This is a genomic window from Variovorax sp. 05T418 (assembly GCF_056396385.1).
Window position 1 is genome coordinate 1 of sequence record NZ_JBFTLJ010000008.1, and the last position, 55,726, is coordinate 55,726.

Here is a 55,726-nt window from a genome sequence, read left to right on the forward strand (position 1 = left end):
GGCCGCGGTCTTGAGCAGGTTGTAGGAAATATTGGCCGCGTCGATGTTCGGGAAAACCAGCAGGTTGGCGTCGCCCGCCAGCGCGCTGTGCGGCATGACGATCGCGCGCTGCTTGCTGTCGAGCGCCACGTCGCCGTGCATTTCGCCGTCCACCTCGAGCCAGGGCGCCTGCACGCGCAAGAGGTCGAGCGTCTTGCGCATCTTGACCGCGCTGGGCTCGTTGCTGGTGCCGAAGTTCGAATGCGACAGCAGCGCGGCCTTGGGCTTGAGGCCGAAGCGCATCATTTCCTCGGCCGCCATGGTCGTGATCTCGGCCAGTTCCTCGGGCGAGGGGTCGTAGTTGACGTGGGTGTCGACCAGGAACACCTGGCGGTCAGGCAAGAGCAGGCCGTTCATGCAGGCGTACACCGGCACGTCCTGCGGCGTGCTTTCGCAGCCGCCGGGGCGCTTGCCGATCACCTGGTCGATGTAGTGCAGGTGGATCAGCGTGGTGCCCCAGGTGCCGCAGATCATGCCGTCGACCTCGTCCTTGTGCAGCAGCATGGCGCCGATCAACGTCAGGCGGCGGCGCATCTCGATCTTGGCGGTCTGCACCGTCTGGCCCTTGCGCTCGGTCATGCGGTGGTAGGTCTGCCAGAAGTCGCGGTAGCGGTGGTCCTGCTCGACGTTGACCACGTCGTAGTCCAGCTCTTCCTTCAGCCGCAGGCCGAACTTCTCGATGCGCTGCGCGATGATGGCCGGGCGGCCGATCAGCGTGGGGCGCGCAATGCCCTCATCGACCACGATCTGGGCGGCGCGCAGCACGCGCTCTTCCTCGCCTTCGCAGTAGGCCACGCGCTTCTTCTGCGCCCGCTTGGCGGCGTCGAAGATCGGCTTCATCGTGGTGCCCGAGGCGTAGACGAAGCTCTGCAGGCGGTCGCGGTACGCGTCCATGTCCTTGATCGGGCGCGAAGCCACGCCGCTTTCCTCGGCGGCCTTGGCCACCGCGGGCGCGATCTTCATCATGAGGCGCGGATCGAAGGGCTTCGGAATCAGGTATTCAGGCCCGAAAGTCAGCTTTTCGCCGACGTAGGCGGCCGCGACGCGCTCGCTCTGCTCGGCCTGGGCGAGATCGGCAATGGCACGCACCGCGGCAATTTCCATCTCGTCGGTGATCGTGGTGGCGCCCGAATCGAGCGCGCCGCGGAAGATGTATGGGAAGCACAGGACGTTGTTGACCTGGTTCGGGTAGTCGGTGCGGCCGGTGGCCATGATCACGTCGGGGCGCACCGCATGGGCGTCCTCGGGAGCGATTTCCGGGTTCGGGTTGGCCAGCGCGAATATCACGGGCTTGGGCGCCATCTTGGCCACCATGGCGGGCTTGAGCACGCCGCCGGCCGACAGGCCCAGGAACACGTCGGCGCCCTCGATCACCTCGGCCAGCGTGCGCGCCGTGGTTTTCTGCATGTACTGGCGCTTGTCGTCGTCCATGAGCTCTTCGCGGCCTTCGTAGACCACGCCGGCCAGGTCGGTCACGAACACGTTCTCGCGCCGGAGGCCCACCTTGAGCAGCAGGTTCAGGCAGGCCAGCGCCGCGGCGCCCGCGCCCGAGGTGACCAGCTTGACCTCGCTGATGTCCTTGCCCGCCACCTTGAGGCCGTTGAGCATGGCCGCCGCCACGGTGATGGCCGTGCCGTGCTGGTCGTCGTGGAAGACGGGGATCTTCATGCGCTTGCGCAACTCGCGCTCGACGTAGAAGCAGTCGGGGGCCTTGATGTCCTCCAGGTTGATGGCGCCGAAGGTGGGCTCCAGCGCGGCGATCACCTCGACCAGCCTGGCCGGGTCCTTCTCGTCGATCTCGATGTCGAACACGTCGACGCCGGCGAACTTCTTGAACAGCACGCCCTTGCCTTCCATCACCGGCTTGGAAGCCAGCGGGCCGATGTCGCCCAGGCCCAGCACGGCGGTGCCGTTGGTGATCACCGCCACCAGGTTGCCGCGCGCCGTGTACTTGAAGGCGTTGGCCGGGTCCTTGACGATCTCTTCGCAAGGCGCGGCCACGCCGGGCGAATAGGCCAGCGACAGGTCGCGCTGGTTGATCATCTGCTTGGTGGCGGCAATGGCAATCTTGCCCGGCACCGGAAGCTCGTGGTACTCGAGGGCGGCGCGCCGCAGTTCGGCGCGCTTGTCTTCGGGCGTGGGGGTCGATGAGATCGTCGAATCGGACATGGGCCGTTGCTCCTGGTGGCGCTTCTTCTGGGGGCGCCGATTGTAGACCTCGGCCCGCGGCGCCATAGGCCGCATGGCGGAGATCGGCCCTGCCGAAAGCGCGCAGACCCGTCAAGACGATGTGGCAATATGCGCAATCCGGAAAAAAACCGACGAGGAGCAGCCATGGCCCTGATGGATTTCATCAAGAAACAGTTCATCGACATCATCCAGTGGACCGAGACCGGCGACGGCACGCTGGCCTGGCGCTTCCCGATGGCGGAGATGGAAATCCAGAACGGCGCCTCGCTCACCGTGCGCGAGTCGCAGGTGGCGGTGTTCGTCAACGAAGGCCAGGTGGCCGACGTGTTCGGCCCGGGCATGTACAAGCTCACGACGCAGACGCTGCCCGTGCTCACGTACCTGAAGAACTGGGACAAGCTGTTCGAGTCCCCGTTCAAGAGCGACGTCTACTTCTTCAGCACGCGCCAGCAGGTCGACCAGAAGTGGGGCACGCCGCAGCCCATCACCATCCGCGACAAGGACTTCGGCGCCGTGCGCCTGCGCGCCTTCGGCAACTACAGCTTCCGCATCGGCGATGCCAAGCTGTTCCACACCGAGATCTCGGGCACGCGCGACATCTACGGCGTGGCCGACCTCGACGGCCAGCTGCGCGGGCTGGTGCTGCAGAACATCAGCAACGCCATCGCGTCCAGCGGCGTGCCGTTCCTCGACCTTGCCGCCAACCAGATCCAGTTCGCCCAGGCGCTGGCGGCCCAGCTGGTGCCCGAGTTCGAGAAGATCGGCATCAAGCTCGAGAACATCACGGTCCAGAACGTCTCGCTGCCCGAAGAACTGCAGAAGATCCTCGACCAGAAGATCGGCATGGGCATGGTCGGCAACGACATGGGCAAGTTCATGCAGTACCAGACCGCGCAGGCCATTCCCAAGTTCGCCGAAGGCGCGGGCGGCGGCAGCGGCATCGCGGGCGATGCCATGGGCCTGGGCGCCGGCGTGGCGCTCGGCCAGGTGCTGGCGCAGAACCTCGCGCAGGGGCTGAGCCCGGGCGCGGCGGCACAGGCGGCCGCAACCCAGCAGCAGCCGGCCGTGGCCGTGGTGAGCCCGGCCGACGTGATGACCACGCTCGAGAAGCTCGGCGAGCTCAAGACCAAGGGCATCCTCACGCAGGAAGAGTTCGACGCCAAGAAGGCGGAACTGCTCAAGAAGCTGGTCTAAGCACCGGCAATGGCTGAGCAAGCAGGCGCCCAGCGCGCCTACCGTGCGCCCTGCCCTGGCTGCGGCGCACCGGTCGAATTCAGGTCCGCGCAATCGGCCTTCGCCGTTTGCCCCTACTGCCAGAGCACCGTCGTGCGCCAGGGCGAGACGCTCGCGCGCGTCGGCAAGATGGCGGAGCTGTTCGACGACTTCAGCCCGCTGCAGCTGTTTGCCGCGGGCCGCATCCAGAACCAGCCGTTCACCATCGTCGGCCGGCTGCAATACAGCAACCCCGGCGGGCGCTGGACCGAGTGGATCGCCGCGCTGGACGGCGACCGCACCGGCATCCTGAGCGAGGACAACGGCGCCTACGTGTTCGCGCTGCCCTTCGAGCTGCAGCGCGCCGCGCCGCCGCCCACGGACCTGCGCGTGGGCGCCACCAGCGCATTCAACGGCCAGAGCTACACCGTCTCGTCCAACGAGCAGGTGGCGCTGCTGTCCGCCCAGGGCGAACTGCCGCATCTGCCCGAGCTGGGCCGCCCCTTCCCGATGGTCGAGCTGCGCAGCGACAAGGGGCTGGTGCTCAGCATCGACTACGGCACCGAGCCGCCGGGCGCCTACCTGGGCCGCTCGGTGCAGCTGGAGGACCTGCAGCTCACCGGCCTGCGCGACGAATCCGCCAAGGACGAAAAAGGCCGCGCCTTCAATTGCCCGAATTGCGGCGCGCCCGTCACCGTCAACCTGGCCGACAGCAAGAGCATCACCTGCGGCTCGTGCAACAGCATCATCGACCTGTCGCAGGGTATCGGCGGCGAGCTGAAGCACGCGGCGCAGGACGAGCCCGTGCGCCCGCTCATTCCCATCGGCAGCACCGGCCAGCTGCAGGGCGCGCAATGGCAGGTGGTGGGCTTCCAGCACCGCATGGGCGTGGAGCCCGGCGACGACGAGCACTTTGGCTGGAACGAATACCTGCTCTACAACAAGAAGCGCGGCTTCAGCTTCCTGGTCGATGCCGAGGACGGCTGGAGCATGGTCAAGCCGACCACCGGCGCGCCGGTGATGGCCGAGAACGGCAGCAGCGCCAGCTACCTGGGCAAGCGCTACACGCAGCAATACGCCTACAACGCCGAGACCACCTACGTGGCGGGCGAGTTCTACTGGCAGGTCGAGCGTGGGCAGAAAACCTTCAACCGCGATTTCGCGAGTGGCAACGCGCTGCTGTCGATGGAGCGCTCGGCCAACGAGCTGACCTGGTCCTCGGGCAGCAAGCTCGACAGCGGCCTGGTGTCCGCCGCATTCAAGCTCGACGACAAGAAGGACATGTTCGCGCGCGGCGATGCGCTGCCGGTCAGCGCCGCATCGGGCCTGGGCTGCGGCACCATCATCCTCATCGTGATCGTGATCGTCGTGCTGCTGGTCATCCTGAGCACCTGCAGCGGTGGCTCGTCCGGCGGGTCGCGCAGCTACGGCGGCTCCTACGGCGGCTACTCGAGCGGCGGCGGCCACAAATGAACAAGCGCAACATGGCTTCGCGCTGATGTCACCCACTACTGCAACTACGACTGGAGGTCCCCATGGGATTTGAATGGCTGAAACCGGGCGTGGTCCTCGGATCGCTCGTGTATGCGCTGCTTGGCGTGCTGATCTTCTGGCTCTGCTTCCTCATCATCGACAAGCTCACGCCCTACGACCTGTGGGGCGAGATCGTCGAGAAGCAGAACGTGGCGCTGGGCCTGGTGGTGGCCGCCATGAGCCTGGGCATCTGCGTCATCGTCGCCGCAGCAATCCATTGAGCGGGGAGGCGGCCGTGTCCGCGCATTCCGCCGATGCGCGCGGGCCGCAGCCGGTCGAGATCGCGCTGCTGGCCAGCGTGTTCGTGGTCGCGGCCTGCGGGCTGGTCTACGAGCTGACCGCGGCCGCGCTGAGCTCCTACCTGCTCGGCGACTCGGTGCTGCAGTTCAGCACCATCATCGGCACCTACCTGTTCGCGATGGGCGTGGGCTCATGGCTCTCGCGCTTCTTCGAGCGCCAGCTGCCGGCGCACTTCCTGCGCATCGAACTGCTCGTGGCGCTGGTCGGCGGCGCCCTGCCGGCCGTTCTCTTCCTTGCGAACGCCTACGTGCCGGGCGCGTTCCGCCTGCTGCTCTACGGGCTCGTGGTGGTGGTCGGCACGCTCGTGGGGCTCGAGATCCCGCTGGTGATGCGCATCCTCAAGCGCAACATCCAGCTCAAGAACCTGGTGTCGCAGGTGCTCACCTTCGACTACCTCGGCGCGCTGGCGGTGTCGGTGGCCTTTCCGCTCATCCTGGTGCCGCAGCTGGGCATGATCCGCACCGGCCTGCTGTTCGGCATCATGAATGCCGCCGTGGCCGTGTGGGCACTGTGGCTGTTCCGCCATGAGCTGCGCCGCATCGGCGCGCATGCGCTGGCCTGCCTGCTGGCGCTGGCCGCGCTGGTCGGCGCCTTTGCCGGGGCCGGCCACATCACCACGCTGGCCGAGGACAAGTTCTACCAGGACCGCATCGTGTTCAGCGCCACCTCGCCCTACCAGCGCATCGTGGTCACGCGCGGGCAGCTCGGGCACCGGCTGTTCCTGAACGGCAACCTGCAGTTCGCCGAGCGCGACGAGTACCGCTACCACGAGGCGCTCGTCCATCCGGTGATGGCTGCGCAGGGCGCGCCGAAGAAGGTCGCGGTGCTCGGCGGCGGCGACGGCATGGCGGTGCGCGAGATCCTGAAATATCCCTCGGTCGAATCGGTCACGCTGGTGGAGCTCGATCCGAACATGACCCAGCTCTTCACCGCGCATGAAACGCTGGCGGCGCTCAACGGCCATTCGCTGTCTTCGCCGAAGGTGAAGATCGTCAATACCGATGCGTTCCAGTGGCTGCAGCAGCCTGGGGATATTTTTGATGTGATCGTGGTGGACTTTCCCGACCCCACCAACTTCGCGATCGGCAAGCTCTACACCAACAGCTTCTATGCGCTGCTCGAGAAGCGCCTCTCGGCGAGCGGCTACGCGGTGATCCAGACCACTTCGCCGCTGGTCGCGCGCAAGAGCTACTGGACCGTGGCGGCAACCATCGAATCGGTCGGCCTGCAGGCGACGCCCTACCACGCGCATGTGCCGAGCTTCGGCGAATGGGGCTACATCATCGCGAGCCGGCGGCCGTACCGCGTGCCCGATGCGCTGCCTTCGGGCCTGCGTTTTCTCTCGCCTTCCACCTTGCCGCTGATGTTCGACTTTCCGCTCGACATGGCGCGCGTGCCGGCCGAAGTGAACCGGCTGTCGAACCAGACCCTTGTCACCACCTACGAGCAGGAGTGGGGCAAGGTGATCACGACGCACTAGGGCCTGTTAACGCTATGCAAGGGGTCGCGAAGCTCGCCACAGCCCGCCCATCAAGGCGCGTGACGCCGTGCGTGCGTGCGCACGCACAAGGAGCGCAACGCCGAGGGGCGGGCTGTGGCGAGCTTCCCTGCGGGTTGCTTCGCCAAGGGGCCGTCTGCGGCGTTGCCCGCGCTTGCAAGGCCAAAGCCTTGCTGCGCCCGGGCGCCTTGCAGCCAGCCCCTTGGCGAAGCAACGCGATCCCCTTCCATAGCGTCAACAGGCCCTAGGTCCGGACATGCAGCGGCGCGATTTCCTCAGTGTGGCCGGTGCGGCGGGTGCCCTTGCGCTCTCCGGCTGCGAGGCCCCGCCGCCGCCCATCGAAGGCGGCTTCACCGGCATCGACGTGGCGCGCGGCCATGCGCTGCGCGATGGCGCGCTCAAGGGCCCGTCTCCGGCAACCGTCAAGCGCACGCGCGTGGTGATCGCCGGTGGCGGTGTCGCAGGCCTCGCCGCCGCGCGCGCACTGCGGCTCGCGGGCGTCGAGGACTTCGTGCTGCTCGAGCTCGAGGATGCGGCAGGCGGCAATGCGCGCGGCGGCATGGTGAGCGGCATTGCCTGTCCGCTCGGCGCGCACTACCTGCCGACGCCCGGCGACGATGCGCGCGAAGTGCAGGACCTGCTCGAGGAACTCGGCCTGCGCCGGCGCGTGGCGGGCCGCTGGGAATACGACGAGCGCCACCTCTGCCACAGCCCGCAGGAGCGGCTGTTCTTCCGCGGCGAATGGCAGGAAGGCCTGCTGCCCGTGCACGGCGTGGGCAACGAAACGCATGCGCAGTACCGCAAGTTCGCGCAGCGCATCGACACGCTGCAGCACGCGGCGCACTTCGTCATTCCCACGCTCAAGGCCGACGTCACGCCCGAGCTGCTGGCGCTCGATGCCGTGAGCTTCGCGCACTGGCTCGACAGCGAGGGCTTCGGCGATGCGCAGCTGCGCTGGTACCTCGACTACTGCTGCCGCGACGACTACGGCGCGGGCATCGAAGAAGTCTCGGCCTGGGCCGGCATCCACTACTTCGCGAGCCGGCACGGCTTTCACGCGCCGGGCTCGTCGGGCAGCAGCGCCGATTCGAACGCCGAGCGCGACGGCGTGCTGACCTGGCCGGAGGGCAACGGCTGGCTCACGAAGCGGCTGGCCGGGCCGCTCGGCGATCGCCTGCACACCGGCCAGGCCGTCACGCGCATTGCCGAGCTGCGCGGCGGCGTCGAGGTCGACGCATGGGACGCCGCGTCGAAATCATTGGTGCGCTGGCAGGCCGAGCGCTGCATCGTCGCGCTGCCGGTGTTCATCGCGGCGCGCGTGGTCGAGAACGCGCCGCAGGTGTTGAAGAACGCCGCCGCGCAGCTGCGCTATGCCCCCTGGCTCGTGGCCAACGTGCACCTGCGCGGGCCGCTCGCCGACCGCCCCGGCGCCGCGCCGAGCTGGGACAACGTGATCCACGGCACGCGCGGCCTCGGCTATGTCGATGCGCGCCATCAGACGCTCGACCCCACGCCGCGCGGCACCGTGCTGAGCTGGTACCGCCCGCTCGGCCCGAGCCGCCATGACGGCGCCGACGGCCGCCGCCTGCTGCTCGAGCGGCCCTGGACCGGCTGGCGCGACGACCTGCTCGCCGAACTCTCGGTGCCGCATCCCGACCTGCCTGCGCTCGCGACGCGCATCGAGATCACGCGCTACGGCCACGCCATGTCGATCCCGCGGCCGGGGCTGCTCGCGCAGATCGGCGGGCAGCGCATGCCGCCGGACGCGGCGCACCGTGGCCGCGTCCTCGCGGGGCGGCTTTCGTTCGCGCATGCCGACTGGTCGGGCTACTCGATCTTCGAGGAGGCGTTCACGCGCGGGCACGTCGCGGGCGCGGCGCTGGGCTGAAGCCGCAGGGGCCTGCCGGCCATGTCATGGCCGCGTCACGCGTGGCCGGCATGGTCTCGCGTTTCGACACGGAACCTCTCTTTCCCAATGACGCGTCCTGCCTCTTTCATTTCTTCTTTCATCGCGCTGGCCGCCGCGCTCGCCTGCGGCCATGCCGCTGCACAGACCGCCTTCCCCGCCACGCTCGCGGGCCACGCCGTGCTGCCCGCGCAAAGCTTCGTCGCTGCGCCCAAGGATGCGCCCGCCGACCTGCAGGTGAGCGGCAAGTTCACCTCGGGCAAGCGCGTGGAGGCGGTGGGCACCATCGAAGGCCTCTCCGGCGGGCGCGGCACCGGCGTCTCGCTGCCCTTCAAGGGCCAGCCGCTGCAGGGCCACTCGGGCATCAAGAAGATGGACGACGGCACGTTCTGGATCCTCACTGACAACGGCGCCGGCGCCAAGGCCAACTCGCCCGACTTCATGCTCTACCTGAACCACTACAAGGTGGACTTCAAGAGCGGCAGGTTCAACCGCCTGAACACCATCTTCCTTCACGACCCGGACAAGAAGGTGCCGTTCCGCATCGTCCATGAAGGCACGAAGCAGCGCTACCTGACCGGCTCCGACTTCGATCCCGAGAGCTTCCAGTTTGCCGGCGGCGCACTGTGGATCGGCGAGGAGTTCGGCCCCTTCCTGATCAAGGCCGACTTGAAGGGCAAGGTGCTCGCGGTGTTCGACACCGAGGTCGACGGCAAGGCCGTGCGCTCGCCCGACCATCCGGCGCTCACCACGCCGGGCGCCCCGGGCGGTACGGTCGATTTCCAGATCAAGCGCTCCAAGGGCTTCGAAGGCATGGCGGCTTCGAAGGACGGCAGCAGGCTCTACGCGCTGCTCGAAGGCCCGGTGTGGAACGCCGAGGCCAAGGACTACGAACGTGTCGACGGCAAGGAAGCGCTGCGCGTGCTGGAGTTCGATGTGGCGTCTGAAAAATGGACCGGCCGCCACTGGAAGTACCCGCTCGAAGCCAACGGCCACGCCATCGGCGACTTCAACATGATCGACGCGACCACGGCGCTGGTCATCGAGCGCGACAACGGCGAAGGCACCAGCGACAAGGCCTGCCCCGAGGGCCAGAAGCGCAGCGACTGCTTCCACGACATCGCCAGGTTCAAGCGCGTCTACAAGATCGAGCTGAGCGACGCCAACGTGGGCGGCGCGGTGCGCAAGATCGGCTACATCGACCTGCTGAACATCGCCGACCCGGCCAGGCTCGCGCGCAAGCCGCTGAATGACGGCGTGCTCAAGTTCCCGTTCTTCACGATCGAGAACGTCGACGTGGTCGATGCCACGCACATCGTGGTGGGCAACGACAACAACCTGCCGTTCTCCAGCAGCCGCGAGCCCAACAAGGCGGACGACAACGAGCTGGTGCTGCTCGAAGCCGGCGCGCTGCTGCAGGCCAGGTAGGCGGCGCCGGCGCGAGCCGCCGGCGGAAGCGCGTCCTCATAATCCGCGCATGTCCCCCGAACTGCTCCCCGCGATCGCCGCCTTCGCACGCATTGCGCACCACGCCAGCTTCACGCGGGCTGCGCAAGAGCTGGGCGTATCGCCCTCGGCCCTGTCGCAGACCGTGCGCACGCTCGAGGCCCGGCTGGGCGTGCGCCTGCTCGACCGCACCACGCGGCGCGTCGGCGTGACCGAGCTGGGCCAGCAATTGCTCAAGGGCGCGCAGCCGGCGCTGGCCGCGCTCGCGCAGGCGGTCGAAGGCCTCGACGAGGCGCGCGACAAGCCGGCCGGGCTGCTGCGCCTGAACGTCGCGCGCGTGTCGGCCGAATTGCTGCTGAACCCACACTTCGCGGACTTTGCCGAGGCCTATCCCGACATCACGCTGGAGCTGGTCTGCGACAACCGCATGATCGAACTGGTCGAAGGCGGCTTCGATGCCGGCATCCGGCTCGGCGAAAGCCTGGCGCAGGACGTGGTGGCCCTGCCGGTGGGTGGGCCGCAGCGCATGGTGACCCTGGCGTCGCCGCGCTACCTGGCGGGGCGCAAGCCGCCGAAGACGCCCGAGGACCTGCGCGAGCACCAGTGCCTGAACTACCGCCTGACCACGGGCAGCCTCTATCGCTGGGAATACGCGCAGGACGGCCGCGTGCTCGATGTCGAAGTGGCCGGGCCGCTGATCAGCAACGACGGCGATGTGCTGCTGGCCGCCGCGCGCGACGGCGCGGGCATCATGGTGGCCTTCGAAGGCATGGTGCGCGGCGACCTGGAAAGCGGACGCCTGGTGCCGCTGCTCGAGCCCTGGTGGCCCACCTTTCCGGGCTTCTACCTGTACCACCCGAGCCGCGCGCAGATGCCGCGCAAGCTCAGGGTGTTCATCGACTTCCTGCAGGCGCGGCATGCGCCGCCGCCGGTGTCGCAGCGCGCCGTCAAGCTCGCATCAGTGCCTCGATCTCGTCCGCCTTCACCGGCACGCCGCGCGAAATGAGCTCGCAGCCGGTGGCCGTGACGATCGCGTCGTCCTCGATGCGGATGCCGATGTTGTGGAACTGCTCGGGCACGCCCTCGGCGGGGCGCACATAGATGCCGGGCTCCAGCGTCAGCACCATGCCGGGATGCAGGATGCGGCTCGGCCGGTTCTTGATGACTTCGTTGGACAGCGGGTCCTTGCGCTCGCTGACCTCGCCCACCTGCGTGGGCTCCACGTAGCTGCCGCAGTCGTGCACGTCCATGCCGAGCCAGTGGCCGGTGCGGTGCATGTAGAACTGGAAGTAGGCGCGCGAGTCGATCACGTCGTCGACGCTGCCCACCTTGTTGGCATCGAGCAGACCCAGGTCGAGCATGCCCTGCGCCAGCACCTTGACGGCCGCATCGTGCGGATCGTTGAAGCGGTTGCCGGCCCTGGTGGCCGCGGCCGAGGCGTCCTGGCTGGCCAGCACCAGGTCGTACAGCGCGCGCTGCGGGCCGCTGAACTTGCCGTTGGCGGGGAAGGTGCGGGTGATGTCGCTGGCGTAGCCGTCGAGCTCGCAGCCCGCGTCGATCAGCACCAGCTCGCCGCTGCGCACCGGCGCTGCGTCGGCGCGGTAGTGCAGCACGCAGGCATTGGCGCCCGCCGCCACGATGGAGCCGTAGGCCGGGTACTGCGAGCCGCCCAGGCGGAACTCGTGCAGCAGCTCGGCGTCGAGGTGGTACTCGCGCACGTCCTTGCCTTCACGCAGCATGCGCGCCGACAGCTGCATCGCGCGGATGTGCGCCCGGGCGCTGATCTGCGCGGCGCGCCGCATGGTGTCCTGCTCGTGGGCGTCCTTCACCAGGCGCATTTCGTCGAGCGGGCCGCACAGGTCGTGCAGTTCCTCGGGGCACAGCGCGCCGTAGCGCACGCGCGCGCGCACCGATTGCAGCCAGCCGTCGACGCGGGTTTCCAGGCCCTTGTGGATCGCGAACGGAAACCACACGGTCGACTTGTTCTCGAGCAGCTTCGGCAGCCGGGCGTCGAGCTCGCCGACCGAGAAGGCCTCGTCCACGCCAAGCGCCGCGGGGGCCGCGTCGGGGCCCAGGCGATAGCCGTCCCAGATCTCGCGCTCCAGGTCCTTGGGCGCGCAGAACAGCATGCTGCGGCCGTCGCCCGCGAGCACCAGCCAGGCGTTGGGTTCGGTGAAGCCGCTCAGGTAGTAGAAGTAGCTGTCGTGCCGGAACAGGAAGTCGCTGTCGCGGTTGCGCTGGCGCTCGGGCGCGGTCGGGACGATGGCGATGCCGTCCTTGCCCAGTTGCGAGGCGAGGCGCGCGCGGCGCTCGGCGTAGATCCGGTTGTCTTCTGAGGTCATCTTGGCGTGTTCAGTTGAAGAAGCCGTTCGGGCGTTCCCACATCGGTCCAGGGACCGGCATAGAGCTCGGCGCTCACGCGTTCATTGTCCATCGCGGCGCGCAGGATCGGGGCCAGCGGGGCTTTGGCGCCCGCCGGGTTGCCGGCCGGAATGCCGCAGTAAGGCGGCGCGAAGAGTGCGGCCCGGTACAGGCCGATGGTCGAGAAGGTGTATTTCTCGGCTGCCTGGTTCAGTGCGAGCCCGTCGGCCGAAAGACCGAAGTCGCCCTTGAGGTTGTGCGCCGGGTTCGGCACCAGCCACAGGTGCGCCAGCTTGCCGCTGGCCGCGAAGCGGTCCACCGAGGCCTGCGTGAAGGCGAAATCCGGCGCGAACACGTCGCCGGCCGCCACCCAGAAAATCTCGCCCAGTTGCGGCAGGGCGCGCACGATGCCGCCGGCCGTCTCGAGCGCTTCGCCGAAGTCATGGCCTTCGTCGGAGTATGAAATCGATAGCGCAGGGTGCCCATCCAGCAAGGCATTGAGGCCGAAGCGACTGGAGATCTTCTCGCCGAGCCAGGCGGTGTTGACCACCAGCTCGGTGAAGCCGCCGGCGGCCAGTGCCTCCATCGGCCACTGCATCAGCGGCTTGCCGCGCACTTCGAGCAGCGGCTTGGGCAGGCTGTCGGTCAGCGGCCGCATGCGCTCGCCGCGGCCGGCGGCCAGGATCATCGCCCGCACCGCAGAAGAAGAAGGCTTCAAGCCGCCACCTTGCCGCGCAACAGCTCGTTGCGTTCGCTGTGGCCGGGCTTGAACAGAGAGACCAGGCATTCCATCAGCGCATGCGCCTTGGCCGAATGGTCGCCGCCGAAGTTGCACACGTAGACGTCGAGCGTGGCGCCGCGCTGTTCGGGCCAGGTGTGGATGCACAGGTGCGATTCGGCCAGCAGCACGGTGGCCGTGACGCCGCCCGGCCCTTGCGGCGTGGCCGGAAAGCCGTGGACCAGCTTGCCCACCGGCTGCAGCCCGGCGGCCGTTGCCGCCTTGAGGCAGACGGCGCCGAGCGCCTCCTTGTCGGTGAGCCATTGCATGGCGCATTGGCAGTCGTGGAGATCGGCGGTGAGGTGCAGCCCGTGCATGGGTGGCAACTCTAGCAGCCCGGGTGTCGCCAAAGAGCATCAGTGGGGTGTTCTGGCCGCTGCGGGAGGGGGTTGGAGCGAGGCCGGTAAAATCGCGGGTTCCCCCTAATCCACATTCCCCGAAAGCCCACCGCCCATGGCAAACCAAGCCCTGATGGCCAACGCGATTCGCGCGCTGGCCATGGATGCCGTCCAACAAGCAAACTCCGGCCATCCGGGCGCACCGATGGGCATGGCCGACATGGCCGTCGCACTCTGGGGCGAACACCTGCGCTACAACCCCGCGAACCCGCACTGGTTCGACCGCGACCGCTTCGTGCTGTCGAACGGCCACGCCTCGATGCTGCTGTATTCGGTGCTGCACCTCACGGGCTACGACCTGCCCATCGGCGAGCTCAAGAACTTCCGCCAGCTGCACAGCAAGACCGCGGGCCACCCCGAGGTCGACGTGACCCCCGGCGTGGAAACCACCACCGGCCCGCTGGGCCAGGGCATCACCAATGCCGTGGGCTTTGCGCTGGCCGAGAAGCTGCTCGCGGCCGAGTTCAACCGCAAGGACCACGCGATCGTCGACCACCACACCTACGCCTTCCTGGGCGACGGCTGCATGATGGAAGGCATCAGCCATGAAGCCTGCGCGCTGGCCGGCGCCTGGCACCTGAACAAGCTGATCGCGCTGTATGACGACAACGGCATCAGCATCGACGGCCAGGTGAAGCCCTGGTTCATCGACAACACCGAAGAGCGCTTCAAGGCCTACGGCTGGAACGTGATCGGCCCGATCGACGGCAACGACGCCAAGGACGTGTCCAAGGCCATCGCCAAGGCCAGGAAGGAAGATTCGAAGCCCACCCTCATCATCTGCAAGACGCAGATCGGCAAGGGCAGCCCGAACCGCGCCAACACCGCCAAGGCCCATGGCGAGCCGCTGGGCGCCGACGAAATCGCGCTCACCCGCGCCGCGCTGAACTGGCCGTACGCGGCCTTCGAAGTGCCGCAGGAGGCGTATGCCGACTGGAACCACAAGGAAGAAGGCGCCAAGGCCGAAGCCGCCTGGAACGACCGCTTCGACGCCTACGCCAAGGCCTACCCCGGCCTGGCCGCCGAGTTCACCCGCCGCATGAAGGGCGAGCTGCCGAAGAACTTCCACCAGGTGGCGTTCGACACCGTGGTCGCCGCCCACACCAAGGGCGAAACCGTGGCCAGCCGCAAGGCCAGCCAGCTCGCGCTCGAGGCCTTCACCGCCGCGCTGCCCGAAATGCTCGGCGGCAGCGCCGACCTCACGGGCTCGAACCTCACCAACACCAAGAGCACCGCCGCGCTGCGCTTCGACGCCAAGACCGGCGCCGTGGTGCTGAATGCGCCAATCGCGACGCAGTCCCCGCAAGGCGCCGAAGACGAAGCCTCGCAGGGCGCAGCCGTCGAGCCGCCGCACGGCGAGATCGGCCGCCACATCAACTACGGCGTGCGCGAGTTCGGCATGGCGGCCATCATGAACGGCATTGCGCTGCATGGCGGCTTCATTCCCTACGGCGGCACCTTCCTGACCTTCAGCGACTACAGCCGCAACGCCATCCGCATGGCCGCGCTCATGAAGCGCCGCGTGGTGCACGTGTTCACGCACGACTCCATCGGCCTGGGCGAAGACGGCCCCACGCACCAGTCGATCGAGCATGCCGCCTCGCTGCGCCTGATTCCCAACCTCGACGTCTGGCGCCCGGGCGACACCGCCGAAACCGCCGTGGCCTGGGCCGTGGCGCTGCAGAACCAGTCGCGCCCCACGGCGCTGCTCTTGAGCCGCCAGAACATCGCCTATGCGCCCAAGGGCGACCTCGGCGACATCAGCCGCGGCGCCTACGTGCTGTCGGAGCCCGAAGCCGTCGGCCTCAAGAGCAAGAAGACCGCCGCGGTCATCATCGCGACCGGCTCCGAAGTGCAGCTCGCGCTGGCCGCGCAGAAGCTGCTGGCCGAAAAGAAGATTGCCGTGCGCGTGGTGTCGATGCCCTCGACCACCACCTTCGACCGCCAGGACGTGGCCTACAAGAAGGCCGTGCTGCCCAAGAAGCTGCCGCGCATCGCGGTGGAAATGGGCTGCACCGGCGGCTGGTGGAAGTACGGCTGCGCGGCCGTCGTGGGCATCGACAGCTACGGCGAGTCGGCACCGGCACCGGCGCTGTTCAAGCACTTCGGCTTCACGGCCGAGAACGTTGCCGCCACGGTCGAAGCCGCCCTGCGCGGCTGAGCCCGGCGAGGCGTTTTTCCTTTCTGTCCGACCACAAGTTTTTCAACCTTAGGAGCAAATCAGATGGCTATCAAACTCGGTATCAATGGCTTCGGTCGCATCGGTCGCAACGTGCTGCGCGCAGCGGTGCAGAACTTCAAGAACGACATCGAGATCGTCGCCATCAACGACCTGCTCGAGCCCGACTACCTGGCCTACATGCTCCAGTACGACTCGGTGCATGGCCGCTTCAAGGGCGAAGTCACGGTGGAAGGCAACACGCTGATCGTCAACGGCAAGAAGATCCGCCTCACGCAGGAGCGCGATCCCGCGCAGCTGAAGTGGAACGAAGTCGGCGCCGACATCGTGCTCGAATCCACCGGCCTCTTCCTCACCAAGGAAACCTGCCAGAAGCACCTCGACGCGGGCGCCAAGAAGGTGATCATGTCGGCGCCGTCGAAGGACGACACTCCCATGTTCGTCTACGGCGTGAACGACAAGAAGTACGCCGGCGAAGCCATCGTCAGCAACGCCAGCTGCACCACCAACTGCCTGGCGCCACTGGCCAAGGTGCTGAACGACAAGTGGGGCATCAAGCGCGGCCTGATGACCACCGTGCACGCCGCCACCGCCACGCAGAAGACCGTCGACGGCCCGAGCAACAAGGACTGGCGCGGCGGCCGCGGCATCCTGGAAAACATCATTCCGTCGAGCACCGGCGCTGCCAAGGCCGTGGGCGTGGTGATTCCCGAGCTCAACAAGAAGCTCACGGGCATGAGCTTCCGCGTGCCGACCTCCGACGTGTCGGTGGTCGACCTCACGGTGGAGCTCGAGAAGGAAGCCACCTACAAGGAAATCTGCGCCGAGATGAAGTCGCAGAGCGAAGGCGCGCTCAAGGGCGTGCTGGGCTACACCGAGGACAAGGTGGTGGCCACCGACTTCCGCGGCGACCCGCGCACCTCGATCTTCGACGCCGAAGCCGGCATTGCGCTGGACGGCACCTTCGTGAAGCTCGTGAGCTGGTACGACAACGAATGGGGCTACTCGAACAAGTGCCTGGAGATGGTGAAGGTCGTGGCGAAGTAAAAAGCTTCGCGGCTCCGACAACAAGAACGCGCCCGAGGGCGCGTTTTTTCATGGGCGAGCACCGGGCGTTTCAGCGCAGCTTCTCGTTCCTGCGGATCTCGCTGCTGAGCTGCGACGTCAGCCGCGTGGCGGCGCGGCGGGCGGCGAGCCCGTAGTCGCCATTGAACTCGCCGAACTCCGCCGTGCCGTTGCCGACCGCGCGCACCCGCGTGAGCTCGGCGCCGGCGGCATCGCTCACCACGCAGCTCACCTCGGCGGTGAACGAGGTGGGCGGCCAGGTGATCCACGAGGACGAGCTCGAATCGGTCCTGATCTGCGGCGTGAACACCAGCGACACGCCCGCCGCCTCGTTGGCCTTGGCATCGCCGGCGGTGCGCAGCACGACCACGTCGCGGTAGACCGCGCGCAGCGCATCGCGGATCGACTTCTCGAGGTCGCGGTACGGGTAGTAGCTCACGCGGTCGCCGCTGCCGCCGGCGGTGGTCACCTGCTGGTCGCGCTGGGCGTCGGTCATCACGTAGGCCACCTTCTTGGGAAGGAGGCGCGCCTGCGACCGCGGCGGCGCGGTTTCCGTGATCATCGTGATCGGATGGGCGCAGGCGGCCAGCAAGGCCGCCAGGACCGCAGCGGCAAACAGGCGAGCGGCCGAAGAAGAAAAAAGAAAAGGCATGGTGCGGCTTTCTCCGGCAATGGCTGTGGCTAGGGTGCAATCGCCGCGATGAACTGCGGATCGGCATACACCTGCCGCAGCAGCGCGCGCACCAGCCGCGGATAGGCCGCCTGTCCGGCGGGCACGGCCACGATGTTGGCGTAGCTCGAGTCGAAGGCGAGCTCGCCGCGGTAGGTCTTGTGCAGCCTCTGCGCGGACGCGCGCGTCACGACCACCTCCACCTCCATGCGGCCGCTGCCGTTGATCACGCCAAGGTCGAGTTCGTTGACGAGAATCCGCGCCGCGATGCGGGTCGGGGCCTTGGGGTCGTAGGCCGATATTTCTCCCAGGTCGCGCGCCAGCGCGTCTTCCAGGTACTGCGCGAAGCTGCCGCTGGGCGAAAGCAGTTTCGCGCGGCGCAGGCGCAGGGTGTTGACGCTGTCGTTCGGGTCGGCCGGCTGCACCTTGGCGACCGCCACCATGCCGGGGCGCGTGGCTTCGAGCCGGTCGAGCGCCTCGTAGTCGGCCGCATAGGGTGGCGCGGCGAGCTGCGCGCAGCCGGACGCCAGCACCACCGCGGCCGATGCGAAGAGTGTTGCGGTGAAAGCGCGCAGGCGCATGCCCCGCGGTCTGAAGAAGATCGCCATGCCTCGTGTCCCTCCTCGGGATGCCTGATCCCGGCGCGAGGGTAGCAGGCATTGCGCCGCGCGCGAAGGCCGATTTTCAGACCGGCTCGAGCACGTGGATCAGCTTGCTCTGGACCAGCTCCTTCGTCTTCGCGCCGTGGGCCGCCATGTGCGGTGCCACCGCATGGGCCTGCAGGTGGGCCAGCGTTTCCCATTTCTCGATCACCACGAAGGTGTCGGGGCCGAAGCTGGCCTTCGATGCCGGCACACCCGCCGCGTCGACCGTGGCGCCGTATTCGATGCAGCCCTCCTCGGCCAGCACGGCCGCGCGGTTGGCGGCAAAGGCTTCGAGCAGGCTGGCGCGCTGGCCCGGCTTGGCGGTGATGACGGCGACGACGTGGATCATGGAAAAAAGCTCCGTAGTTTCATGTGTGTGGAATGGGACCGCCGAATCTAAAAGACCGGCCGCTGGGACAGCGGTCCCGCGCGCGACCCTATCATCGCCCGCATGTTCTTTCCCCTGCCCCGCACGGCCACCGCGCCCTTCTGCCCCTCCGAAGTCAAGGGCAGCGTGGCGGTCCCGCAGGACCTGCCCTTCGGCAAGAAGCTGCTGCGCTACGCGGGCCCGGGCCTGCTGGTTTCGGTGGGCTACATGGACCCGGGCAACTGGGCGACCGACATCGAGGCCGGCTCGCGCTTCGGCTACGGCCTGCTCTTCGTGGTGCTGCTCGCGAGCCTCGCGGCCATGCTGCTGCAGACGCTGTGCGTGCGGCTTGGCCTGGTGGCGCAGAAAGACCTGGCGCGCGCCTGCCGCGAGCACTATTCGCCGCGCGTGAGCCGCTTCCTGTGGCTGGGCGCGGAGCTGGCCATCGTGGCCTGCGACCTGGCCGAGGTGCTGGGCAGCGCGCTCGCATTGCACCTGCTGTTCGGCGTGTCGATCCCGGTCGGCATCGGCATCACGGCGTTCGACACGCTGCTCGTGCTGGGGCTGCAGGGTGCGGGCTTCCGGCGCGTCGAGGCGATCGTGCTCGGGCTGGTGGGCACCATCGCGGGCTGCTTCGTGGTGGAGCTTGCGATGTCGCAGCCCAACTGGTTCGGCGTGGCAATGGGCTTCGCGCCCAGCTTCGAGCGGCTGCAGCAGCCGGGCGCGCTGTACCTTGCGATCGGCGTGGTGGGCGCCACCGTGATGCCGCACAACCTGTACCTGCATTCGTCCATCGTGCAGACCCGGCTGGTGGCCGACAGCGATGCGGCGCGGCGCGAGGCGGTGCGCTTCTGCACCTTCGACGCGGTGTTCTCGCTTTCGCTCGCACTGCTGGTCAACGCGGCCATCATGGTGCTGGCGGCCAGCGCCTTCCACAGCACCGGCCATGTGGAAGTGACCGAGATCGACGACGCCTACCGGCTCATCGAGCCCATCGTGGGCAGCGCGTTCGCTGCCACGCTGTTCGGCATTGCGCTGCTGGCCTCGGGCCAGAGCTCGACCTTCACCGGCACCATTGCGGGCCAGATCATCATGGAAGGTTTTCTCGACCTGAAGATCCCGTGCTGGCAGCGCCGCCTGATCACGCGGGGGCTGGCGCTCGGGCCGGCGTTCCTGGGGGTCTGGTGGTTCGGCGATGGCGGCGTGGGCAAGATGCTGGTGCTGAGCCAGGTGGTGCTGAGTTTCCAGCTGCCCTTCGCGATGTGGCCGCTGATCCGCTTCACGAGCAGCCGCGCGCTGATGGGCGGCTTTGCCAACGGCACGCTGGTCAAGCTGCTGGCCTGGGGACTGTTCGGCGTGATCAGCGCGGCCAACGTGTGGCTGGTGGCGTCGGCGGTGCTCGGCGGCCCTTGATTCGGCGGAGAAGAAAAAGCCTCAGCGCTCGGCCGCGTCTTTCCACAGGTGCACCAGCGACGCGGGCGCCTCGTTCTCGGGCACCTCGAAGCTGACCGAAGAACCTGAACGGGAGGTGGCGCTTTCCACCACCACTTCCACGCGGTAGAAGCGCTGGTCGCCGCCCGGCGAACCGGGGCCGCCGCGCGGCTCCGCGTGCGGCGCCGCGCTTTGCAGCGCCTCGCCGATCTGCTGGCGCAGTTCCTCGCTGCAGTTGCCCAGCTGGTAGCTGCGCGGGCGCGACAGGCCCGGCACGTAGGCCACGCCGCCCTCGCGCGTCACCCGCACGACGGAGGCCTGGTCCAGGGGCGGAAGCTGAATCATGATGGTGTGACTCCCACGGTGTTCCATGCAGCGCCAACGGCCTGGTGCGCCGCGCTGCCGGCGCCGAAGCGCCTGGCCGCATTTTCCACGCTGAGCTGTGCGAAGGCCAGGAAATCGGCGTCCTGGCGCAGCCGCCGGTCGCATACCGTGTCGTACCAGACGCGCCCGGCCGTCTCCCATGCCGGACCCTGGATGGCCGTGGCAGCGAGATGGAAGGCGCGGTTCGGAATGCCGGAATTGATGTGCACGCCGCCATTGTCCTGCCGCGTGTCGACAAAGTCCTTCATGTGGGCAGGCTGCGGGTCCTTGCCGAGCACCGGGTCGTCGTAGGCCGTGCCGGGCTCGGCCATCGAGCGCAGCGCGCGCGCCTTGACCTTGCCGGTGAAGAGCCCCGCGCCCACCAGCCAGTCGGCCTGCTGCGCCGTCTGCTTGAGCAGGTGCTGCTTGACCAGCGCGCCGAACACGTCGCAGATCGACTCGTTGAGCGCGCCCGGCTGCCCCTGGTAGACCAGGCCCGACTCGTGGTCGATCACGCCGTGCGTGAGCTCGTGGCCGATGATGTCCACCGCGATGGTGAAGCGGTTCATGACCTCGCCGTCGCCGTCGCCGAACACCATCTGCTGGCCGTTCCAGAAGGCGTTGTCGTAGTCGTTGCCGTAGTGCACGCTGCCCGTGAGCGGCATGCCCGCGCCGTCGATGGAATCGCGCTCGAAGATGTCGTGGTACAGGCGGTAGGTGGCGCCCAGGTAGTCGTAGGCCTCGTCGGCGGCGATGTCGCCGGTGGCGGCCTGTCCTTCGGCACGCACCAGCCGCCCCGGCAGGACCATGGTGTGCTCTGCGTCGTGGATGGCGCGCGCGGGCGAGCCGCGCCGCACATAGCTGGGCGCGGGGCCCGACGACACGCCCTGCCCGGCCACCGCCTCGCGCAGGCCGCGGTGCTGCAGGTCGATCATCAGCGTCTGCGCCGCCTTCGCGCTGGCATGCGCACCGGCATGTTGCGCCAGCCGGTCCAGCAGGTACGGCGGTACGAAGCTGGGCGGCAAAAGGCTCGGCGAGCGAAGCGGCATGGGCGACTCTCCTTTGCAGTCGAGGGCAACAAAAAAGACGGTATCAGAAAGCCGTAAAACCTGGATCACACCGTTACTTCTGGTCATGCGGTGGCCGCGTTCCAGGCCATACGATCGGAGCCTTCCGATCCACTTGCCGCCCCTGCCATGTTCATCGTCACGCTCACCTACATCCGTCCGCTTGAAGAGCTCGATGTGTTGATGGATGGACACATGGCGTGGCTGCGAAAGCACTACCAAAGTGGTCTGTTCCTGGCCTCGGGCCGGCAGGTGCCGCGCAAGGGCGGCGTGATCTTCGCGCGCTCGGGCGACCGGGCAGAGCTCGAGGCCGTGCTCGCACGCGACCCCTTCGTGCAGAACGGCGTGGCCAGCACGCACGTGATCGAGTTCGTGCCGAGCATGACCGCGCCCGCGACCGAGATCCTCAAGGCGCTCTGAGGCCGCGCAGCCGCGGGGCTCAGGCCGCCGGCTTTTCCTCGCGCCCGCCGGGGTGCCGCGCAAAGCGAGCCGCATCGCGGCCATGCACCGGCGCCGGATCGCTCCAGGGCCAGCCGCCGAACTGCGTGCGGCGGTAGTCGGCCAGCGTCTGGCTGATCTCGGCCTGCGTGTTCATCACGAACGGACCGTACTGCGCCACCGGCTCGGCAATGGGGCGCCCCTGCAGCAGCAGGAATTCGCCCGGCTCTTCATCGCCGTTGCACAGCTCGACGGCGGTGTCGGCGCGCAGTTCGATGGCGGCCGGGCCTTCCACGCGCCGGCCGGCGATGGTCGCCTCCGCGCCCTTGAAGAAGTACAGCATGCGCCGCGTGCCTTCGCCCGCGGCGGGCGGCAGCGTCCATTGCGCGCCGGGCGTCATCTTGAGCGTCCAGATCGCGACGTCGGCATCGGCCTGCGCGGCCCATGAATCGGGCGGCGGCGGCAGCGGGCGGATCGGCTCTCCGTTGCCCGCGGCCGTGCCGCCGAACCGGCCCGCGACCACGGCGATCTCGGTGCGGCCGCCCGCCGCGTCGTCGGACGCAAGGCGCGGGATGGCTTCCGACCAGAACATCGTGAAGTGCGGCTCGGCCATCTTGCTTCTGGCCGGCAGGTTGAGCCAGATCTGGAACAGTTCGAGCGGATTGGGCGCGTTCGCATCGAGCAGCGGAAACATCTCCGAATGCACGATGCCCTTGCCGGCCGTGAGCCACTGCACGTCGCCGCCGCCAAAGCGCGCGGTGGCGCCCAGCGAATCGGAATGGTCGACCAGCCCCTTGCGCACGATGGTCACCGTCTCGAAGCCGCGGTGCGGGTGCGAGGGAAAGCCCGGCACCGTGTCGCCGTGGTACATGCTCCAGCCGTCCTTGCGGCTGAAGTCTTGGCCGATCTGGCGGCCCGCGAGCGGCGCCTCGGGCCCCATCTGCGCGTTGGCCTTCGGATAGGCGTCGTCGTGATAGACGCAGAACAGGAACGGGTCGATCGTCTGCCACGGGAAGCCGAGCGGGCTCACCTGCAGCACGGGGCTGCGGCCGTCCTCGATAGGGCTGCTGCTGTCGTTGTTGCTGGACACCTCGGTATTCCTTTCGGTTGGGCGTGCCGCGGCCGGATGCGCGGCAACGCTGCTGTCCGGAATATCGGGGCGCACGCGCTTCAGGGAAGGGGCCCTCCGCGCAACAGTGAGGAGCGCATATGGAACGATGGGCATCGTTCTGCGTGCTTGGCGGCGCGCCCTCAGGCGTTCTGGTGGGTCACTTCGGCGTTCGGGTCCATGTACATCAGCTCCCACAGGTGGCCGTCGAGGTCCTGGAAGCCGTGGCCGTACATGAAGCCGTAGTCCTGCGGCTCGCGCGGCACCGTGCCGCCCGCGGCCACCGCCTTGGCCACCATCTCGTCGACCTCGGCGCGGCTTTCGCACGACAGGCACAGCAGCACCTCGGTGCTCTTGCTGGTGTCGGCAATGCTCTTGCTCGTGAAGGTCTTGAAGAAGTCTTCCACCAGCAGCATGGCGTGGATGCTGCCTTCCTGGATCACCATGCAGGCGGCGTTGGCGTCCGTGAACTTCTCGTTGAAGGTGTAGCCCAGCGCGGCAAAGAATGCCTTGGACTTGTCGAGGTTCTTGACGGCGAGGTTCACGAAGATCTGCTTGTTGGCCATGGTTGTCTTTCCTGTGTCGATGAAGAATGGATCGGAGCTTTGCCGGTGTGTTGTGTACACCGTCCACAAAAGATACCAAAGAAAATGTACGGTGTCCACATTATTTTTTCAAGCGGCACTTTTGGCCAGCAGCCCGGCCAGCGCGAGGGTGCTGCGGTCCTCGAAATACGGGCCGACGATCTGCACGCCCAGCGGCAATCCGCCGGCCGTGAAGCCCGCGGGCGCGACCGTGGCGGGCAGCCCGCCCAGGCTCGCGAGCCCGGACCAGGCAGCCAGCGTGCCATAGGGCGTGGGCTTTCCGTCGATAGTGAGCGTGCGCTTCTCGAAATCGGGCTCGGCCATGTGCTCGAAGGCCGCGCAACCCACCGCCGGGCACAGCACGGCGTCGAATTGCGTGAACAGCGTGCGCAGCTGCGCCCGGATGCGCGTGCGCGTGGCCAGCAGGTCGAACCAGGTGCGAAGCTGCATCGGCGAGCGGCCGCCGGGCTCGGCTTGCGCGAGCACGGTCTGCACGATCTGGCCGTAGGCGTCGCCGATCTCGGCCAGGTCAGGCAGCAGGTCCGAGGCTCGGGCCACCGAGGCGCCGGCCTTTGCCAGCCGCTGCCCGGCGCCCTCGACCGCGGCGCGCACGTCGGCCGCCACCGCGGCCTGCGGATGCGCGGTGACCACCAGCACGCGCCAGTCCTTCGCCGCCGCATGGCGCGCCGCCGGCAGCACGAAGCGGCCTTGCGCCGCAGGGGCCGCATCGGGCCCGGCCAGCACATCGAGCGCCAGCGAGAGGTCCTCGGCGCCATGGCCGATCGGCCCGATCACCGAGGGCAGTGAGGCCAGCGCCTCCTCGGTGCCCGGAAACGCGAAGCCGCGCGTCGGCAGCAGGCCGTGGCTCGGCTTGTGCGCGTACACGCCGCAAAAGCTCGCGGGAACACGCAGCGAGCCCGTGAGGTCGGAGCCCAGCTCCAGCGCCACCATGCCGGTGGCCACCCCCACCGCGCCGCCGCCCGACGAGCCGCCCGGCGTGCGCCCGGGGTCGAGCGGGTGCACCGTGCGGCCGTACACCGGATTGGCGCTCTGCCAGTCGGCCAGCGCCGGCGGCACGTTGGTCTTGCCGAGAATCACCGCGCCCGCCGCCTTGAGGCGCGCCACGGCCACGGCGTCCTGCTGCGGCACGAAATCGCGGAACTGCGGCAGGCCCCAGCTGGTCGGCAGGCCGGCCACGTTGAAAGCCTCCTTCACCGTCATCGGCACGCCCAGCAGCGGCCGGCGCTCGCCGCGCGCAAGGGCCGCGTCGGCTTCGGCGGCCTGGCGGCGCGCGCGGGCGAAGTCGCGCACCACCACCGCGTTGAGCGCACCGTCGATCGCCTCGATGCGGGCGATGGCGGCTTCGCACAGCGCCGCGGCGCTCAGCTGGCCGGCGGCCAGTGCCCTGGCCGATGGGGCGGCGCCTGCGGCGAGCAGGGCGGTGGGATCGAGCGGTGTGGCCATGGCGAGCCTTTCCTTCTTTCCTGATGCGCAGCGGCAGGCGCAAAGCCGGCGGCGCGATGAACAAGACCGGGCATCATGGCCGGCATGGAAATCGAGTTCAAGTTTCATGTTCCCGCACAGCGCCTGAAAGCCGTCGAGGCCGCCATGCGGCGCGGCAGCGTGGTGCGCACGCGGCTGCAGGCGCGCTACTTCGACACCGAGGACCAGGCGCTGGCCGCCCAGGGCATCGTGCTGCGGCTGCGCAAGGAAGGGCCGCGCTGGGTGCAGACGGTCAAGGCCACCGGCGACAACGCGCTGCACCGGCTCGAACACAACGTCGACCTGGGCGCCGCGGCGGCGGGCGGTGGCGCGCCGGCCATCGACCCGCAGCGCCACCAGGGCACGCCCGTGGGCGAGCGGCTTGCCCAGGTGCTGGCCGCGAGCGGCGCACCGCTGGTGGAGCGCCAGTCCACCGACATCGTGCGGCTCACGCGCGATGTGCGCACCACCGGCGCCGGCGCGGCCGTGGTGGAGCTGGCGCTCGATGTCGGCAAGGTCATCGCCCATGCGGGCACGCCGGACGAGCGCGAATCGCCCGTGTGCGAACTGGAGCTCGAGCTCAAGCGCGGCGGCGTGCAGGGGCTGGTGGCGTTCGCGCGCCGCTGGTCGCAGCAGCACGGCCTGTGGTTCAGCACCGTGTCCAAGGCCGAGCGCGGCGCGCGCCTGCTGGCGAAAGTCGATGCGGTTCCGGCCGTGAAGGCCGAGGCGCCGCGCTTTGCCAACGAGAAAGAAAAGCCGGGCGGCCGCGCCATCCAGCAGGCCGTGGTCGCCTCGTGCCTCGCGCAGATGCTGCCCAACGCGAGCGAGATCGCCGCGGGCAGCACGGATGAAGAGCAGATCCACCAGCTGCGCATCGGCATCCGGCGCCTGCGCACCGCGCTGCGCGAACTCGCGGGGCTCGACCCGCGCACCGGTCTTTTCAACGGCGGCGAATGGGAGCCGCCGCTGGTCGAGGCCTTCCGCGCGCTCGGCGCGCTGCGCGACCGCGAGCAGGTCGTGAGGCTGGCGCAGCCGCAACTGCGCGAGGCGGGGGCGCCGGAGTTCGATCCGCTGGCTGGCGACGATGCGGCGCCCGAGGCGCCCTCGCCCGGCGAGGTGGTGCGCGCGCCGGCGTTCCAGGCGGTGCTGGTGTCGCTGATCGGCTTCACCGCGGCCACCGCCGGGGAAGCTGCGCCGCAGGCCGAGGCCGAAGGTGCCGGGCAGCCCGCGTCAGCGCCGGCGCCGCTCGACGCCGCCGAGGCGCGCCGCCTTCTGCGCAAGCGCCTGCAGCGGCTGCATCGGCAGGCGGTGCGCGACGGCCGCCGCTTCGAATCGCTGTCGGCCGAAGACCAGCACCGCACGCGCAAGCGGCTCAAGCGCCTGCGCTACCTGGCCGAATTCGCGGCGCCGCTGTTCGCCGCCGATGCAGACGACGACAAGGAAAAGCCGGCCGCCGAGCACTACCTGAAGCGCCTGCGCCCCGCACAGGACGCGCTGGGCGAATTCAACGACGAAGCCGTGGCGCTCGCGCTCTACCGCGAAGCCACGGCGCGCGATGCGCGCGCATGGTTCGCCGTCGGGTGGTTCAGCGCGCGCCACGCGGCGGGCGCGAAGGCCTGCCGCAAGGCACTGGGCCGGATCGGGAAGGCGCCGCGGTTCTGGAAGAAGCGCAGCTAGTCGCGGAGGTCCAAGCTCAGCTGAGTACCTGGCAGCGATGGATCAATGCCGCGCTTTGCCAACTTGTGAGCTACGGATCCGGACGCCCATGAAAACAGGCCCATCCATGAGAGCCACAGGGCGAACGCAATCAACATGACCAGCGACCATCGCTGCTCGCTCAATGCCTTTTTCACGAACTCGGCCATGCCATCCGATTTCAGAATGCCGCAAAGAATGTTGACTTCCTGTTCGCTGAACGACGTGCGCGCTGAATTCGCACTTGCAGCTTGTGAGCAATCGCCGGCTCTCAATGCCGCAGCGCCGAGAGGCCAAGCAGACTTCATCTCAGTTGGACTTGCCCAGAAAGATCGCTGCGTGCTTTTCAGCGTGAGGAGCGTCTGAGAGGAGAAGAGACTTGTCACACAGACGAAGCCGATCGCGACTACGAAAAAAAGCCAGACCAGCCTCAAAGTTTGCGAAAAACGCGACGGCAGCTTGTGAACCCGGACTTGACGAAGCTCCGCATCAAAGAGTTCTCCGCACATGCTCAGCGTGCGCATCTGCACTCCGTTCAGCTTCGTCCATTCAATGAGTTGATGCGCTTCTTTCAAGCTGGCGACGGGCACGCCGGCAAACATGCGAAAGGAGATCAGGCTTGTCTGCTCATCAACAAATGCGCGCACCTGCGGATCGGAAATTTCCTGTTTCCCATGAACTAGCTGCCACAAGCGGTTCAGAAGGACATGGCGCGACTCGGTGCGCCACACCACCCAAAGGAAAGCCACCCCGATAAGCAGGGGCGCGACGACGCCGAAAACACTGGAGATGTTGGAGGCGTTCGGGAAATCCATGACCCGGCTACAGGTCAGTGATGGTGCCCATGCACACCATGCACGTGCCGATGCTCGATCTCCACCGGCAGCGCCGCGCGCACGTCCGTCACCTGGAGGCTGAACTTCAGCGCCTTGCCGGCCCAGGGGTGGTTGCCGTCCAGCAGCACGACCGGGCCCTTGATCTTCATCACGGTGAAGAGGTGCTCGGTGCCATCGTCGAGCCGCCCCTCGAGTTGCCCGCCCACCTTCACGCCCGGCGGGAATTCGGACTTGGGGATGCTGCGCACCAGCGACTCGTCGCGCAGGCCGAAGGCGTCTTCGGGCGCCAGGTTCAGCGTGGTCTGGAAGCCCTTTTCCTTGCCATCGAGCGCTTCCTCGATCTTGGGCAGCGTGTTCTCGTAGCCGCCATGCAGGTAGGCCATCGGCTCGGGGCTGGCTTCGATGAGCTTGCCCTGGGCGTCGGCGACCTTGTACTTGAGGGTGACGACTGTGTCTTTTTCGATTTTCATGGGGGGCGATTCTCCCGCAGGGGCGAAGCGGCCGCACACGGCTGTCGAGCGCCCTCGTGGGGAAGCATGGCATGGACTTTGCATGGATAGTACAACTCCCGATTGTCGATTGTTCGACAATCCATACCATTGCATGCCATGACAGCCGCCCCGCCGCCCGTTCTCCGCATCCAGGCCCTGCACAAGCGCTACGGCAGCCACCACGTGCTGCGCGGCATCGACCTCGACGTGCTGCCCGGCGACCGCATCGCCATCATCGGTTCGAGCGGTTCTGGCAAAAGCACGCTGCTGCGCTGCCTCAACTTCATGGAAGTGCCTTCCGCCGGGCAGGTGGTCCTCAAGGGACGCGCCGTGGGCCGGCCCGTGCCGGGTTCCGACACGCTGCGCTATGGCGAGGCCGAGCTCAGCGAGGTGCGCAAGCAGGTCGGCATGGTGTTCCAGCAGTTCAACCTGTTCCCGCATATGACGGTGCTGCAGAACGTCATGGAGGGGCTGGTGACCGTCAAGCGCCTGCCCGCGGCAGAGGCCCGCGAGCGCGCGCTGGCCGAAATCGCCAAGGTGGGGCTCGCGGAAAAAGCCGCCGCCTACCCGGGCCACCTGTCCGGCGGCCAGCAGCAGCGCGTCGCCATCGCCCGCGCGCTGGCCATGGAGCCCGAGGTGCTGCTGTTCGACGAGCCCACCTCCTCGCTCGATCCCGAGCTGGTCGGCGAGGTGCTCGGCACCATCCGCGCGCTGGCCGACGAAGGCCGGACCATGCTGCTCGTGACGCACGAACTCGGCTTTGCCTATCACTTTGCCAACAAGGTGGTGTTCCTCGCCGACGGGCTGCTGCACGAGAGCGGCACGCCCGACGAGGTGCTCAAGCACCCGAAGCAGGAGCGCACGCAGCGCTTCATCGAGCGCTTCACCGCCTTCCACTTCTGATCCCAGGACCCTCATTCATATGCACGCCGACAGCGCCCCCTCGAAGACCAGTTCCCAGGCCTACGCCCCCGATGCACGCAACGACGCAGTGCTCGTCTACGTGAACGGGCAGTTCGTGCCGCGCCACCAGGCGGTGGTGTCGGTGTTCGACGCCGGCTACGTGTGCGGCGACGGCGTGTGGGAGGGCGTGCGCCTGGTCGACGGCCGCATCGTGTCCTTCGACGCCCACATCGAGCGCATGTACGAGGGCGCGAAGTCGATCGCGCTGGACATCGGCATGACCCGGGCGCAGATGAAGCAGGTGGTCGTCGACACCTTCCTGCGCAACGGCATGCGCGACGGCGCGCACGCCCGGCTCATGGTCACGCGCGGCGTCAAGAAAACGCCCAACCAGGACCCGCGCTTCATCATCGGCGGCGCCACCGTGGTGTGCGTGGCCGAGCACAAGGTGGTCACGCCGGAGGCCAAGCGCAACGGCCTGAAGCTCTTCACCTCGACCTTGCGCTGCAGCGGGCCGGACGTGTTCGACCTGCGGCTCAATTCGCACAGCCGCCTCAACCTGATCCAGGCCCTGATCCAGGCCATCCAGGCCGGCGCGGACGAGGCGCTGATGCTCGACCCCCACGGCTTCGTCTCGAGCTGCAATTCCACCAACTTCTTCGCGGTGCGGGGCGGCGCGCTGTGGACCTCGTCGGGGCGCTACTGCTTCAACGGCATCACGCGCGCCACCGTGGTGCGGCTCGCACGCGAGGCGGGCATCCCGGTGCACGAGGGCGACTTCACGCTGGCCGAGGTCTACGCGGCCGACGAGGCCTTCGTCACCGGCACGCTGGCCGGCCTCACGCCGGTGTCGTCGGTCGACGGCCGTGCGCTGGCGCCGCTCGGCCCGCTCACGCAGCGGCTCGACGCGCTCTACCGCGCCTACATCGCGAGCGCGAACGAGGCCCATGGCGCGCTGCCCGCGGCCGCCTGAACGTCGCAACGCCCCCTTCAACTTCACAGTCCACGGAAAGCCCATCCCATGAACGCCACCACTCCCTTCCAGCGCCTGCGCCGTGCCGTCGCCCTGGCGCTCGCCGCCTCCCTGTCGCTCGGCAGCCTTGCCGCCGGCGCGCAGACCCACACGCTGCAGAAGATCAAGCAGAGCGGCGAGCTGCGCATCGGCGTCGCGCCCGGCGATCCGTGGTACTTCCGCGATCCCGCCTCGGGCACCTGGACCGGGCTCGGCGTGCTGCTCGGCGAACAGGTCGCCAAGGAGATGGGCGTGAAGATGACGCCGGTCGAAACCACCTGGGGCAACAGCGTGGCGGCGCTGCAGGCCGGGCAGATCGATGCCATGTTCGTGCTCGACGCCACCGAGGAGCGCAAGAAGGCGATCGACTTTCCGGCCAGCCCGCTGCTCTGGTATGCGCAGGGCGTGCTCGCCAAGGACGGCCTCGTCGCCAAGAACTGGGCCGACCTCGACAAGCCCGAAGTGCGCATCGGCGTGGCGCTCGGCACGGCGACCGACCGCGACCTGACCACCCGCCTGCCGAAGGCGAAGATCGAGCGCTTCACCAACACCGACGAGACCGTGGCGGCCTTCATGTCGGGCCGCGTCGACGCGATCGGCTTCTATCACCCGGCGCTGGTCATTGCGTACTCGAAAATCCGCAAGGGCAAGGTGCAGGTGCCGCAGCCGGTCGTCGCGCTGCCGACCAGCGTGGGCATCCGGCGTGAGGCCGATGCGGGCTTTCGCAACCAGCTCGACGGTTTAATCGGCAAGCTCTATGCCTCGGGCCAGACGCAGGCGCTGTACGGCCAGTACCTCAAGACCAAGGGCATCGACCCGGCCACCGTGCCCGGCGTGATGAAGGAAACGCTCGGCCAGTAGGCCGGGCCGCATCGAACCGGCGGGCGGGCGCACATGAACTACGAATGGGACTTCAGCGGCGTCTGGGCGCACCGCGACATGCTCCTGGCGGGCTTCCTCGGCACGATGAAGATCGCCGCCGTCGCCATCGCGCTGGGCGTGGTGTTCGGCGTCGTGCTCGCGGCCCTGCGGCTGTCGGGCAGGACGTGGCTCGCCAGGCCCGCGCTGTGGGTGATCGAGTTCTATCGCAACACGCCGCCGCTGGTGCATTTCTTCTGGGCCTTCTACGCATTGCCGGTGCTCATCGGCGTGAGCCTGGACCCGTACGCGGCGGCGGTCATCGCGCTGTCGACGCAGTCGGGCGCGTTCTTCGCCGAGGTGTTCCGCGGCGGCCTGGTGTCGATCGAGCGCGGGCAGTGGGAAGCGGCGCGCGCCGTCGGCATGCGCTCGCACCAGGCCTTGCGCCGCGTGGTGCTGCCGCAGGCGCTCGCGCGCATGCTGCCGCCGTTCATCGAGCGTTCGTTCGAACTCATCAAGACCACCGCGCTGGCCTCCACGCTGGCCTACTCCGACCTGCTCTACCAGGCCATGCAGCTCAACTCGATCACCTTCCGGCCGCTGGAGGTGTACACGGTGGTCGCAGCCATCTTCTTCCTGGCGCTGTTCTCGCTGAGCCTCGTCGCACGCGTGGCCGAGCATCGCCTGGCCATTTCCACCCGCGCCGCAGGACACTGACGATGGACTTCACCTGGGACTTCTCGGCCGTGCTGCAGCACTGGCCCGTGCTGCTCAAGGGCGTGGGCGTCACGGCCGGCCTGTGGGCCGTCGCCTTTCCCTCGGCCATGGCGATCGGCCTGCTGATTGCGCTGGGCGCGCGCTCGAAAAGCCGCCTCGTGGGCGCCGCGACGCGCGGCTACATGGAACTGTTCCGCAACATCCCGATCCTGATCCAGCTGGTGTGGTTCTTCTACGCGTTTCCGATCCTCACGGGCTGGCAGCTCACGCCCTACGTGGCGGCGCTGCTGGCGCTTTCGCTCAATGCATCGGCCTATTGCTCGGAGATCTTCCGCGGCGGCATCGCCTCGCTGCCGGCGGGCCAGTGGGAAGGCGCGCGCGCCCTGGGCATGCGGCGCGTGCAGGTGCTGCGCCGCGTGGTGCTGCCGCAGGTGCTCAAGCGCATGCTGCCGGCCTTCACCAACCGCGGCATCGAGCTGGCGAAGAACACGTCCATCGCGTCCGTCATCGCGGTGCACGAGCTCATGTACCAGGGCCGCGCGCTGAGCGCCGCCTACTACCGGCCGCTGGAAATCCTGACGGCCGTGGCCGTGGTGTACTTCGTGCTCATCTACCCTGGCGCCTATGCCGCAAGCCGCCTCGAAAAGCGCCTTGCCCTGCGCAGCCATTGACGTCCACCGCCCACGCCCCGACACCCGACCCGCCGCGATGAAGACCCTCCCCGATTTCGCCCCCGCCCCCTCGGCCACGCGGCGCGACTACGTGGCGCAGGCCCTGCGCGACGCCATCCTCACCGGCAGGATCGCGCCCGGCACGCAGCTGGTCGAGAGCCACTTCGCCACCCAGTTCGGCGTCAGCCGCGGCCTGCTGCGCGAGGCGATCCGCGAGCTCATCGAGACCGGCCTGCTCGTGAACAAGCCCTACGCCGGCACCTACGTGACCGACATCAGCGAGGAAACCATGAGCGACGTGTACGAGGTGCGCCGCATCATGGAAAGGCAGGCGTTCATCCGCCTGTGGCCGCAGCGCGACGAAGCCTTTCGCGCCGAGATGACCGCGCGCTACGAGGCATTGGCCGAAGCCGCTTCCAGCAGCGAGCTGCATCGCGAGAGCGCGGCGGAGGCCCACTTCCACGGCCTGGTCTACGAGCGCTGCGGCAATCAGCTGCTGCTCGACGTCTGGCACCAGATGACGCAGAAGATCCAGCTCGGCTTTGCGGTGTGCCGCCTGACCCATGCGCCCAAGCCCGACTTCGCGGAGAACCACCACCTGTTCCTCGAGCTGGCCATCGGCAGCGACCTCAACGCGATGCTCGAGGAGCTCGATGCGCACCTGCTGCGCGGCCTGTCGACCATTCGGCACGCGCTGCGCAACACGGCCCCGCGCGGCTGAGCATGGGTCATGAAACCCGTTATTCGGTGCGCAGCATCTCCGGCAGCGCCTCCACCGCGCTGAGCTTCTCCATCACCATCCCGATGAACGCCGACACCGCCAGCGGCAGGTGCTTGCGGCTCGGGTAGAGCACGCTCAGCCCCTGCCCGGTGCGCTGGTACTGCGGCAGCACCGGCACCAGCCGGCCGGCCTCCAGGTCGAGCCGGGCCATGGTGGGCGGCAGCAGCGCGATGCCAAGGCCGGCGAGCGCGGCCTTGCGCAGCGCCTGCGCGGTGTTGCCGCTGAAGCGGCCCCCAACCTGCACTTCTTCTTCCGCGCCGCCGGGGCCGGCCAGGCGCCAGAGGGCGCGGCCGCTCGGATGGGGCGAGGTCACGCAGTCGTGCTCCGCCAGCTCCTGCAGGGTGGCGGGCGCGCCGCGCGCGGCGATGTAGGCGGGGCTCGCGACCATGCCGTCGGTCCGGGCGCCCAGGAGCTTGCGGCCGACGTAGCCGGAGTCGGGCAGCGCGCCGCCGCGGAATGCGATGTCGATCTGCTCGGCGATCAGGTCGGCCCTGGCGTCGCTGAGTACGAAGTCGACGCGCACCAGCGGGTGCGCGGCCAGGAAGCCGGCCACCCACTCCATCGGGAAGAAGTCGAAGAAATCGGCCGTCGCCGCCACGCGCACCAGGCCGCTGGGCTGCTGGCTGCCGGTGATCAGCGCCTGCCCGGCCTCGACCAGCCCGTCGACCGCGCCCGCGCAGCGCTCGTGGAACGCCCGGCCCGCGCTGGTCAGCGTGAGCCTGCGGGTGGAGCGCTGCATCAGCCGCGTGCCCAGCTGCGCCTCGAGCTGCTGGATGCGCCGGCTCACGGTGTTGGGCGGCAGGCCCAGCCGGCGCGCCGCCCCGGCAAAGCTGCCGTGGCGCACCACCTGCACGAACATGGCGATGTCGTTGAGGTCGAGCATGGCGGATTCCTTCTTTTGATGGACGAGTGCAATCCGATTCTACCGTCTAGTCGACCAATGGGGGCCGCCCTAACCTTGTGCCCATGACTTCCACATCCCTCACTTCCACTTCCACCACAACCCAGCGCCGCATCGTCTGGGGCGTCCGCATTCTTCTGGCGCTGGCCTTCGGTGCCGCCGGCCTCGCCAAGCTGGCCGGCGTGCCGCAGATGGTCCAGGTGTTCGAGGCGGTGGGCTTCGGCCAGTGCTTCCGCTACCTGACGGGCGTGGTCGAGGTCGGCGGCGCGGTGCTGCTGCTGGTGCCGGCGACCGGCTTCGTCGGCGGCCTGTTGCTGGCCGCGACCATGGCCGGCGCCGTGGCCACGCACCTCGTGCTGATCGGCGGCAGCCCCGCGCCGGCCGTGGTGCTCCTGCTGCTGTCGGCCTTCGTGGCGTGGCGCCTGCGCCCGGTGCCGGCGGCCAGCGCCGCCTGATCTTTCTTTCTTCTTCCATCGGTTAAGGAGCTTCCCATGACCACCGCCGTTGCCACCACCATCACCACCGAAGCCCGCGCCATCGTCTACCGCACGCGCGGCTCCCAGCACGGGCCGATCACGCGGCTCATGAGCCCGGGCGACCTGGGCGAATTCCTCAAGCCCTTCGTGTTCCTCGACCTCTTCGGCTTCGACACTTCGGGCGGCCGCAAGGGCTTCGGCATGCACCCGCATTCGGGCATTGCCACGCTGACCTGGCTGATCGAAGGCGACACGCGGTACGAAGACACGACCGGCGAACAGGGCGTGCTGCCGGCCGGCGGCGTCGAGTGGATGCGCGCCGGCAACGGCGTGTGGCACGACGGCGCGCCCGCGCCGGACACGAAGCGCGTGCAGGGCTTCCAGCTCTGGTTGGCCCTGCCGGCCTCGGAAGAAAACGCGCCGGCGCAGAGCATCTACCTCGCGCCCTCGCAGGTGCCGCGGGAAGGCCCGGCGCGCGTGCTGCTCGGGCGCCACGGCGCGGCGCAAAGCCCCATTCCGGCCCCGGCGCCGATCAACTACCTGGCCGTGCAGCTGAAGGACGGCGAGCACTGGCGCTACACGCCGCCGGCCGGCCACACGGTGGGCTGGATCGCGGTCGACGCGGGCCGGCTCGATGCGGGCGGCGGCGAACCGGTCGCCGCCGGCGAGCTGGCGGTGTTCGAGGAATCGGGCGCGGCCATCGGCTTCGTGGCCCAAGGCGACACCTCCTTCGTGCTGGGCTCGGCCGCGAAGCATCCGCATGAACTGGTGATGGGGCACTACTCGGTGCACACCAGCAAGGCGGCGCTCGAGCAGGGCGAGGCCGAGATCCGCCGCATCGGTGCGCGGCTGCGAGAGGAAGGCCGGCTGCGCTGAAGAGGGCACTTTCCCGCTGCACCCTGGTGCATCCGGCGCCTTCATGGCGCAGCCATGCCGCCCCAAAGGCACCGTCCGGCCCCACGCGCCGCGCGCACTTTCTCCAGTGCGCGCGGCGTTTTTCCTGGCGCCCGCCCTTCGCCGGCGCGCCTTTGCGCACTTCCAGCCGCCTCACCAAGGGCTTACCCCATCACGCAGGCCTGCATATTGCTTAAGACTGTCGTCGGTTGACTGTCGACAGTTTGCGCAGTCGATCCGATGAACCCCGAACATGGCGCCGGCGGCCTCCCGCCGGGCCTGAAAAAGGAGCGCGACATGCAATTGCAGGCAGTGGGCCGCCAGGCCCCATCCGTTTCCGATGCCGAGCGCCAGGTGCGCGAAGACCTGGCCGCCGCCTACCGGCTGGTGGCGCACTACGGCATGGACGACAGCATCTACACGCACATCTCCGCGCGCGTGCCGGGCACCGAAGACCAGTTCCTGATCAACCCCTTCGGCATGCTGTTCAAGGACATCACGGCCTCGTCGCTGGTGAAGATCGACCTGGAGGGGCGCATCCTCGACGACTCGCCCTGGGACGTGAACCCGGCCGGCTTCACCATCCACAGCGCGGTGCATTCGGCGCGCCACGACGCGGCCTGCGTGCTGCACACGCACACGGTGGCGGGCGTGGCGGTGTCGTCGCTGGCGGGCGGGCTGCAGCCCTGCAACCAGTGGGCGCTGCAGTTCTACAACCGCGTGGTCTATCACGACTTCGAGGGCATCGCGCTGGACGCCGATGAGCGCGAGCGCCTGGTGGCCGACCTGGGCCCGACGGCGCGTGCGCTGATCCTGCGCAACCACGGCCTGGTCACGCTCGGGCGCACGGTGCCCGAGGCCTTCATCCTCATGCTGAACCTGGAACGCGCCTGCCGCGTGCAGGTGGCCATCCAGTCGAGCGGCCTGCCGGTGTATCCGGTGCCGGCCGAGGTCTGCGAAAAGACCGCGCAGCAGTACGAAAGCGGCGACAGCGTGCGCCAGCCGGGCCAGCCCGACCCCAACGCGCGCGAGTGGCGCGCACTGCTGCAGCGCATCGATCCGCTTCCCGCCACCTCGTACCGCGACTGAGCGCGGCGGTGCCGCCATTGCCGGCGCCCGCGTTCTTTCGTTCCCGTTTCTTCGTCCCCACCCGCTCGCACAGAGCCACAAGGAGTTTCCGCACATGAAACGTCGCAACCTCATCCAGATGGGCGCCGCCTCGGCCGCCGGATTGACGCTGGCGGGTGTCCCGCTGCACCTGCTCGCGCAAGGCAAGAAGGGCGGCGTGATCAACGCCGTGGTGCAGCCGGAGCCGCCGGGCCTGATGCTGGGCATCACGCAGAACGGCCCCACGCAGATGATCTCGGGCAACATCTACGAGGGCCTGCTGCGCTACGACGAGAAGATCAACCCGCTGCCCTCGCTGGCCACCTCGTGGACCGTCAACAAGGAAGGCACGCTCTACACCTTCAAGCTCAAGCCCGGCGTCACGTGGCACGACGGCAAGCCCTTCACCTCGGCCGACGTGGTGTTCTCGGCCGACGTGTTCCTGCGCAAGACGCATGCGCGCCTGCGCGCCAACCTGGCGGCGGTGGAAAGCATCAAGGCCGTCGATCCGCTCACGGTCGAGTTCAAGCTCAAGTACCCCTTCGGCCCCTTCATCGGCATCTTCGAGGTCGGCAGCATGCCGATGATCCCGAAGCACATCTACGAGGGCACCGAGTTCGCGACCAACCCGGCCAATGCCACGCCCATCGGCACCGGGCCGTTCAAGTTCAAGGAATGGGTCAAGGGCTCGTACATCCAGCTCGTGGCCAACGACAAGTACCACGTCAAGGACGTGCCGCTGGTCGAGAGCGTGTACTTCCACATCATTCCCGATGCGGCCTCGCGCGCGGCGGCCTTCGAGTCGGGCAAGGTCGACCTGGTGCCGGGCGGCGCGGTCGAATACTTCGACGTGCTGCGGCTTTCCAAGCTGCCGGGCGCGGCGGTCACCACCAAGGGCTGGGAGTTCTTCGCGCCGCATTCGTGGCTGTGGCTCAACAACCGCAAGGCGCCGATGGACAAGCTCAAGTTCCGCCAGGCCGTGATGTACGCGATCGACCGCGAAGCCATGGCCAAGATCGCCTGGCAGGGCTTCGCCAAGCCGGCGACCGGGCCGTTCAACAGCAACATCAAGTTCCACAGCACCGACGTCGCCAAGTACCCGCGCAACGTGGCCACCGCCAAGAAGCTGCTCGAAGAAGCCGGCTACAAGGGCGAGACGCTGCGCCTGCTGCCGCTGCCCTACGGCGAGACCTGGGCCCGTTCGGCCGAGATCCTGCGCCAGAACCTCGCGCAGGCCGGCATCAAGGTCGAGCTCGTGGCCACCGACGTGGCCGGCTGGAACCAGAAGCTCAACGAGTGGGACTACGACCTTGCCTTCACCTACGTCTACCAGTACGGCGACCCGGCGCTCGGCGTGGCGCGCAACTACACCACCGGCAACATCGCCAAGGGCTCGCCCTTCAACAACGTCGAGGGCTACTCGAACCCGAAGGTCGACGAGCTGTTCGATGCCGGCGCCAAGGAGAGCGATCCCGAGAAGCGCAAGGCCATTTACCTGCAGGTGCAGAAGATCCTGCTCGACGAAGTGCCCGTGGCCTGGCTGCACGAGCTCAACTTTCCGACGCTGTACCGCACCAAGCTGAACAACATCATCAGCTCGGGCATCGGCCTGAACGACAGCCTGGGCACCGCGACGCTCGCATGACGGCCGGCCCGCAGCACATGCAACGCAACAGGAGCCGCCGATGAAACGTACGCAGTTCATGCTGGGCCGCGTGATGCAGGGCCTGCTCGCGATCCTGCTGATCGCCACGGTCAACTTCATGCTGGTGCGCGCGGCGCCGGGCGATCCGGTGTCGGTGCTGGCGGGCGAGGCGGGCGCGTCCGATCCGCAGTTCGTGGCGCAGCTGCGCGCGCAGTTCGGGCTCGACCAGCCGATCACGACGCAGCTCGCCACCTACGTCGGCAAGGTGGTGCGGCTCGACCTGGGCTTCTCGTACCGGCAGCAGCAGCCGGTGCTGAAGCTCATCATGGACCGGCTGCCGGCCACGCTGCTGCTCACCGGCACGGCGTTTGCGCTGTCGCTGCTGTTCGGCATCACGCTCGGGGCGCTGGCCGCGCGGCGCGCCGGCAGCTGGGTCGACAGCTCGATCACCGTGGTCGCGCTCATCTTCTATGCCACGCCGCTCTACTGGCTCGCGCTGATGGCGGTGCTGGTGTTCACGGTGCAGCTCGACTGGCTGCCGGGCTTCGGCTTCAGCACCGTGGGCTCCGGCGCCACCGGCCTCGCGCTGGCCTGGGACATCGCGGGCCACCTGGTGCTGCCGGCGCTGACGCTCGCGCTCTTCTACATGGCGGTGTATGCGCGCATGACGCGCGCCGCCATGCTCGAGGTGGCGCAGATGGACTTCGTGAAGACCGCGCGCGCCAAGGGCGTGAAGCCCGGCCGCATCCTGCGCGCGCACGTGCTGCGCAACGCGCTGCTGCCGGTGGTCACGCTCGCGGGCATCCAGGCCGGCGGAATGATCGGCGGCGCGGTGCTGACCGAGACCGTGTTCGCCTGGCCCGGCATCGGCCGCCTGATGTTCGACGCGCTGCTGCAGCGCGACTACAACCTGCTGCTCGGCGCCTTCCTTGTGACCGCGGCCATGGCCGTGCTGTTCAACCTCATCACCGACCTCGTCTACACGCTGGTCGATCCCCGGATCGAGCTATGACCCTGCTGCAAAGTCCATTCTGGCGGCGCTTCTGCCGCAACAAGGGCGCCGTGCTCGGCATGGCCGTGCTGGTGCTGGTGGCCGTCGTCGCCCTCATCGGTCCGTGGGTCGCGACCAACGATCCGTGGAACATGGTCGAGCAGCCCTTCGTGCGGCCGTGGACCGAGCCGGGCTTTGCGCTCGGCACCGACACGCTGGGCCGCGACATCCTCTCGGGCGTGATCTACGGCGCGCGCATCTCGCTGTTGATCGGGCTGGTGTCGACCGTGGTCGCGCTGCTGATCGGCGTGACGCTCGGCGCCATTGCCGGCTACTTCGGCGGCTGGATCGACGCGGCGCTGATGCGCTTCACCGAGCTGTTCCAGGCGGTGCCGAGCTTCGCGCTCGCGATCGTGCTGGTGGCGATCTTCCAGCCTTCGGTGAATTCGATCGTGGTGGCGATTGCCATCGTCTCGTGGCCGCCGGTGGCGCGGCTGGTGCGCAGCGAATTCCTCACGCTGCGCCAGCGCGACTTCGTGCAGGCCGCGCTGCTCGCGGGCCAGTCGACGCCGCGCATCATCCTGACGCAGATATTGCCCAACGCCATGTCGCCCATCATCGTGATGGCCTCGCTCATGACGGCCACGGCCATCCTGCTGGAGTCGAGCCTGAGCTTCCTCGGCCTCGGCGACCCGAACCAGATGAGCTGGGGCTACATGGTGGGCGCCGCACGCACCGTGCTGCGCCAGGCTTGGTGGATGGCGCTGTTCCCGGGCCTGGCCATCGTGCTGACGGTGCTTGCGCTCAACCTGGTGGGCGAAGGCCTGAGCGACGGGCTCAACACGCGGCTCGACGGGAGGGGCAAATGAGCGCCACCGTCACGCCCATGAAGCCGGTGCAGCCGGTGCTCGATGTCGTCAACCTCGGCATCCGCCTGCCCAGGGGCGCGGACCGCGCGCTGGCCGTCGACGGCGCCACGCTGTCGGTGCTGCCGGGCCAGACGCTGTGCGTGGTCGGCGAATCGGGCTCGGGCAAGTCGATGATCGCCAACGCCGTGATGGGCCTGCTGCCGCGCCCGCATGTGGAGCCCGTGGCCGGGCAGATCCTGTTCGAGGGCCGCGACCTGCTGCAGCTCAGCGAGCCGCAGATGCGCGAGCTGCGCGGACGCCGCATCGGCATGGTGTTCCAGGAGCCGATGACGGCGCTCAACCCGGTGATGCGTATCGGCGAGCAGATCGGCGAAGTCTTCGATGCGCACGGCAGCGTGCCCGCGGCCGAGAAGCGGCGGCGCATCCTGGCCGCGCTGGCCGACGTGGGCCTGCCCGATCCGGAGCTGCTGATCGACGCCTATCCGTTCCGCCTCTCGGGCGGCCAGCGCCAGCGCGTGATGATCGCCTGCGCGCTGGTGCTCGAGCCCGTGCTGCTGATCGCCGACGAGCCGACCACCGCGCTCGACGTGACCACGCAGGCACAGATCCTCGCGCTGATCCGCGAGCTGCAGCAGCGCCGCGGCACGGCGGTGTTGTTCATCACGCACGACTTCGGCGTGGTTTCGGAAATTGCCGACCACGTGGTCGTGATGCAGACCGGCCAGGTGGTCGAGGCCGGGCCGGTGCGCCAGGTACTCGATGCGCCGCAGCACCCCTACACGCGCAAGCTCATCGCCGCCATTCCCACCGGCACTGCCGAGCGCGACACGCCAAGCGGCGAGGTGGTGCGCGTGCTGCAGGTGCAGGACCTGTGCAAGACCTACAGCTCGGGCAACGGCCTCTTCAAGCGCGGCCGCTCGGTGCAGGCCGCAAAGAACGTCAGCTTCGAACTGCGCCGCGGCGAAACGCTGGGGCTGGTCGGTGAATCGGGCTCGGGCAAGTCGAGCGTGGGCCGCTGCCTGGTGGGGCTCTCGCCGTTCGACAGCGGCCGCATCCTCTTCAAGGGCCGCAGCCTGTCGCAGGGGCCGGCCTTCCGGCGCGAGGCCGCGGGCAAGATCCAGATGGTGTTCCAGGACCCGTACGCATCGCTCAACCCGCGCCACCGCGTGGGCGCGGCCATCGCAGGCGGACCGATCGCGCAGGGCGTGGGCAAGGCCGAAGCCATGGCGCGCGCGATGGAGCTGCTGAAGCTCGTGGGCCTGGGCGCCGACGCGGCCGAGCGCTACCCGCACGAGTTCTCGGGCGGGCAGCGCCAGCGCATCGGCATTGCGCGCGCGCTGGCCATGCAGCCCGAACTGCTGGTGGCCGACGAGCCGGTGTCGGCGCTCGACGTGTCGGTGCAGGCGCAGGTGCTCGAGCTCTTCGCGCAGGTGCGCGAGCAGTTCCAGCTTGCCATGGTCTTCATCACGCACGACCTGCGCGTGGCCGGCCAGATGTGCGACCACATCGCGGTGATGCAGCGCGGCGAGGTCGTCGAATACGGCGAGACGCACAAGGTGCTCGGCGACCCGAAGCACGCCTACACGCGCAAGCTGATCGAGGCGGTGCCGCGGTTGGTGTCCGCCGCGTCGCCGGCCGAGGCGCTGGTCGCGTGATGGCGCCGAAGGACGACATGCCCTGCGTGGCGATCCTGAGCGAGGTGCTGGACATGGAGTACCTCGCCGTGGCCTTCCGCGAGGCCCATCCGGGCATCGACCTGCGCCTGGGCGCGGAGCTCGGTGCGCTCGACCAGATCGACGCAGCCGTCTGCTGGTTTCCACCGCACGGCCTGCTCGCCCGGATGCCGAAGCTGCGGCTCGTGCAGTCGCTGGCCGCGGGCATCGAGCACATCACGGCCGATGCGCAGCTGCCGCGCCACCTGCCGCTGTGCCGCATCGTCGACACCGGCATGGCAGCCGGCATGAAGGCCTATGTCTCTTGGGCCGTGGTGCAGCAGCACCGCGGCATGCGCGCCTACGTTGCGAGTTCCGCGGCCCGCCGGTGGGAGGAGCAGCCGATCGTGTCGCCGCGCCACCACCGCGTGGGCATCGCGGGCCTGGGCACGCTGGGCATGGCCTGCGCCGAGGCGCTGGCCGCCATCGGCTACCCGGTGCGCGGCTGGAGCCGCAGCAAGAAAGAGGCGCTGCCGGCCGGCGTCGAGGGCTTCCACGGCACCGCGCAGCTCGATGAATTCCTCTCGGGCTGCGACACGCTGGTGTGCCTGCTGCCGCTCACCGCCGAGACGCACGGTTTTCTCGATGCCGCGCTGTTCGCCAGGCTGCCGCGCGGCGCGCACCTGATCAACGTCGGCCGCGGCGACCACCTGGTCGAGGCCGACCTGCAGCCGGCGCTCGATGCGGGCCAGCTCTCGGCGGCCACGCTCGATGCCTTCTCGCAGGAGCCGCTGCCGCCGGACCATCCGTTCTGGGGCGACCCGCGCATCCTCGTCACGCCGCACATCGCCACGCGCACCGACAGCCTCGTGATCGCGCGCCAGACGCTCGACAACCTTGCGTCGCTGCGCCAGGGCCGGCGCCCCGCCAACCAGGTCGACCTGGCGCGCGGCTATTGATCGAACTCCCTACACAACGGAACCGCCTTCATGAACGCCAGCACGCACGCAGAGAACGCCGCCAACGACATCGCCGCGCATCTGCATCCCTTCACCAACCTTGCGACGCATCCGCAGCTCGGCCCGCTGGTGATCCAGCGCGGCGATGGCATCTTCGTGGAGGACGACCAGGGCCGCCGCTATCTCGAGGCGATGTCGGGCCTGTGGTGCGCCTCGCTGGGCTTCAGCAACGCACGCCTCGCCAAGGCCGGCAGCGAAGCGCTGCACGGGCTGCCGTACTACCACACCTTCAACGGCCGCTCCAACCCGGCCGCCATCGCGCTGGCCGAAAAACTGCTCGCGCTGGCGCCGGTGCCGATGTCCAAGGTGTTCTTCGCCAACTCGGGTTCGGAGGCCAACGACTCCGCGGTCAAGCTGGTCTGGTACTACCACAACGCCATCGGCAAGCCTGAAAAGAAAAAGATCATCGCGCGCCGCAACGCGTACCACGGCGTCACCGTCGCGGCCGCGAGCCTGAGCGGCCTCGCGCCGAACCACCGCGACTTCGACCTGCCGATCGACCGCATCCTGCATGTCGACTGCCCGCACCATTTCCGCTATGCCGAAGCCGGCGAGAGCGAGCAAGACTTTGCGACGCGGCTGGCCGCTGCGCTCGAGCAGCGCATCCTCGACGAAGGCCCCGAGACGGTCGGCGCCTTCATCGCCGAGCCCGTGATGGGCGCGGGCGGCGTGCTGGTGCCGCCAGCCACCTACTTCGACAAGGTCCAGAAGGTGCTGGCCAGGTACGAGGTGCTGCTGATCGCCGACGAGGTGATCTGCGGCTTCGGCCGCACCGGCCAGATGTTCGGCTCCACCACCTTCGGCTTGAAGCCCGACATCCTGACCGCGGCCAAGGCGCTCTCGTCGGGCTATGTGCCGATCTCGGCCGTGATGGTCAACGAGAAGGTGCATGCGGCCGTGGCCGCCAACAGCGGCAAGATCGGCACCTTCGGCCACGGCTTCACCTACTCGGGCCATCCGGTGGCCTGCGCCATCGCGCTCGAGACGCTCAAGGTCTACGAAGACGAGAACATCCTCGCGCACGTGCAGTCGCTGGTGCCGCAATTCCAGAAAGGGCTGCAGAGTTACGCCGGGCGCAGGTACGTCGGCGAGGTGCGCGGCGTGGGGCTCATCGGCGCGATCGAGCTGTATGCCGACCCCGCCAGGCGCACGCCCTTCGATCCCGCGCAGAAGGCCGGCGCACGCCTCGCCGAACTCGCGCTGGCGCAGGGCCTCATCGTGCGCGCGATGGGCGACTCCATCGCCTTCTGCCCGCCGCTCATCATCACGGCCGAACAGGTCGACGACATGTTCGCGCGCTTCGGCCGCGCGATGGCGATCTTCGAAGAAAGCTTCGCGTGAAGGCCTTCTGCACGGACGAGAGTTTCCCGCGGGGCTTCCAGGCCGCGCGATGAGCACCGCCGCCACGGCTCTCGCACTGCACCCCGCGGGCTCCAGGCGCGCCGGCGTGGCGCTGTTCTTCTGCGCGCTGGTGGCCTTTGCTTCCTACGACGCGTTCTGCAAGTACATGCTGCAGTTCTACCCGGCGCCCTTCGTCAACGTGATGCGCTATGTCGCGGTGAGCGGCATTGCCTTGGCGATGCTGCTGCGCCATGGCGACCTGCGCATGTGGCGCACGCCGCACAAGCCCTTGCTGCTGCTGCGCGGGCTGATGCTCGCGACGGTGGCCACCTGCTTCATGACGGCGCTCATCTGGATGCCGCTGGCCGAGGCCACGGCTATCTACTTCACCGCGCCGCTGCTGATGGTGGCGCTGTCGCCGTGGCTCCTGGGCGAGCAGGTGCGGCGCAGCCGCTGGGTGGCCGTGACGGTCGGCTTCGGTGGCATGCTGCTGATCGTGCGGCCGGGCGCCGACCTGCCGCTGCTCGGCACGGTGCTGATGGCGGTGGCGGCCGTCTGCTACGCGATCTTCCAGCTGCTCACGCGGCGGCTCGCGGGCCTGGTCGCGGGGCCGGTGCAGTACGCCTGGACCGCGCTGGCCTGCTTCGTCGTCACGCTGCTGCCCGCGCCCTTCTTCCTGCCCGCCCACCCGCCGCCCTGGGGCGACGTGGCGCTGCTGCTCGCGGGCGGCGCCTGCAGCGCGGCGGCGCAGTGGCTGCTGCTGGCTGCCTTCGAGCGCGTCGAGGCCTCCACGCTGGCGCCGCTCAACTACTTCCAGCTGCTGCTGGCCGTGGCCTTCAGCACCTTCTGGTTCCGCCGGCCGCCCGACGCGATCGCGATGGCCGGCATTGCGCTGATCATGGCGGCGGGCATCTACCTGGCGCGCGCGGGGCGGGGCCTGAAGACCGCACCGGCCGCGCCAGATGCCATCCGGTGAAGAATCGCCCCTGGCGCACACCAATGACGAGACAAGCAACATGGCAATTTCCACAATTTCTCCTCCTCCTGCTGCTGCCGACGCGGCCCTGTTCGAATCGGTCGAGTCGACCGACCTCGTCGGGCTGGTCGAGGCCCAGCTGACGCGCGCCATCGTCGAAGGCCGCCTGGCGCCCGGCAGCCGCATCGTCGAGGCCGACATCGCGCGCCGCATGGGCGTGAGCCGCGCGCCGGTGCGCGAGGCGGCGCGGCGGCTCGAGCGCCAGGGCGTGCTGGTCGCCAAGCCGCGCCACGGCTTCGCGGTGCGGACCATCAGCGTGCAGGAGATCGACGACCTGTTCGAAGTGCGCCTGAGCCTGGAGCTCACTTCGATCGAGCTGGCCTGCCGCAAGGCCGACGACGCGGGCATCGCGCGCGTGCAGGCGCTGGTCGAGGCCATGGTGCGCGAGGCCAACACGCAGCCGCAGCACCACCGCATCGCCAACGACCTGGCGCTGCACACGCTGATCTGCGAGCTCTCGGGCAACGCGCACCTGCACCGCATCTTCATGAACACGCAGACCGAGATGCAGATGATCATCGCGCTGATCGACGCGGTCTACCACGACCCCACCGCCATGGCCGAGACCCACCGCCCCATCGTCGACGCCCTGGTGCGCCGCGACCCCGAGGCCGCCAAGGCCGCGATGCGCGTGCACCTGGAAGACGCCTGGCAGCACGTGCGCGCGCTGTTCGTGAAGCAGCACGGCGCCGCGCCTCATCCCGCCAATGCCTGAGACCGGAGAAACACACCGATGAAAGTCGTCTACAGCGACACCCACAAGGACCACGATCCGCAGCTGTTCATGGTGCGCGGCAAGCTCAAGCGCAGCAACGAGCAGCCCGAGCGCGCCTTCCGCCTGCTCGAGGCGGTGCAGCGCGAGGGCCACGAGATCGTTGCCCCGCGCGACTTCGGCGCCGGCCCGCGCGCCGCCATCCACACGCCCGAGTACCTGCGCTTTCTCGAGACCGCCTACGCGCGCTGGCAGCTGCTGGACGATCCGTCCGAAGAGGTGATGCCCAACATCCATCCCTTCCCGGGCCAGCCCTGCACCTACCCCGACAGCGTGGTCGGCCAGGCCGGCTTCCACATGGGCGACAACGCCTGCTCCATCGGCGCGCGCACCTGGGAGGCCGCCGTCGCCTCGGCCAACATGGCGACGCATGCCGCGCAGCTCGTTCGGGGTGGCGAGCGCGTGGCCTATGCGCTGTGCCGCCCGCCCGGCCACCACGCGTATGCCGATCGCGCCAACGGCTTCTGCTACCTCAACAACGTGGCCATTGCCGCGCAGTATCTGCGCGGCGTGCACGACCGCGTGGCCATCCTCGACATCGACGTGCACCACGGCAACGGCACGCAGGGCATCTTCTACCGCCGCGCCGACGTGCTGACCATCTCGCTGCACGGCGATCCGCGCAACTTCACGCCCTTCTTCATCGGCCACGCGCACGAGCGCGGCGAAGGCGAAGGCCTGGGCTACAACATCAACAAGCCGCTCGCGCTGGGCACCGACATCGACGGCTACCTGCCCGCGCTGCGCGATGCCTGCGACAGCATCCGCGCCTATGCGCCCGGCGCGCTGGTGGTGGCGCTGGGGCTCGACGCGCACGAGCGCGATCCCTACAAGGGCATGAAGATCCAGACCGCCGGCTTCGCCGTGCTGCTGGCCGAGATCGCGCGCCTGGGGCTGCCCACGGTGCTGGTGCAGGAGGGCGGCTATCTGTCCGACGACCTGGGGCCCAACATCGCGAGCGCGCTGCGCGGTTTCGAGAGCGCGGCATGACGATTGCAGAGTTCGCCGACACGCAGGTGCTCAGCGAAGCCTCGCCCGCGCTCGACGGCGCCTGGGTGCGCGAACTCGCACGCGAGCATTACGGCATCGAGGGCGAGATGAAGCCGCTGACCGGCGAGCGCGACCGCAACTACCGGCTCGAGCGCGCCGCCGACGGCGCCCGCTTCATGCTGAAGATCTCGCACCCGGCCGAGACCGCACTGGTCGCCGACTTCCAGACCCAGGCCCTGCTGCATCTCGCGGTCGTCGACCCGGGTCTTCCGGTGCAGCGCATCGTGCCGACGCAGGGCGGCGCCGCCTCTTTCGTCTGCGATCCGGGCGACGGCCTGCCGCGCGTGGTGCGCCTCTTCAGCTACCTGCCCGGCCTGCCGCTGCCCGAGGCGCCGCGCACGCCGCTGCAGCAGCAGAACCTCGCGCGCATGCTGGCGCGGCTCGACGTGGCGCTCGCGGGCTTCGACCATCCGGCGGGCGAACTGCCGCTGCCCTGGGACCTGCAGCGCGCCGACAGCGTGCGCGGCTTGCTCGCCCACATCGCCGAGCCGGAGCGCCGCGCGCTGGCCAGCGCCGCGCTCGACCGCTTCGAGCGCGATGCCAAGCCGGTGTTGCGCACGCTGCCCGCGCAGCCGATCCACAACGACTTCAACATCTACAACCTGCTGGTCGACCCGGCCGACACCGACCGCATTGCCGCGATCCTCGACTTCGGCGACATGGTGCGCGCGCCGTGCATCAACGACCTGGCCGTGGCCGCCGCCTACCAGGCCGGCACCGGCGACGATCCGCTCGCGGCCATCGTGCCGCTGGTGGCCGCGTACCACGCCGTGCGGCCGCTGTCGCCGGCCGAGGCCGGCGTGCTGTTCGACCTGATCACGGCGCGGCTCGTGATGGTGGTGGCCATCAGCGGCTGGCGCGCCGCGCGCTATCCCGAGAACGCGCCCTACCTGCTGCGCAACAACCCGCTGTCGTGGGCGCGGCTGCAGGCTTGCGAGCGCGTCGGCAGCGCCGCGGCGACAGCAGCCTTTCGCCGCGCGCTGAACCTCTGAGAGACCGCCCATGACTTCCCTCGCCCCTTCGACCCAGGCCCTGGTCGAGCGCCGCGCGCGCGTGCTCGGCCCGGCCTACCGCCTGTTCTACGAGACGCCGCTGCACCCGGTGCGTGGCGAAGGCGTGTGGCTGTACGACGCCGAGGGCCGGCCCCATCTCGACGCCTACAACAACGTCGCCTCGGTCGGCCATTGCCACCCGCACGTGGTCGAGGCCATCGCGCGCCAGGCCGGCGTGCTCAACACCCACACGCGCTACCTGCACGAAGGCGTGCTCGACTACGCCGAGCGGCTGCTCGCCACCCTGCCAGCCGAGCTCGCACACGCGATGTTCACCTGCACCGGCAGCGAGGCCAACGACTTGGCGATGCGCATCGCACGCTCGCACACCAGGGCCGAGGGACTGATCGTCACGCGCTTTGCGTACCACGGCGTCACCGCGTCGATCGCCGAGGCCTCGCCCTCGCTCGGCAAGTTCGTGCAGCTCGGCGATGCGGTGCGCACCGTGCCCGCGCCTGACAGCTACCGCACTGCGCCCGGCGAACTGGGTCGCGCGTTCGCGGATGGCGTGCGCGAGGCCATCGCGGACCTGAAGGCGCGCGGCATGCGCCCGGCCGCGCTGATGGTCGACACCGTGTTCTCGAGCGACGGCATCTTCACCGACCCGCCCGGCTTCATGGCCGAGGCGGTGGACGCGGTGCGCGAGGCCGGCGGCCTCTTCATTGCCGACGAGGTGCAGCCCGGCCTCGGCCGCACCGGCGACGCGTTCTGGGGCTTCCAGCGGCACGGCGTGGTGCCCGACATCGTCACCATGGGCAAGCCGCTGGGCGCCGGCCATCCGCTGGCCGGCCTCGCGGTGCGGCCCGAGGTGCTGGCCGCCTTCGGCCGCGAGTGCCGCTACTTCAACACCTTCGGCGGTAACCCGGTGTCGATGGCCGCGGGCATGGCGGTGCTCGACGTGGTCGAGCGCGAAGGCCTGATGGCCAACGCGCAGCGCGTCGGCAGCTACCTGCGTGCGCAGATCGCGAAGCTCGCCGAGCGCCATGCGCTGATCGGCGACGTGCGCGGCGCGGGCCTGTTCGTGGGCGTGGAGCTCGTCACCGACCGCCGCACCCGCACGCCCGCCACCGCGGAAACCGCGCGCATCGTCAATGGCCTGCGCGAGCGGCAGGTGCTGCTGAGCGCCACCGGCGAGCACGCCAACACGCTCAAGATCCGCCCGCCGCTGGTGTTTTCCGAAGCCCATGCCGACCTGCTGGCCGAGACGCTCGGCCAGGTGCTGGCCGGCCTCTGACCGGTTGCCCTTTTGCTGCCACGCATGGCGCCGCGCGCCGCCTTGCGCCAGAATCGTTCGCCCCCACGACCCTTGCCTGCCACCATGAACATCGTCGATTCCTTTGCCGCCCACGCCTCCCGCTTCGTCGATATCCGGCGCGACATCCATGCCCATCCCGAGCTCGGCTTCGAGGAGCACCGCACCTCCGAAAAGGTGGCGGGCCTGCTCGCCGAATGGGGCATCGAGGTGCACCGCGGCATTGCCGGCACCGGCCTGGTCGGCGTGCTGCGCAAGGGCACCAGTGCGCGCACCATCGGCCTGCGCGCCGACATGGACGCGCTGCCGCTGCACGAGGCCAACGAGTTCGCCCACAAGTCCACGCATGCGGGCCGCATGCACGCCTGCGGCCACGACGGCCACACCACCATGCTGCTGGCCGCCGCCTGGCACCTGTCGCAGCAGGGGCCCGATGACTTCGACGGCACCGTGCATTTCATCTTCCAGCCCGCCGAGGAGATGGGCAAGGCCGGCGCGAAGAAGATGATCCAGGACGGCCTGTTCGAGCGCTTTCCGTGCGACGCGGTCTTTGCGCTGCACAACTTCCCGGTCGGCGACGTGGGCCGCTTCGCGCTCAACGAGGGCGCGCTGATGGCTTCGAGCAACACCTACAAGATCACCATGCATGGGCGCGGCACGCACGCCTCGATGCCGCATACCGGCATCGACCCGGTGGCCGCGGTGGTCACGCTCGCACAGCAGCTGCAGACCATCGTGCCGCGCACCATTCCCAGCACCGAGCGCGCCCTGCTCGCGGTCACGCAGCTGCAGGGCTCGGATGCGCCCAACGTGATTCCCGACGTGGCCACGGTCGGCGGCACCATCCGCACCTTCTCCATCGAGGCCATCGACAAGATCGAGGCGCGCCTGCGCGAAGTGGCCGCCGGCGTGGCCGCGGCGCACGGCTGCACGGCCGAGGTTTTCTTCAACCGCTCCTCGCCGCCGGTGGTCAACCACCCGGCCGAAGCGCGCTTTGCCGCAAGCGTGATGCGCGAGGTGGTGGGCGACGACATGGTCACCGACAACTTTCCCGCCGTGATGGGCGCCGAAGACTTCGCCCACATGCTGCTCGCGCGGCCCGGCTGCTATGCCTTCCTCGGCAATGGCGACGGCGACCACCGGCTCGACGGCCACGGGCCCGGCCCTTGCATCATCCACAACACCTCGTTCGACTTCAACGACGAGATCATTCCGATCGGTGCCAGCTACTTCGTGAAGCTGGTGCAGCGCTGGCTGCCCTCTGGCGGCTGAGATCTTTCACTGCCAACGATGATGATGATGAAAGCGGCCACCTCGATGACCTCCTCCGTGTTCACCCGGCGTTCGCTCGCCGCCCTCGTGGCCGCCGCAACGCTCGGCGCGCTCGTGCCCGCGCATGCGCAACAACAACGCGTGATCCACATCGTCGTGCCCTTCGGCACCGGCGCGGTGCAGGACACGGTGGCGCGCGCCTTCAACGCCGAGCTGGGTGCGGCGCTCAATGCCAGCGCCATCGTCGAGAACCGCGCGGGCGCGGGCGGCACGGTGGGCGCGGCCGCGGTGGCCAAGGCGCCTGCGGACGGCAACACGCTGCTGCTCGCGGCTGCGAGCCACAACATCGCGGGCTTCCTGTACAGCAAGCTGTCCTACGACCCGCTGAAGGATTTCGTGGGCGTGGCCAACATCGGCAACGCGGGCTACGCGCTGGCCGTATCGAGCGGGCTCAACGTGTCGAGCACGGCGGACTTCATCAAGGAGGTCAAGGCCAATCCGGGCAAGTACAACTACGCCTCGGCCGGCAACGGCAGCGCCACGCACCTGGCGATGGCGTCGTTCCTTGCCAAGGCCGGGCTGCAGATGACGCACATCCCGACCAAGTCGACCGGCGAGGCGGTCAACGAGGTGCTCGCGGGCCGCGTGCAGGCGGTGATCTCGTCGAGCATCGGCGTGATGGGCTTCCAGGCCGATCCGCGCATGAAGCTGCTCGCGTCCACGGGCCAGGCGCGCAGCCCGTTCCTGCCAACCTTGCCGACGGTGGCCGAGAGCGGCCTGCCGGGCTACGCCTTCGATTCATGGATCGGCCTGCTCGCCCCGGCCGGCACGCCCAAGGCCGAGGTCGAGCGCCTCAACGCGGCAACCAACAAGGTGCTGTCCGATCCGGCGATCCAGGAGCGCTTCAAGCGCCTGGGCGTGGAGCCGCGCATGCAGAGCGCCGAAGAGTTCCAGAAGCTGCTGCGCGCGGACTGGGATGCAATGGGGGCGGTGGTCAAGGCTTCGGGGGCGAAGATCGACTGATCTTGTTCTTGGCGCTGTCGTTCTTGTCCGGGGCGCGTGCACAGGCCACCGGGTACTCCCCTCCGCGAATGTCCCCCGGCCTGCGGCCTCCTCCTTGATTTCGCTGCGGGGAGCACCCGATGCCCTGTGCACGAGGCACGCTGTCGGTTCGCGGCTGATCAACCAGTGCTCTGAACACGAGCACGCTGATGGGGTGCCTTGCGCAGCGAAATCAAGGAGGAGGCCGAAGGCCGGGGGACATTCGCGGAGCAAGGTACCCCGTCGGCGTGATCGCACCCTGAATAACGAATCCGCCTTCGCCCCGATATCACAGAAGAACCCAACCCGGAAGAGCGCCCACCCTACGCATATCTTGACGATATATCACTAATATATTTAAAGTAGGACCCTTCCCCACCGCACATCCAGGAGCGCTCACGTGACCCAACCCCGCTGGCAAGGCATCTTTCCCGCCATCACCACCAAGTTCCAGGCCGACGAAAGCATCGATGCCGAAGGCACCGCGCGGCACATCGACTTCCAGATCCGCAATGGCATCCACGGCCTCGTCACCTGCGGCTCGCTGGGCGAAGCCAGCACGCTCACGCTCGAAGAGAAGCTGCAGGTCGCCAAGATCGCGCTCGAAGCCGCCGACGGCCGCATCCCGGTGCTGGCCAATGTGTCGGAAACCAGCACGCGCGAGGCGCTGCGCTACGTGGACGGGGCCAACAAGCTCGGCGTCGCCGGCTTCATGGTGATGCCCTCGGTGATCTACGTGGCCGATGCGCGCGAAGCCATGCTCAATGTGCGCACCATCGCCAACGCGGCGCAAAAACCCATCATGGTCTACAACAACCCGGTGGCCTACCGGGTCGACCTGAAGCCCGAGCACATGCTGGAACTGGCGGACTGCGAATGGATCGCGGCCATCAAGGAAAGCTCGGACGACATCCGCCGCATCACCGACCTGCGCAACACGGTGGGCGACCGCTACCAGCTGTTCCTGGGCGTGGACGACCTGGCCTACGAAGGCCTGGCGCTGGGCTGCGACGGCCTCTTGGCCGGCGTGGGCTGCGCGTTCCCGCGCGAGACGGTGGCGCTGTACGACCTGATGAAGGCCGGCCGCTTCGCCGAGGCGCTGAAGCTCTACCAGTGGATGACGCCGATGCTGCACCTGGACGTGTCGACCAAGCTGGTGCAGAACCTCAAGCTGATCGACGTGCTGGTGGGCGTGGGCAGCGAGCACATGCGCCGCCCGCGGCTGCCGCTCATCGGCCAGGAGCGCGCCGCCATCGAGGCCATCGTGAAGAAGGCGCTGGCCACGCGGCCTGTGCAATACCAGTCGGTCGTGTCATAACGCGCGCTCTCACTTTTTTTCATCGTCCTTACCTGGGAACAAGCATGAAGTCCAAAGCACACATGATTCCGTTTCTCGGCCTCGTGGCGGCCATCGCCGTTGCAGGCCACGCGCATGCGCAGCAGGAGCAGGTCGTCAAGATCGGTCACAGCGGGCCGCTCTCGGGCCCCAATGCCTTCGCGGGCAAGGACAACGAAAACGGCGTGCGCCTGGCCATCGAGGAACTCAACGCGAAGAAGATTACCGTCGGCGGCAAGACGCTGAAGTTCGAGCTCGTGTCCGAAGACGATCAGTGCGACGCCAAGACCGGCGTCAGCGTGGCGCAGAAACTGGTGGACGACGGCGTCAAGTACGTGATGGGGCCGTACTGCTCGGGCGTGGCCATTCCGGCGTCGCGCATCTATGCCGACGGCGGCACCATGGTCTCCACCGTGGGCACCAACCCGAAGGTCACGCAGGGCGGCTACAAGAACCTCTTTCGCATCATCGCAAGCGACAACCAGATCGGCTCCAGCATGGCGGTGTATGCGGCCAAGGTGCTCAAGGTCAGCAAGGTGGGCGTGATCGACGACCGCACCGCCTTCGGCCAGGGCCTGGCGGAAGAGTTCAGCAAGGAAGCGAAGAAGCAGGGCCTCACCATCGTGGGCCAGGAGTTCACCACCGACAAGGCCGTGGACTTCACCGCGATCCTCACCAACATGAAGGCCAAGGCGCCCGAAGCCATCTTCTTCGGCGGCTACGCGCCGCAGGCCGCACCCATGGCGCGCCAGATGAAGCAGCTGGCCGTGCCCGGCAAGCTGCTCGGCGGCGACACCGTCTGCAGCCCGGCCACCGGCAAGCTCGGCGGCGACGCGGTCAACGACCTGGTGTTCTGCGCGCAGGGCGGCTCCATCCTTGAAAAGGCGCAGAGCGGCCCGGCCTTCAAGGCCAAGTTCAAGAAGCGCTTCAACGCCGATGCGGATGCGTATGCCGCCTCGTACTACGACCAGCTGATGTTCATCGGCGAGTCGATGCAGAAGGCCAACTCCACCGACCCCGACAAGGTGGGCGCCGAGCTCTACAAGACCACCTACAAGGGCGTGGCCGCGACCTACAGCTACGACGACAAGGGCAACATGAAACAGGCGCCGATCACGGTGTTCACCTTCAAGAACGCCGCGCCCGTTCCGCTCGCGAGCTACTGAAGCTGAAGGACGACATGCATCGTATCCAGGTCATCGATTCGCACACGGGCGGCGAGCCCACGCGGCTGGTCGTCGGCGGCTTTCCCGATCTCGGCGGCGGCACCATGGCCGCGCGCCGCGCGCTGCTGGCCGAGCGGCACGACCAATGGCGCGCGGCCACGGTGCTCGAGCCGCGCGGCAGCGACGTGGTGGTGGGCGCGCTCTTGTGCGAACCCGTGTCGAAGGATGCCGCGGCCGGCGTGGTCTTCTTCAACAACACCGGCTATCTCGGCATGTGCGGCCACGGCACCATCGGCCTGGTCGCGAGCCTCGCGCACATGGGGCGCATCGGCACCGGCGAGCACCGCATCGAAACGCCCGTGGGCACCGTCACCGCCACGCTGCATGCCGATGGTTCGGTCAGCGTGCGCAACGTGCCGGCGTATCGGCACCTGCACCAGGTGGCGGTCGAGCTGGCCGGTCATGGCACCGTGCGCGAGACCGTGCGCGGAGATGTCGCCTGGGGCGGCAACTGGTTCTTCCTCGTGAGCGAGCACGGACAGCGCGTGGCGAGCGACAACCTCGCCGCGCTGACCGGCTACACCGCCGCCTTGCGCCGCGCGCTGGCGGCACAGGGCATCACGGGCGCCGAGGGCGCGGAGATCGACCACATCGAACTCTTTGCCGACGACAGCGAGGGCGCCGACAGCCGCAACTTCGTGCTGTGCCCCGGTAACGCCTACGATCGCTCGCCCTGCGGCACCGGCACCAGCGCCAAGATCGCCTGCCTCGCGGCCGACGGCAAGCTCGCGCCGGGCGAGGTGTGGACGCAGGCCAGCGTGATCGGCAGCCGCTTCGAGGCCAGCTACACGCTGGAAGACGGCGGCAAGGTCGTTCCGACGCTGCGCGGCCGCGCCCACGTCAGCGCCGAAGCCACGCTGCTGATCGACGACAGCGACCCCTTCGGCTGGGGCATTCGGCTCTGACGCCGCACGGCATGGATGCGGATGCCATCGTCATCGGCGCCGGCATCGTCGGCGCCGCCTGCGCGCATGCGCTCGCGCGGGCCGGCCGCCGCGTGCTGGTGCTCGATGCGCGCATCGGCGGTGCCACCGGCGCGGGCATGGGGCACCTGGTGGTGATGGACGACAACCCGGCCGAGCTTGCGTTGAGCCGCCATTCGATCGCGCAGTGGCGCGCCCTGGCGCTCCGCATGGGCGAAGACTGCGCGTACCGCGCCTGCGGCACGCTCTGGATCGCGGCGAACGAAGAAGAAATGGCCGAGGCCGAGCGCAAGCGCGAGCGACTGCATGCACACGGCGTCGACAGCCGCCTGCTCGATGCGCCCACGCTCGCGCGCGCCGAGCCCGCGCTGCGCAAGGGCCTCGCCGGCGCGCTCGAAGTGCCCGGCGACGGCATCCTCTATGCGCCGAACGCGGCGCGCTGGCTGCTCGCAGAGGGCGGCGCTTCGATCCGCGTCGAGCACGCGAAGGTCGATGCGATCGAAGCTGACGGCACGCTGCGGCTCGCGGACGGCAGCCGCCGCAGCGCGCCGCAGATCGTGCTGGCCAACGGCATCGAAGCCACGGCGCTGTGCCCCGAACTTCCGATCCGCCCCAAGAAGGGCCACCTGCTGATCACCGACCGCTACCCGGGCACGGTGCGCCACCAGCTCGTCGAACTCGGCTATGTGACGAGCGCGCACCACAGCGATGGCGATTCGGTCGCCTTCAACGTGCAGCCGCGGCCCACGGGTCAGCTGCTGATCGGCTCCTCGCGCCAGTTCGACACCACCGATCCGGCGGTCGAAGCGCCGATGCTCGCGCGCATGCTGCAGCGCGCGCTCGGCTAC

General features: G+C 68.7%; 53 protein-coding genes (1 of these 53 cut by a window edge). 38 read left to right on the forward strand and 15 right to left on the reverse strand.

Annotated features, from left to right (window positions below; translation table 11 throughout):
- Positions 1-2,208 (reverse strand): NADP-dependent malic enzyme (locus AC1DMS_RS17115; protein ID WP_478181480.1); only part of this gene is annotated, 2,208 nt, incomplete at its 3' end.
- Positions 2,209-2,373: 165 nt separating this feature from the next.
- Here AC1DMS_RS17115 and AC1DMS_RS17120 point away from each other — a divergent pair.
- The 7 genes from AC1DMS_RS17120 (at position 2,374) to AC1DMS_RS17150 (ending at position 11,130) form a co-directional block, all read left to right on the forward strand.
- On the forward strand, positions 2,374-3,423 hold the full coding sequence (locus AC1DMS_RS17120) for an SPFH domain-containing protein (protein WP_015868008.1): 1,050 nt from the start codon (positions 2,374-2,376) through the stop codon (positions 3,421-3,423).
- Positions 3,424-3,432: 9 nt separating this feature from the next.
- Positions 3,433-4,914 carry a DUF4178 domain-containing protein gene (locus AC1DMS_RS17125; RefSeq protein ID WP_478181481.1) on the forward strand — a complete coding sequence of 494 codons (1,482 nt, stop codon included), beginning with the start codon at positions 3,433-3,435 and terminating at the stop codon, positions 4,912-4,914.
- Positions 4,915-4,976: 62 nt separating this feature from the next.
- A complete protein-coding gene (locus AC1DMS_RS17130; RefSeq protein WP_015868006.1) occupies positions 4,977-5,195 on the forward strand; it encodes a DUF350 domain-containing protein in 219 nt (72 codons plus the stop codon).
- A 14-nt stretch (positions 5,196-5,209) separates the two neighbouring features.
- Complete coding sequence (locus AC1DMS_RS17135; RefSeq protein WP_478181482.1) at positions 5,210-6,754, forward strand: polyamine aminopropyltransferase; 1,545 nt, start codon at positions 5,210-5,212, stop codon at positions 6,752-6,754.
- 274 nt (positions 6,755-7,028) lie between these two features.
- Positions 7,029-8,660, forward strand: a complete 1,632-nt coding sequence (locus AC1DMS_RS17140) for an FAD-dependent oxidoreductase (RefSeq protein WP_478181483.1) — start codon at positions 7,029-7,031, stop codon at positions 8,658-8,660.
- 87 nt (positions 8,661-8,747) lie between these two features.
- The gene (locus AC1DMS_RS17145; RefSeq protein WP_478181484.1) at positions 8,748-10,106 is read left to right on the forward strand and encodes an esterase-like activity of phytase family protein; all 1,359 of its coding nucleotides are present in this window, start codon (positions 8,748-8,750) and stop codon (positions 10,104-10,106) included.
- Between the two features lie 49 nt (positions 10,107-10,155).
- The gene (locus tag AC1DMS_RS17150; RefSeq protein ID WP_478181485.1) at positions 10,156-11,130 is read left to right on the forward strand and encodes a LysR family transcriptional regulator; all 975 of its coding nucleotides are present in this window, start codon (positions 10,156-10,158) and stop codon (positions 11,128-11,130) included.
- Here AC1DMS_RS17150 and AC1DMS_RS17155 read toward each other — a convergent pair.
- Genes AC1DMS_RS17155 through speD form a run of 3 tightly spaced genes read right to left on the reverse strand, consistent with a single transcriptional unit; the run spans position 11,072 to position 13,580 of the window.
- Positions 11,072-12,466 carry an aminopeptidase P N-terminal domain-containing protein gene (locus tag AC1DMS_RS17155; RefSeq protein ID WP_478181486.1) on the reverse strand — a complete coding sequence of 465 codons (1,395 nt, stop codon included), beginning with the start codon at positions 12,464-12,466 and terminating at the stop codon, positions 11,072-11,074. The genes AC1DMS_RS17150 and AC1DMS_RS17155 overlap by 59 nt on opposite strands.
- The gene (locus AC1DMS_RS17160) at positions 12,463-13,173 is read right to left on the reverse strand and encodes a nucleotidyltransferase family protein (RefSeq protein ID WP_478181594.1); all 711 of its coding nucleotides are present in this window, start codon (positions 13,171-13,173) and stop codon (positions 12,463-12,465) included. The genes AC1DMS_RS17155 and AC1DMS_RS17160 overlap by 4 nt, the downstream gene beginning before the upstream one ends.
- A gap of 26 nt (positions 13,174-13,199) precedes the next feature.
- Entirely contained in the window at positions 13,200-13,580 is a 381-nt protein-coding gene (speD, locus tag AC1DMS_RS17165) for an adenosylmethionine decarboxylase (RefSeq protein ID WP_015867999.1), read from the reverse strand.
- 136 nt (positions 13,581-13,716) lie between these two features.
- Here speD and AC1DMS_RS17170 point away from each other — a divergent pair, with 136 nt between their 5' ends.
- Together AC1DMS_RS17170 and gap are read left to right on the forward strand one after the other, a co-directional pair.
- Positions 13,717-15,822, forward strand: a complete 2,106-nt coding sequence (locus AC1DMS_RS17170) for a transketolase family protein (RefSeq protein ID WP_478181487.1) — start codon at positions 13,717-13,719, stop codon at positions 15,820-15,822.
- Positions 15,823-15,885: 63 nt separating this feature from the next.
- Positions 15,886-16,887, forward strand: a complete 1,002-nt coding sequence (gene gap, locus AC1DMS_RS17175) for a type I glyceraldehyde-3-phosphate dehydrogenase (protein ID WP_015867997.1) — start codon at positions 15,886-15,888, stop codon at positions 16,885-16,887.
- 70 nt (positions 16,888-16,957) lie between these two features.
- Here the strand turns inward: gap and AC1DMS_RS17180 are convergent, their stop codons facing one another.
- From AC1DMS_RS17180 to AC1DMS_RS17190, 3 genes are all read right to left on the reverse strand, one after another.
- Positions 16,958-17,557 (reverse strand): hypothetical protein, encoded by a 600-nt coding sequence (locus AC1DMS_RS17180; protein ID WP_015867996.1) that lies wholly within the window; start codon positions 17,555-17,557, stop codon positions 16,958-16,960.
- 29 nt (positions 17,558-17,586) lie between these two features.
- Positions 17,587-18,183, reverse strand: coding sequence for a hypothetical protein (locus AC1DMS_RS17185; protein ID WP_478181488.1), 597 nt, complete (start codon positions 18,181-18,183; stop codon positions 17,587-17,589).
- A 76-nt stretch (positions 18,184-18,259) separates the two neighbouring features.
- Positions 18,260-18,568 (reverse strand): putative quinol monooxygenase, encoded by a 309-nt coding sequence (locus tag AC1DMS_RS17190; RefSeq protein ID WP_015867994.1) that lies wholly within the window; start codon positions 18,566-18,568, stop codon positions 18,260-18,262.
- 102 nt (positions 18,569-18,670) lie between these two features.
- Between AC1DMS_RS17190 and AC1DMS_RS17195 the strand changes: the two genes are divergently transcribed.
- Complete coding sequence (locus AC1DMS_RS17195) at positions 18,671-19,999, forward strand: Nramp family divalent metal transporter (protein ID WP_027729481.1); 1,329 nt, start codon at positions 18,671-18,673, stop codon at positions 19,997-19,999.
- A 21-nt stretch (positions 20,000-20,020) separates the two neighbouring features.
- Here AC1DMS_RS17195 and AC1DMS_RS17200 read toward each other — a convergent pair whose 3' ends face one another.
- Together AC1DMS_RS17200 and AC1DMS_RS17205 are read right to left on the reverse strand one after the other, a co-directional pair.
- The gene (locus tag AC1DMS_RS17200) at positions 20,021-20,362 is read right to left on the reverse strand and encodes a protealysin inhibitor emfourin (protein WP_062363891.1); all 342 of its coding nucleotides are present in this window, start codon (positions 20,360-20,362) and stop codon (positions 20,021-20,023) included.
- Positions 20,359-21,429 (reverse strand): M4 family metallopeptidase, encoded by a 1,071-nt coding sequence (locus tag AC1DMS_RS17205; RefSeq protein ID WP_278878296.1) that lies wholly within the window; start codon positions 21,427-21,429, stop codon positions 20,359-20,361. The genes AC1DMS_RS17200 and AC1DMS_RS17205 overlap by 4 nt, the downstream gene beginning before the upstream one ends.
- A 147-nt stretch (positions 21,430-21,576) precedes the next feature.
- Between AC1DMS_RS17205 and AC1DMS_RS17210 the strand changes: the two genes are divergently transcribed.
- Positions 21,577-21,867 (forward strand): YciI family protein, encoded by a 291-nt coding sequence (locus AC1DMS_RS17210; RefSeq protein ID WP_015867990.1) that lies wholly within the window; start codon positions 21,577-21,579, stop codon positions 21,865-21,867.
- Between the two features lie 19 nt (positions 21,868-21,886).
- Here AC1DMS_RS17210 and AC1DMS_RS17215 read toward each other — a convergent pair whose 3' ends face one another.
- The 3 genes from AC1DMS_RS17215 to AC1DMS_RS17225 form a co-directional block, all read right to left on the reverse strand.
- Entirely contained in the window at positions 21,887-23,059 is a 1,173-nt protein-coding gene (locus AC1DMS_RS17215) for a pirin family protein (protein ID WP_478181595.1), read from the reverse strand.
- A gap of 77 nt (positions 23,060-23,136) precedes the next feature.
- Complete coding sequence (locus AC1DMS_RS17220; RefSeq protein ID WP_478181489.1) at positions 23,137-23,559, reverse strand: VOC family protein; 423 nt, start codon at positions 23,557-23,559, stop codon at positions 23,137-23,139.
- 108 nt (positions 23,560-23,667) lie between these two features.
- On the reverse strand, positions 23,668-25,041 hold the full coding sequence (locus AC1DMS_RS17225) for an amidase family protein (RefSeq protein ID WP_478181490.1): 1,374 nt from the start codon (positions 25,039-25,041) through the stop codon (positions 23,668-23,670).
- Between the two features lie 75 nt (positions 25,042-25,116).
- Between AC1DMS_RS17225 and AC1DMS_RS17230 the strand changes: the two genes are divergently transcribed.
- The gene (locus AC1DMS_RS17230; RefSeq protein ID WP_478181491.1) at positions 25,117-26,736 is read left to right on the forward strand and encodes a CYTH and CHAD domain-containing protein; all 1,620 of its coding nucleotides are present in this window, start codon (positions 25,117-25,119) and stop codon (positions 26,734-26,736) included.
- Here AC1DMS_RS17230 and AC1DMS_RS17235 read toward each other — a convergent pair.
- Entirely contained in the window at positions 26,733-27,569 is an 837-nt protein-coding gene (locus tag AC1DMS_RS17235) for a DUF6216 family protein (protein WP_062363898.1), read from the reverse strand. The two genes, AC1DMS_RS17230 and AC1DMS_RS17235, sit on opposite strands and share 4 nt — an antisense overlap.
- A gap of 14 nt (positions 27,570-27,583) precedes the next feature.
- Complete coding sequence (locus AC1DMS_RS17240) at positions 27,584-28,060, reverse strand: FKBP-type peptidyl-prolyl cis-trans isomerase (RefSeq protein WP_062363900.1); 477 nt, start codon at positions 28,058-28,060, stop codon at positions 27,584-27,586.
- A 138-nt stretch (positions 28,061-28,198) separates the two neighbouring features.
- On the opposite strand from AC1DMS_RS17240, the gene AC1DMS_RS17245 reads away from it, so the two are divergent.
- From AC1DMS_RS17245 to AC1DMS_RS17270, 6 genes are read left to right on the forward strand one after another with little or no spacing between them, the layout of a single operon-like run.
- Complete coding sequence (locus AC1DMS_RS17245) at positions 28,199-28,984, forward strand: amino acid ABC transporter ATP-binding protein (protein ID WP_018903453.1); 786 nt, start codon at positions 28,199-28,201, stop codon at positions 28,982-28,984.
- A gap of 19 nt (positions 28,985-29,003) precedes the next feature.
- Complete coding sequence (locus AC1DMS_RS17250; protein WP_018903454.1) at positions 29,004-29,957, forward strand: aminotransferase class IV; 954 nt, start codon at positions 29,004-29,006, stop codon at positions 29,955-29,957.
- A 48-nt stretch (positions 29,958-30,005) separates the two neighbouring features.
- On the forward strand, positions 30,006-30,857 hold the full coding sequence (locus AC1DMS_RS17255) for a transporter substrate-binding domain-containing protein (RefSeq protein WP_062363904.1): 852 nt from the start codon (positions 30,006-30,008) through the stop codon (positions 30,855-30,857).
- Between the two features lie 33 nt (positions 30,858-30,890).
- Positions 30,891-31,571: an amino acid ABC transporter permease gene (locus tag AC1DMS_RS17260; protein WP_062363906.1), complete on the forward strand. Its 681-nt coding sequence runs from the start codon at positions 30,891-30,893 to the stop codon at positions 31,569-31,571.
- 2 nt (positions 31,572-31,573) lie between these two features.
- Positions 31,574-32,242 carry an amino acid ABC transporter permease gene (locus tag AC1DMS_RS17265; protein ID WP_015867980.1) on the forward strand — a complete coding sequence of 223 codons (669 nt, stop codon included), beginning with the start codon at positions 31,574-31,576 and terminating at the stop codon, positions 32,240-32,242.
- A 37-nt stretch (positions 32,243-32,279) separates the two neighbouring features.
- Positions 32,280-32,963 carry a GntR family transcriptional regulator gene (locus AC1DMS_RS17270; protein WP_478181492.1) on the forward strand — a complete coding sequence of 228 codons (684 nt, stop codon included), beginning with the start codon at positions 32,280-32,282 and terminating at the stop codon, positions 32,961-32,963.
- A 19-nt stretch (positions 32,964-32,982) separates the two neighbouring features.
- On the opposite strand, the gene AC1DMS_RS17275 is transcribed toward AC1DMS_RS17270, so the two are convergent.
- Positions 32,983-33,906, reverse strand: coding sequence for a LysR family transcriptional regulator (locus AC1DMS_RS17275; protein ID WP_478181493.1), 924 nt, complete (start codon positions 33,904-33,906; stop codon positions 32,983-32,985).
- Between the two features lie 83 nt (positions 33,907-33,989).
- Between AC1DMS_RS17275 and AC1DMS_RS17280 the strand changes: the two genes are divergently transcribed.
- From AC1DMS_RS17280 to AC1DMS_RS17375, 20 genes are all read left to right on the forward strand, one after another.
- On the forward strand, positions 33,990-34,379 hold the full coding sequence (locus AC1DMS_RS17280; RefSeq protein ID WP_478181494.1) for a DoxX family protein: 390 nt from the start codon (positions 33,990-33,992) through the stop codon (positions 34,377-34,379).
- 36 nt (positions 34,380-34,415) lie between these two features.
- Positions 34,416-35,276 (forward strand): pirin family protein, encoded by an 861-nt coding sequence (locus AC1DMS_RS17285; protein WP_478181495.1) that lies wholly within the window; start codon positions 34,416-34,418, stop codon positions 35,274-35,276.
- Between the two features lie 315 nt (positions 35,277-35,591).
- Entirely contained in the window at positions 35,592-36,383 is a 792-nt protein-coding gene (locus tag AC1DMS_RS17290; RefSeq protein ID WP_478181496.1) for a class II aldolase/adducin family protein, read from the forward strand.
- Positions 36,384-36,477: 94 nt separating this feature from the next.
- The gene (locus tag AC1DMS_RS17295) at positions 36,478-38,046 is read left to right on the forward strand and encodes an ABC transporter substrate-binding protein (protein WP_478181497.1); all 1,569 of its coding nucleotides are present in this window, start codon (positions 36,478-36,480) and stop codon (positions 38,044-38,046) included.
- Positions 38,047-38,086: 40 nt separating this feature from the next.
- Positions 38,087-39,058 (forward strand): ABC transporter permease, encoded by a 972-nt coding sequence (locus tag AC1DMS_RS17300; protein ID WP_018903463.1) that lies wholly within the window; start codon positions 38,087-38,089, stop codon positions 39,056-39,058.
- Entirely contained in the window at positions 39,055-39,906 is an 852-nt protein-coding gene (locus AC1DMS_RS17305; RefSeq protein WP_369649353.1) for an ABC transporter permease, read from the forward strand. The genes AC1DMS_RS17300 and AC1DMS_RS17305 overlap by 4 nt, the downstream gene beginning before the upstream one ends.
- Positions 39,903-41,561 carry an ABC transporter ATP-binding protein gene (locus AC1DMS_RS17310; RefSeq protein WP_478181498.1) on the forward strand — a complete coding sequence of 553 codons (1,659 nt, stop codon included), beginning with the start codon at positions 39,903-39,905 and terminating at the stop codon, positions 41,559-41,561. Before AC1DMS_RS17305 ends, AC1DMS_RS17310 begins: the two co-directional genes overlap by 4 nt.
- Positions 41,561-42,517, forward strand: a complete 957-nt coding sequence (locus AC1DMS_RS17315; RefSeq protein ID WP_478181499.1) for a 2-hydroxyacid dehydrogenase — start codon at positions 41,561-41,563, stop codon at positions 42,515-42,517. Before AC1DMS_RS17310 ends, AC1DMS_RS17315 begins: the two co-directional genes overlap by 1 nt.
- 30 nt (positions 42,518-42,547) lie before the next feature.
- Entirely contained in the window at positions 42,548-43,918 is a 1,371-nt protein-coding gene (locus AC1DMS_RS17320) for an aminotransferase (RefSeq protein ID WP_478181500.1), read from the forward strand.
- Between the two features lie 49 nt (positions 43,919-43,967).
- Positions 43,968-44,894, forward strand: a complete 927-nt coding sequence (locus tag AC1DMS_RS17325) for a DMT family transporter (protein WP_018903467.1) — start codon at positions 43,968-43,970, stop codon at positions 44,892-44,894.
- Positions 44,881-45,669: a GntR family transcriptional regulator gene (locus tag AC1DMS_RS17330; RefSeq protein WP_018903468.1), complete on the forward strand. Its 789-nt coding sequence runs from the start codon at positions 44,881-44,883 to the stop codon at positions 45,667-45,669. Before AC1DMS_RS17325 ends, AC1DMS_RS17330 begins: the two co-directional genes overlap by 14 nt.
- A gap of 18 nt (positions 45,670-45,687) precedes the next feature.
- On the forward strand, positions 45,688-46,716 hold the full coding sequence (locus tag AC1DMS_RS17335; RefSeq protein ID WP_418146331.1) for a histone deacetylase family protein: 1,029 nt from the start codon (positions 45,688-45,690) through the stop codon (positions 46,714-46,716).
- Positions 46,713-47,768 (forward strand): phosphotransferase, encoded by a 1,056-nt coding sequence (locus AC1DMS_RS17340; protein ID WP_478181501.1) that lies wholly within the window; start codon positions 46,713-46,715, stop codon positions 47,766-47,768. Before AC1DMS_RS17335 ends, AC1DMS_RS17340 begins: the two co-directional genes overlap by 4 nt.
- Positions 47,769-47,778: 10 nt before the next feature.
- Positions 47,779-49,062, forward strand: a complete 1,284-nt coding sequence (locus tag AC1DMS_RS17345) for an aspartate aminotransferase family protein (protein ID WP_478181502.1) — start codon at positions 47,779-47,781, stop codon at positions 49,060-49,062.
- An 84-nt stretch (positions 49,063-49,146) separates the two neighbouring features.
- A complete protein-coding gene (locus AC1DMS_RS17350; RefSeq protein WP_478181503.1) occupies positions 49,147-50,352 on the forward strand; it encodes a M20 aminoacylase family protein in 1,206 nt (401 codons plus the stop codon).
- 21 nt (positions 50,353-50,373) lie between these two features.
- On the forward strand, positions 50,374-51,375 hold the full coding sequence (locus AC1DMS_RS17355) for a tripartite tricarboxylate transporter substrate-binding protein (protein WP_478181596.1): 1,002 nt from the start codon (positions 50,374-50,376) through the stop codon (positions 51,373-51,375).
- 418 nt (positions 51,376-51,793) lie between these two features.
- Positions 51,794-52,711 carry a dihydrodipicolinate synthase family protein gene (locus AC1DMS_RS17360; protein ID WP_478181504.1) on the forward strand — a complete coding sequence of 306 codons (918 nt, stop codon included), beginning with the start codon at positions 51,794-51,796 and terminating at the stop codon, positions 52,709-52,711.
- A 44-nt stretch (positions 52,712-52,755) separates the two neighbouring features.
- Positions 52,756-53,895, forward strand: a complete 1,140-nt coding sequence (locus AC1DMS_RS17365; protein WP_478181505.1) for a branched-chain amino acid ABC transporter substrate-binding protein — start codon at positions 52,756-52,758, stop codon at positions 53,893-53,895.
- Between the two features lie 14 nt (positions 53,896-53,909).
- Positions 53,910-54,860 (forward strand): 4-hydroxyproline epimerase, encoded by a 951-nt coding sequence (locus tag AC1DMS_RS17370; protein WP_478181506.1) that lies wholly within the window; start codon positions 53,910-53,912, stop codon positions 54,858-54,860.
- 11 nt (positions 54,861-54,871) lie between these two features.
- A protein-coding gene (locus AC1DMS_RS17375) for an NAD(P)/FAD-dependent oxidoreductase (protein ID WP_478181507.1) crosses the window boundary here: on the forward strand, positions 54,872-55,726 show its 5' portion. 252 nt of this gene lie beyond the right edge of the window; the window shows 855 of its 1,107 coding nt (coding positions 1-855); it begins with the start codon at positions 54,872-54,874; the stop codon falls past the right edge of the window.

Bases quoted from the DNA above. Each gene is read 5' to 3' on its own strand.
- AC1DMS_RS17330 (WP_018903468.1), top strand. From the start codon at position 44,881: ATGCCATCCGGTGAAGAATCGCCCCTGGCGCACACCAATGACGAGACA.
- AC1DMS_RS17320 (WP_478181500.1), top strand. From the start codon at position 42,548: ATGAACGCCAGCACGCACGCAGAGAACGCCGCCAACGACATCGCCGCG.
- AC1DMS_RS17355 (WP_478181596.1), top strand. From the start codon at position 50,374: ATGATGATGAAAGCGGCCACCTCGATGACCTCCTCCGTGTTCACCCGG.
- AC1DMS_RS17245 (WP_018903453.1), top strand. From the start codon at position 28,199: ATGACAGCCGCCCCGCCGCCCGTTCTCCGCATCCAGGCCCTGCACAAG.
- AC1DMS_RS17250 (WP_018903454.1), top strand. From the start codon at position 29,004: ATGCACGCCGACAGCGCCCCCTCGAAGACCAGTTCCCAGGCCTACGCC.
- AC1DMS_RS17145 (WP_478181484.1), top strand. From the start codon at position 8,748: ATGACGCGTCCTGCCTCTTTCATTTCTTCTTTCATCGCGCTGGCCGCC.
- AC1DMS_RS17180 (WP_015867996.1), bottom strand. From the start codon at position 17,557: ATGCCTTTTCTTTTTTCTTCTTCGGCCGCTCGCCTGTTTGCCGCTGCG.
- AC1DMS_RS17130 (WP_015868006.1), top strand. From the start codon at position 4,977: ATGGGATTTGAATGGCTGAAACCGGGCGTGGTCCTCGGATCGCTCGTG.
- AC1DMS_RS17340 (WP_478181501.1), top strand. From the start codon at position 46,713: ATGACGATTGCAGAGTTCGCCGACACGCAGGTGCTCAGCGAAGCCTCG.
- AC1DMS_RS17155 (WP_478181486.1), bottom strand. From the start codon at position 12,466: ATGACCTCAGAAGACAACCGGATCTACGCCGAGCGCCGCGCGCGCCTC.
- AC1DMS_RS17210 (WP_015867990.1), top strand. From the start codon at position 21,577: ATGTTCATCGTCACGCTCACCTACATCCGTCCGCTTGAAGAGCTCGAT.
- AC1DMS_RS17270 (WP_478181492.1), top strand. From the start codon at position 32,280: ATGAAGACCCTCCCCGATTTCGCCCCCGCCCCCTCGGCCACGCGGCGC.
- AC1DMS_RS17200 (WP_062363891.1), bottom strand. From the start codon at position 20,362: ATGATTCAGCTTCCGCCCCTGGACCAGGCCTCCGTCGTGCGGGTGACG.
- AC1DMS_RS17300 (WP_018903463.1), top strand. From the start codon at position 38,087: ATGAAACGTACGCAGTTCATGCTGGGCCGCGTGATGCAGGGCCTGCTC.
- AC1DMS_RS17195 (WP_027729481.1), top strand. From the start codon at position 18,671: ATGTTCTTTCCCCTGCCCCGCACGGCCACCGCGCCCTTCTGCCCCTCC.
- AC1DMS_RS17150 (WP_478181485.1), top strand. From the start codon at position 10,156: ATGTCCCCCGAACTGCTCCCCGCGATCGCCGCCTTCGCACGCATTGCG.
- AC1DMS_RS17190 (WP_015867994.1), bottom strand. From the start codon at position 18,568: ATGATCCACGTCGTCGCCGTCATCACCGCCAAGCCGGGCCAGCGCGCC.
- AC1DMS_RS17350 (WP_478181503.1), top strand. From the start codon at position 49,147: ATGAACATCGTCGATTCCTTTGCCGCCCACGCCTCCCGCTTCGTCGAT.
- AC1DMS_RS17170 (WP_478181487.1), top strand. From the start codon at position 13,717: ATGGCAAACCAAGCCCTGATGGCCAACGCGATTCGCGCGCTGGCCATG.
- AC1DMS_RS17140 (WP_478181483.1), top strand. From the start codon at position 7,029: ATGCAGCGGCGCGATTTCCTCAGTGTGGCCGGTGCGGCGGGTGCCCTT.
- AC1DMS_RS17185 (WP_478181488.1), bottom strand. From the start codon at position 18,183: ATGGCGATCTTCTTCAGACCGCGGGGCATGCGCCTGCGCGCTTTCACC.
- AC1DMS_RS17315 (WP_478181499.1), top strand. From the start codon at position 41,561: ATGGCGCCGAAGGACGACATGCCCTGCGTGGCGATCCTGAGCGAGGTG.
- AC1DMS_RS17305 (WP_369649353.1), top strand. From the start codon at position 39,055: ATGACCCTGCTGCAAAGTCCATTCTGGCGGCGCTTCTGCCGCAACAAG.
- AC1DMS_RS17240 (WP_062363900.1), bottom strand. From the start codon at position 28,060: ATGAAAATCGAAAAAGACACAGTCGTCACCCTCAAGTACAAGGTCGCC.
- speD (WP_015867999.1), bottom strand. From the start codon at position 13,580: ATGCACGGGCTGCACCTCACCGCCGATCTCCACGACTGCCAATGCGCC.
- AC1DMS_RS17290 (WP_478181496.1), top strand. From the start codon at position 35,592: ATGCAATTGCAGGCAGTGGGCCGCCAGGCCCCATCCGTTTCCGATGCC.
- AC1DMS_RS17280 (WP_478181494.1), top strand. From the start codon at position 33,990: ATGACTTCCACATCCCTCACTTCCACTTCCACCACAACCCAGCGCCGC.
- AC1DMS_RS17345 (WP_478181502.1), top strand. From the start codon at position 47,779: ATGACTTCCCTCGCCCCTTCGACCCAGGCCCTGGTCGAGCGCCGCGCG.
- AC1DMS_RS17265 (WP_015867980.1), top strand. From the start codon at position 31,574: ATGGACTTCACCTGGGACTTCTCGGCCGTGCTGCAGCACTGGCCCGTG.
- AC1DMS_RS17220 (WP_478181489.1), bottom strand. From the start codon at position 23,559: ATGGCCAACAAGCAGATCTTCGTGAACCTCGCCGTCAAGAACCTCGAC.
- gap (WP_015867997.1), top strand. From the start codon at position 15,886: ATGGCTATCAAACTCGGTATCAATGGCTTCGGTCGCATCGGTCGCAAC.
- AC1DMS_RS17255 (WP_062363904.1), top strand. From the start codon at position 30,006: ATGAACGCCACCACTCCCTTCCAGCGCCTGCGCCGTGCCGTCGCCCTG.
- AC1DMS_RS17160 (WP_478181594.1), bottom strand. From the start codon at position 13,173: ATGATCCTGGCCGCCGGCCGCGGCGAGCGCATGCGGCCGCTGACCGAC.
- AC1DMS_RS17295 (WP_478181497.1), top strand. From the start codon at position 36,478: ATGAAACGTCGCAACCTCATCCAGATGGGCGCCGCCTCGGCCGCCGGA.
- AC1DMS_RS17335 (WP_418146331.1), top strand. From the start codon at position 45,688: ATGAAAGTCGTCTACAGCGACACCCACAAGGACCACGATCCGCAGCTG.
- AC1DMS_RS17235 (WP_062363898.1), bottom strand. From the start codon at position 27,569: ATGGATTTCCCGAACGCCTCCAACATCTCCAGTGTTTTCGGCGTCGTC.
- AC1DMS_RS17205 (WP_278878296.1), bottom strand. From the start codon at position 21,429: ATGCCGCTTCGCTCGCCGAGCCTTTTGCCGCCCAGCTTCGTACCGCCG.
- AC1DMS_RS17365 (WP_478181505.1), top strand. From the start codon at position 52,756: ATGAAGTCCAAAGCACACATGATTCCGTTTCTCGGCCTCGTGGCGGCC.
- AC1DMS_RS17285 (WP_478181495.1), top strand. From the start codon at position 34,416: ATGACCACCGCCGTTGCCACCACCATCACCACCGAAGCCCGCGCCATC.
- AC1DMS_RS17325 (WP_018903467.1), top strand. From the start codon at position 43,968: ATGAGCACCGCCGCCACGGCTCTCGCACTGCACCCCGCGGGCTCCAGG.
- AC1DMS_RS17260 (WP_062363906.1), top strand. From the start codon at position 30,891: ATGAACTACGAATGGGACTTCAGCGGCGTCTGGGCGCACCGCGACATG.
- AC1DMS_RS17120 (WP_015868008.1), top strand. From the start codon at position 2,374: ATGGCCCTGATGGATTTCATCAAGAAACAGTTCATCGACATCATCCAG.
- AC1DMS_RS17230 (WP_478181491.1), top strand. From the start codon at position 25,117: ATGGCCGGCATGGAAATCGAGTTCAAGTTTCATGTTCCCGCACAGCGC.
- AC1DMS_RS17225 (WP_478181490.1), bottom strand. From the start codon at position 25,041: ATGGCCACACCGCTCGATCCCACCGCCCTGCTCGCCGCAGGCGCCGCC.
- AC1DMS_RS17310 (WP_478181498.1), top strand. From the start codon at position 39,903: ATGAGCGCCACCGTCACGCCCATGAAGCCGGTGCAGCCGGTGCTCGAT.
- AC1DMS_RS17125 (WP_478181481.1), top strand. From the start codon at position 3,433: ATGGCTGAGCAAGCAGGCGCCCAGCGCGCCTACCGTGCGCCCTGCCCT.
- AC1DMS_RS17275 (WP_478181493.1), bottom strand. From the start codon at position 33,906: ATGCTCGACCTCAACGACATCGCCATGTTCGTGCAGGTGGTGCGCCAC.
- AC1DMS_RS17370 (WP_478181506.1), top strand. From the start codon at position 53,910: ATGCATCGTATCCAGGTCATCGATTCGCACACGGGCGGCGAGCCCACG.